Source organism: Aquincola tertiaricarbonis, assembly GCF_000969605.1.
Classification (GTDB): Bacteria; Pseudomonadota; Gammaproteobacteria; order Burkholderiales; family Burkholderiaceae_C; genus Aquincola; species Aquincola tertiaricarbonis.
In genome coordinates this window covers 1-56,456 of record NZ_JZUE01000028.1, presented here as the reverse complement: position 1 = coordinate 56,456, position 56,456 = coordinate 1, and the positions used below count along the sequence as shown (strand labels likewise).

At 66.6% G+C, this 56,456-nt stretch carries 54 protein-coding genes and 1 pseudogene; 19 read left to right on the top strand and 36 right to left on the bottom strand.

What is annotated here, in order from left to right:
• Nucleotides 1–458: 458 nt before the first annotated feature.
• From virB11 to VO99_RS32020, 7 genes are all read left to right on the top strand, one after another.
• Nucleotides 459–1,340, top strand: coding sequence for a P-type DNA transfer ATPase VirB11 (gene virB11, locus VO99_RS23745; RefSeq protein ID WP_232315499.1), 882 nt, complete (start codon nt 459–461; stop codon nt 1,338–1,340).
• Nucleotides 1,337–3,382: a type IV secretory system conjugative DNA transfer family protein gene (locus tag VO99_RS23740; protein ID WP_046115422.1), complete on the top strand. Its 2,046-nt coding sequence runs from the start codon at nt 1,337–1,339 to the stop codon at nt 3,380–3,382. The genes virB11 and VO99_RS23740 overlap by 4 nt, the downstream gene beginning before the upstream one ends.
• A complete protein-coding gene (locus tag VO99_RS23735; protein WP_046115421.1) occupies nt 3,370–4,002 on the top strand; it encodes an OmpA family protein in 633 nt (210 codons plus the stop codon). Before VO99_RS23740 ends, VO99_RS23735 begins: the two co-directional genes overlap by 13 nt.
• Nucleotides 4,003–4,043: 41 nt before the next feature.
• Nucleotides 4,044–5,210, top strand: a complete 1,167-nt coding sequence (locus tag VO99_RS23730; protein WP_046115420.1) for an LPD7 domain-containing protein — start codon at nt 4,044–4,046, stop codon at nt 5,208–5,210.
• Nucleotides 5,211–5,214: 4 nt separating this feature from the next.
• A complete protein-coding gene (locus tag VO99_RS23725; RefSeq protein ID WP_052736582.1) occupies nt 5,215–6,519 on the top strand; it encodes a DUF1173 family protein in 1,305 nt (434 codons plus the stop codon).
• Nucleotides 6,516–6,851 (top strand): acylphosphatase, encoded by a 336-nt coding sequence (locus VO99_RS23720; protein WP_157039740.1) that lies wholly within the window; start codon nt 6,516–6,518, stop codon nt 6,849–6,851. The genes VO99_RS23725 and VO99_RS23720 overlap by 4 nt, the downstream gene beginning before the upstream one ends.
• A 341-nt stretch (nt 6,852–7,192) precedes the next feature.
• Nucleotides 7,193–7,399 carry an antibiotic biosynthesis monooxygenase family protein gene (locus VO99_RS32020; RefSeq protein WP_052736581.1) on the top strand — a complete coding sequence of 69 codons (207 nt, stop codon included), beginning with the start codon at nt 7,193–7,195 and terminating at the stop codon, nt 7,397–7,399.
• A gap of 15 nt (nt 7,400–7,414) precedes the next feature.
• On the opposite strand, the gene VO99_RS23710 is transcribed toward VO99_RS32020, so the two are convergent.
• Entirely contained in the window at nt 7,415–8,095 is a 681-nt protein-coding gene (locus VO99_RS23710) for a GntR family transcriptional regulator (RefSeq protein ID WP_046115419.1), read from the bottom strand.
• Nucleotides 8,096–8,210: 115 nt separating this feature from the next.
• On the opposite strand from VO99_RS23710, the gene VO99_RS23705 reads away from it, so the two are divergent.
• From VO99_RS23705 to VO99_RS23685, 6 genes are read left to right on the top strand one after another with little or no spacing between them, the layout of a single operon-like run.
• Nucleotides 8,211–9,401, top strand: a complete 1,191-nt coding sequence (locus VO99_RS23705) for a CaiB/BaiF CoA transferase family protein (RefSeq protein WP_046115435.1) — start codon at nt 8,211–8,213, stop codon at nt 9,399–9,401.
• On the top strand, nt 9,401–10,210 hold the full coding sequence (locus tag VO99_RS23700) for an enoyl-CoA hydratase (RefSeq protein WP_046115418.1): 810 nt from the start codon (nt 9,401–9,403) through the stop codon (nt 10,208–10,210). Before VO99_RS23705 ends, VO99_RS23700 begins: the two co-directional genes overlap by 1 nt.
• Nucleotides 10,211–10,228: 18 nt before the next feature.
• The gene (locus VO99_RS23695) at nt 10,229–11,212 is read left to right on the top strand and encodes a zinc-binding dehydrogenase (protein WP_046115417.1); all 984 of its coding nucleotides are present in this window, start codon (nt 10,229–10,231) and stop codon (nt 11,210–11,212) included.
• 25 nt (nt 11,213–11,237) lie between these two features.
• Entirely contained in the window at nt 11,238–12,206 is a 969-nt protein-coding gene (locus VO99_RS23690; protein ID WP_046115416.1) for a Bug family tripartite tricarboxylate transporter substrate binding protein, read from the top strand.
• A 27-nt stretch (nt 12,207–12,233) separates the two neighbouring features.
• Entirely contained in the window at nt 12,234–13,220 is a 987-nt protein-coding gene (locus tag VO99_RS29760) for a D-2-hydroxyacid dehydrogenase (protein WP_198157037.1), read from the top strand.
• A gap of 26 nt (nt 13,221–13,246) precedes the next feature.
• Nucleotides 13,247–14,053: an ABC transporter substrate-binding protein gene (locus tag VO99_RS23685; RefSeq protein ID WP_083440881.1), complete on the top strand. Its 807-nt coding sequence runs from the start codon at nt 13,247–13,249 to the stop codon at nt 14,051–14,053.
• 16 nt (nt 14,054–14,069) lie between these two features.
• Here the strand turns inward: VO99_RS23685 and VO99_RS23680 are convergent, their stop codons facing one another.
• Together VO99_RS23680 and VO99_RS23675 are read right to left on the bottom strand one after the other, a co-directional pair.
• A complete protein-coding gene (locus tag VO99_RS23680; RefSeq protein WP_046115415.1) occupies nt 14,070–15,440 on the bottom strand; it encodes an MmgE/PrpD family protein in 1,371 nt (456 codons plus the stop codon).
• Nucleotides 15,441–15,484: 44 nt separating this feature from the next.
• Entirely contained in the window at nt 15,485–16,453 is a 969-nt protein-coding gene (locus VO99_RS23675) for a Bug family tripartite tricarboxylate transporter substrate binding protein (protein ID WP_046115433.1), read from the bottom strand.
• 150 nt (nt 16,454–16,603) lie between these two features.
• Here VO99_RS23675 and VO99_RS23670 point away from each other — a divergent pair, with 150 nt between their 5' ends.
• Entirely contained in the window at nt 16,604–17,308 is a 705-nt protein-coding gene (locus VO99_RS23670; protein WP_046115414.1) for a GntR family transcriptional regulator, read from the top strand.
• Here the strand turns inward: VO99_RS23670 and VO99_RS23665 are convergent.
• From VO99_RS23665 to VO99_RS23615, 11 genes are all read right to left on the bottom strand, one after another.
• Complete coding sequence (locus VO99_RS23665) at nt 17,256–18,017, bottom strand: PEP-CTERM sorting domain-containing protein (RefSeq protein WP_083440880.1); 762 nt, start codon at nt 18,015–18,017, stop codon at nt 17,256–17,258. The two genes, VO99_RS23670 and VO99_RS23665, sit on opposite strands and share 53 nt — an antisense overlap.
• A 9-nt stretch (nt 18,018–18,026) precedes the next feature.
• Nucleotides 18,027–20,084 carry an alpha/beta hydrolase domain-containing protein gene (locus tag VO99_RS23660; protein ID WP_157039738.1) on the bottom strand — a complete coding sequence of 686 codons (2,058 nt, stop codon included), beginning with the start codon at nt 20,082–20,084 and terminating at the stop codon, nt 18,027–18,029.
• 123 nt (nt 20,085–20,207) lie between these two features.
• Entirely contained in the window at nt 20,208–20,699 is a 492-nt protein-coding gene (locus VO99_RS23655; protein ID WP_046115412.1) for a 2,4'-dihydroxyacetophenone dioxygenase family protein, read from the bottom strand.
• Nucleotides 20,700–20,734: 35 nt separating this feature from the next.
• On the bottom strand, nt 20,735–21,472 hold the full coding sequence (locus VO99_RS23650; protein ID WP_046115411.1) for an SDR family NAD(P)-dependent oxidoreductase: 738 nt from the start codon (nt 21,470–21,472) through the stop codon (nt 20,735–20,737).
• 16 nt (nt 21,473–21,488) lie between these two features.
• A complete protein-coding gene (locus tag VO99_RS23645; protein WP_046115410.1) occupies nt 21,489–22,727 on the bottom strand; it encodes an L-dopachrome tautomerase-related protein in 1,239 nt (412 codons plus the stop codon).
• Between the two features lie 101 nt (nt 22,728–22,828).
• Entirely contained in the window at nt 22,829–23,788 is a 960-nt protein-coding gene (locus tag VO99_RS23640; protein ID WP_046115409.1) for a sugar kinase, read from the bottom strand.
• Nucleotides 23,788–24,435 (bottom strand): RraA family protein, encoded by a 648-nt coding sequence (locus VO99_RS23635; protein WP_046115408.1) that lies wholly within the window; start codon nt 24,433–24,435, stop codon nt 23,788–23,790. The genes VO99_RS23640 and VO99_RS23635 overlap by 1 nt, the downstream gene beginning before the upstream one ends.
• Nucleotides 24,436–24,470: 35 nt before the next feature.
• Nucleotides 24,471–25,466 carry a C-terminal binding protein gene (locus tag VO99_RS23630; protein WP_232315498.1) on the bottom strand — a complete coding sequence of 332 codons (996 nt, stop codon included), beginning with the start codon at nt 25,464–25,466 and terminating at the stop codon, nt 24,471–24,473.
• On the bottom strand, nt 25,466–26,485 hold the full coding sequence (locus VO99_RS23625) for a TRAP transporter substrate-binding protein (RefSeq protein ID WP_046115407.1): 1,020 nt from the start codon (nt 26,483–26,485) through the stop codon (nt 25,466–25,468). Before VO99_RS23625 ends, VO99_RS23630 begins: the two co-directional genes overlap by 1 nt.
• 34 nt (nt 26,486–26,519) lie before the next feature.
• Nucleotides 26,520–27,812, bottom strand: a complete 1,293-nt coding sequence (locus VO99_RS23620; protein ID WP_046115406.1) for a TRAP transporter large permease — start codon at nt 27,810–27,812, stop codon at nt 26,520–26,522.
• Nucleotides 27,813–27,827: 15 nt separating this feature from the next.
• Nucleotides 27,828–28,388, bottom strand: coding sequence for a TRAP transporter small permease (locus VO99_RS23615; RefSeq protein WP_083440879.1), 561 nt, complete (start codon nt 28,386–28,388; stop codon nt 27,828–27,830).
• An 87-nt stretch (nt 28,389–28,475) separates the two neighbouring features.
• Here VO99_RS23615 and VO99_RS23610 point away from each other — a divergent pair, with 87 nt between their 5' ends.
• Entirely contained in the window at nt 28,476–29,126 is a 651-nt protein-coding gene (locus VO99_RS23610) for a GntR family transcriptional regulator (RefSeq protein ID WP_046115405.1), read from the top strand.
• Between the two features lie 115 nt (nt 29,127–29,241).
• On the opposite strand, the gene VO99_RS23605 is transcribed toward VO99_RS23610, so the two are convergent.
• The 9 genes from VO99_RS23605 to VO99_RS23565 form a co-directional block, all read right to left on the bottom strand.
• Nucleotides 29,242–30,210, bottom strand: a complete 969-nt coding sequence (locus VO99_RS23605) for a Bug family tripartite tricarboxylate transporter substrate binding protein (protein WP_052736579.1) — start codon at nt 30,208–30,210, stop codon at nt 29,242–29,244.
• A 14-nt stretch (nt 30,211–30,224) separates the two neighbouring features.
• Complete coding sequence (locus tag VO99_RS23600) at nt 30,225–31,295, bottom strand: porin (protein ID WP_046115404.1); 1,071 nt, start codon at nt 31,293–31,295, stop codon at nt 30,225–30,227.
• 106 nt (nt 31,296–31,401) lie between these two features.
• Entirely contained in the window at nt 31,402–32,382 is a 981-nt protein-coding gene (locus tag VO99_RS23595; RefSeq protein ID WP_046115403.1) for a Bug family tripartite tricarboxylate transporter substrate binding protein, read from the bottom strand.
• 39 nt (nt 32,383–32,421) lie between these two features.
• Nucleotides 32,422–33,294: a transporter substrate-binding domain-containing protein gene (locus tag VO99_RS23590; RefSeq protein WP_046115402.1), complete on the bottom strand. Its 873-nt coding sequence runs from the start codon at nt 33,292–33,294 to the stop codon at nt 32,422–32,424.
• Nucleotides 33,295–33,325: 31 nt separating this feature from the next.
• Nucleotides 33,326–34,324: a tripartite tricarboxylate transporter substrate binding protein gene (locus VO99_RS23585; protein WP_052736578.1), complete on the bottom strand. Its 999-nt coding sequence runs from the start codon at nt 34,322–34,324 to the stop codon at nt 33,326–33,328.
• Between the two features lie 11 nt (nt 34,325–34,335).
• Nucleotides 34,336–35,253, bottom strand: coding sequence for an amidohydrolase family protein (locus VO99_RS23580; protein WP_046115401.1), 918 nt, complete (start codon nt 35,251–35,253; stop codon nt 34,336–34,338).
• On the bottom strand, nt 35,250–36,185 hold the full coding sequence (locus VO99_RS23575; RefSeq protein ID WP_046115400.1) for an NAD(P)-dependent oxidoreductase: 936 nt from the start codon (nt 36,183–36,185) through the stop codon (nt 35,250–35,252). Before VO99_RS23575 ends, VO99_RS23580 begins: the two co-directional genes overlap by 4 nt.
• A 4-nt stretch (nt 36,186–36,189) precedes the next feature.
• Nucleotides 36,190–36,873 (bottom strand): 4-carboxy-4-hydroxy-2-oxoadipate aldolase/oxaloacetate decarboxylase, encoded by a 684-nt coding sequence (gene ligK / locus VO99_RS23570; RefSeq protein ID WP_046115399.1) that lies wholly within the window; start codon nt 36,871–36,873, stop codon nt 36,190–36,192.
• Nucleotides 36,874–36,908: 35 nt separating this feature from the next.
• Nucleotides 36,909–37,934, bottom strand: a complete 1,026-nt coding sequence (locus tag VO99_RS23565; protein ID WP_046115398.1) for an amidohydrolase family protein — start codon at nt 37,932–37,934, stop codon at nt 36,909–36,911.
• 144 nt (nt 37,935–38,078) lie between these two features.
• Between VO99_RS23565 and VO99_RS23560 the strand changes: the two genes are divergently transcribed.
• Nucleotides 38,079–38,969, top strand: a complete 891-nt coding sequence (locus VO99_RS23560; RefSeq protein WP_046115397.1) for a LysR family transcriptional regulator — start codon at nt 38,079–38,081, stop codon at nt 38,967–38,969.
• 83 nt (nt 38,970–39,052) lie between these two features.
• Here VO99_RS23560 and VO99_RS23555 read toward each other — a convergent pair whose 3' ends face one another.
• The 5 genes and pseudogenes from VO99_RS23555 to VO99_RS23535 form a co-directional block, all read right to left on the bottom strand.
• Nucleotides 39,053–39,754: a substrate-binding domain-containing protein gene (locus VO99_RS23555; RefSeq protein ID WP_046115396.1), complete on the bottom strand. Its 702-nt coding sequence runs from the start codon at nt 39,752–39,754 to the stop codon at nt 39,053–39,055.
• A gap of 58 nt (nt 39,755–39,812) precedes the next feature.
• Nucleotides 39,813–40,884: pseudogene (locus VO99_RS23550) on the bottom strand (porin); the annotation flags it as partial.
• Between the two features lie 441 nt (nt 40,885–41,325).
• On the bottom strand, nt 41,326–42,288 hold the full coding sequence (locus VO99_RS23545) for a Bug family tripartite tricarboxylate transporter substrate binding protein (RefSeq protein ID WP_046115395.1): 963 nt from the start codon (nt 42,286–42,288) through the stop codon (nt 41,326–41,328).
• 126 nt (nt 42,289–42,414) lie between these two features.
• Nucleotides 42,415–43,704, bottom strand: a complete 1,290-nt coding sequence (locus VO99_RS23540) for a gallate dioxygenase (RefSeq protein ID WP_046115394.1) — start codon at nt 43,702–43,704, stop codon at nt 42,415–42,417.
• 15 nt (nt 43,705–43,719) lie between these two features.
• Nucleotides 43,720–45,408: a subtype B tannase gene (locus VO99_RS23535; protein WP_232315497.1), complete on the bottom strand. Its 1,689-nt coding sequence runs from the start codon at nt 45,406–45,408 to the stop codon at nt 43,720–43,722.
• Nucleotides 45,409–45,649: 241 nt separating this feature from the next.
• Between VO99_RS23535 and VO99_RS23530 the strand changes: the two genes are divergently transcribed.
• Nucleotides 45,650–46,543 carry a LysR family transcriptional regulator gene (locus VO99_RS23530; RefSeq protein ID WP_232315495.1) on the top strand — a complete coding sequence of 298 codons (894 nt, stop codon included), beginning with the start codon at nt 45,650–45,652 and terminating at the stop codon, nt 46,541–46,543.
• A 991-nt stretch (nt 46,544–47,534) separates the two neighbouring features.
• Nucleotides 47,535–47,966, top strand: a complete 432-nt coding sequence (fur, locus tag VO99_RS23525; protein WP_046115393.1) for a ferric iron uptake transcriptional regulator — start codon at nt 47,535–47,537, stop codon at nt 47,964–47,966.
• A 208-nt stretch (nt 47,967–48,174) separates the two neighbouring features.
• On the opposite strand, the gene VO99_RS30515 is transcribed toward fur, so the two are convergent.
• From VO99_RS30515 to VO99_RS30510, 8 genes are all read right to left on the bottom strand, one after another.
• Nucleotides 48,175–48,576, bottom strand: a complete 402-nt coding sequence (locus VO99_RS30515; RefSeq protein ID WP_157039737.1) for a hypothetical protein — start codon at nt 48,574–48,576, stop codon at nt 48,175–48,177.
• A gap of 182 nt (nt 48,577–48,758) precedes the next feature.
• Nucleotides 48,759–49,073, bottom strand: coding sequence for a DUF3325 domain-containing protein (locus VO99_RS23520; RefSeq protein ID WP_046115392.1), 315 nt, complete (start codon nt 49,071–49,073; stop codon nt 48,759–48,761).
• Nucleotides 49,070–50,698: a PepSY-associated TM helix domain-containing protein gene (locus tag VO99_RS23515; RefSeq protein WP_046115391.1), complete on the bottom strand. Its 1,629-nt coding sequence runs from the start codon at nt 50,696–50,698 to the stop codon at nt 49,070–49,072. The genes VO99_RS23520 and VO99_RS23515 overlap by 4 nt, the downstream gene beginning before the upstream one ends.
• 1 nt (nt 50,699) lies before the next feature.
• The gene (locus VO99_RS23510; RefSeq protein ID WP_046115390.1) at nt 50,700–50,975 is read right to left on the bottom strand and encodes a DUF3649 domain-containing protein; all 276 of its coding nucleotides are present in this window, start codon (nt 50,973–50,975) and stop codon (nt 50,700–50,702) included.
• Nucleotides 50,972–51,718, bottom strand: coding sequence for a DUF4198 domain-containing protein (locus tag VO99_RS23505; protein WP_046115389.1), 747 nt, complete (start codon nt 51,716–51,718; stop codon nt 50,972–50,974). The genes VO99_RS23510 and VO99_RS23505 overlap by 4 nt, the downstream gene beginning before the upstream one ends.
• 19 nt (nt 51,719–51,737) lie before the next feature.
• Nucleotides 51,738–53,744, bottom strand: coding sequence for a TonB-dependent receptor (locus VO99_RS23500; protein WP_052736577.1), 2,007 nt, complete (start codon nt 53,742–53,744; stop codon nt 51,738–51,740).
• Between the two features lie 571 nt (nt 53,745–54,315).
• Nucleotides 54,316–55,263, bottom strand: coding sequence for a relaxase/mobilization nuclease domain-containing protein (locus VO99_RS29755; protein WP_083440876.1), 948 nt, complete (start codon nt 55,261–55,263; stop codon nt 54,316–54,318).
• The gene (locus VO99_RS30510) at nt 55,260–55,832 is read right to left on the bottom strand and encodes a hypothetical protein (protein WP_157039736.1); all 573 of its coding nucleotides are present in this window, start codon (nt 55,830–55,832) and stop codon (nt 55,260–55,262) included. The genes VO99_RS29755 and VO99_RS30510 overlap by 4 nt, the downstream gene beginning before the upstream one ends.
• A 314-nt stretch (nt 55,833–56,146) precedes the next feature.
• On the opposite strand from VO99_RS30510, the gene VO99_RS30505 reads away from it, so the two are divergent.
• Nucleotides 56,147–56,456, top strand: a 310-nt coding sequence (locus VO99_RS30505; protein WP_157039735.1) for a hypothetical protein, incomplete at its 3' end; no start/stop codon positions are given.

Sequence of the window (56,456 nt, the reverse complement as noted above, 5' to 3'; positions counted from 1 at the left end):
CGATGGGGCGGCCGATCGGCGGGTTGGCGGTGCAACAGATCCTGCCGCCTGCACCGTGATGGAACGGGGTGACGCGGCGCGCCGGAGTGCCGCGGACCCCTGAATTGCAAGCGCGTCAGGAAGGCCCGGCTGTGGCCGGTTGAGCCGAAGTGCACCAGACCCGTCCCCTGAAACCTGCCTCGCTTGGCCGATCCCAGCCCTCGTCCACCGCGCCAGCCTTACGCTCGCGGGTGCTCCCTCGATGCACACGATGCCCATGGACATGCTGACAGAGGTCCTGGGTCGCCAGTACCGGGGTACTTCAGCAGGCCGGCGCATTGGCGGAAAAGCGCAGTAACTGATGCAGTAACTCCATATGGCCAGCAGCGCTGCATCTAGCGTTCGCGCGGACTGCCGCGACGTTTTCGATCCTCCTCGTCGAGACGATGCACGGCTGGCAGACGGTCGAAGCACCGGCCATGACCTTCGACCGGTGCCTGGCCCTGGCCACCGCGGTGGCCACCTTCTGCGACCAGCAGATCCACGCCGAGCGGCCGCTGCTGGCCGCCACCTTGCCCACCGGCGAGCGGGTGCAGGTCGTCATCCCGCCGGCGGTGCCCCGCGGCACGGTGTCCATCACCGTGCGCAAGCCGTCGGCCGTCGTCAAGCGGTTGAACCAGCTGCACCACGAGGGCCTGTTCGACCGCGTGGCCACCGCCACCGCCAACACCCTGTCGCCGCTGGAGCAGGAACTGCAATTACTGCAGGCCGCGGGCCGTTACGCCGCCTTCCTGCGCCTGGCCGTGCAAACGCGGCAGACCATCGTCGTCAGTGGCCGCACCGGTTGCGGCAAGACCACCTTCATGAAGGCGCTCATCGAAGAGGTGCCACTGGAGGAGCGCCTGATCACCATCGAGGACACGGCGGAACTGGCCCTGGCGCACCACCCCAACGTCGTGCACCTGTTCTACAGCCGCAACGTGCCGGGCAACCAAGTCACCGCCCGCACGTTGCTCGAGGCCAGCCTGCGCATGAAACCCGACCGGCTGTTCCTGGCCGAGGTGCGCGGCGAGGAGTGTTTTTCATTCGTGCGGTTGGCGGCCTCGGGGCACCCGGGCAGCATCACCAGCGTGCACGCCGGCAGCTGTGCGCTGGCTCTGTCGCAGATGGCGCTGATGATCCGCGAGAGCGGCGCCGGTGGCAGCTTGAGCCTGCCGGAGATCCACGGCCTGCTGCACACGGTGATCGACATCGTGGTGCAGATCGACCGGGATGCACAGGGCCGGCATGTCAGCGAGCTGTTCTACCGGCCGCGGGCTCAACGGGTGCTGAGCGATGGACCCGCCGGAGCACGGCCATGAACGCCCTCGCCGGCTTGCCCCTGACCGCCTGGCCGCGCAGTCGGCAGGTCACCGCGGCGGTGTTTATCACGCTGGTGGTGGGTGTGCTGGTGGTGGGCGCCCTGTACACGGCCGGGCTGCTGTTCTTGGTCTGGCACCGGGTTGACCCGGGGAAGGCTGGTTGGTTCAGCATCCTCGACTACTGGCAGGCCTACGGGGCGGACCCGCAGTTCCAGCGGCCGCTGCTGCTGTGCACCGTGCTGCCAGGGGCACTGGTCCTGCTGCTGCCCATCGGCCTGGTGCTGGCGGCGCGGCCGCGGCGCGCGCTGCACGGGGCGGCGCGTTTTGCGACGCCGGCGGAGGTGCGCCGCGCCGGCCTCACCGGCGAACGCTCGACCGCGGGCCCCAGCATCCTGCTCGGCCGCCACCACGGGCGGTTCCTCAGCCTGCCCGGCCCGCTGTCGGTGATGCTGTCGGCGCCCACGCGCAGCGGCAAGGGCGTGGGCGTGGTAGTCCCCAACCTGCTGAACTGGCCGGACTCGGTGGTGGTGCTGGACATCAAGGGCGAGAACTACGACCTGACGGCGGGCTACCGGGCGCAGCACGGGCAGGCGGTGTGGGCGTTTTCGCCGTTCGACGAGGCCGGCCGCAGCCATCGCTGGAACCCGCTGTCGGCGGTGCGCACCTCGCCGCTGCACCGCGTGATCGACCTGCTGACGATCGGGCAGGTGTTTTTTCCGAATGACGGCAGCGGGACCTCGTCGGAGGCGTTTTTCAACGACCAGGCGCGCAACCTGTTCCTCGGGCTCGGTTCGCTGTTGCTGAAAACGCCCAGCTGGCCGCGCACCCTCGGCGAGATGTTGCGGCAGTCGTCCGGCCAGGGGCAGCCGCTGAAGGACCACCTGCAAGGGCTGATCAGCAGGCGGCGTGAGCACCCGACCAAAGAGCTGCCCGCCCTGTCCGACGACTGTGTCGACGCCTTGCAGCGGCTGCTGTCCAACTCCGACAACACCCTGTCCAGCGTGGTGGCGACCTTCCATGCGCCGCTGACCATCTTTGCGGACGTGGTCGTGGACGCCGCCACCAGCGGCGACGACTTCCGGCTGCAGGACCTGCGCCGCCGGCGGCTATCGGTGTACGTGCGCATCCCGCCGAACCGGCTGCTCAACGCGCGGCCGCTGCTGAACCTCTTCTTCTCCCAGTTGGTGAGCTTGAACACCCAGCAGTTGCCTCGGCAGGACCCCACGCTCACCGTGCAGTGCCTGCTGGTCAACGACGAGTTCACGGCGACGGGGCGGGTGCCGGTGATCAGCACGGCGGCCGCCTTCCTGGCCGGCTATGGGCTGCGGTTGCTGACGGTGGTGCAGGCGATGTCGCAGCTCGATGCGGTCTACGGCGACAAGGAAGCGCGCACGTTTGCGACCAACCACGGGCTGCAGATCTTGTTTGCACCCCGCGAACAGCGCGACGCCGACGAGTACAGCGCCATGCTGGGCACCTTCACCGAACGCGCGACCTCGCACGGGCGCAGCCGGTCCTTCAGCGGCCGCAGCGCCAGCAGTGTCAGCCGCAACGAAAGTGACCAGCGGCGGGCCTTGCTGTTGCCGCAGGAGTTCAAGGAGCTCGGCAGTGAACGGCTGGTGATCGTGGCCGAACACTGCAAACCCATCCTCGGCGACAAGATCCGCTACCACCACGACCCGGTCTTCCGGGCCCGATTGCGGCCACCGCCGGCGGTGCCGGCGATGGACTTGGACCTGCACCTGGCCAAGGTGCAGCGGCGGGTGCGGCTGCTGCCCGAGGAGCTGCCCGTCGGCAAGACCTTGTCGGCCGATCACCTGGCAATGGACTTCAGCGCACTGCCCGACCGCTTGGACGGCACGCCCGACGACGCAGCGCGTCAGTACCTCGACTGCTTCTTCGAGGCTGCGCAAGCCGCCGAGGGCGGTGCCATTGAAGCGGAAGCCGACGACGACGGTGTGTTGCTTGATGAGCCCAGTCTCGACCCACTGGGTCGTACCCGCCCCGTTAGGTCCACCGGAGAGCTGCCATGCGCATCCTGACCTTGAGCCTTGTCACCGCCCTCGTGGCGGCTTGCAGCAGCCCGCCTCCGCTGCCAACGGCCGAAGACGCACCGCGCCGGCCCATCAACACGCCCGAGGCGGTCGAGTTTCAGAGCTGCCGCCATGCGCTGCACAACGGCCGCATCGAGCTGCGGGAGTCAAGAGAGCAGGTGGCCCGGCAAGCCAGTCGGCTGGTGCAGTGGGCCCAGCAGGTGCCGGCCGATCCACCGGCGCCGCCGGGCAACACTGTCATCACGGTGCGCTTTGCGTACGGCAGCCACGACGCCGACCTACCGGCTGCGGCGCTGCAGGCCCTGCTGCCGGCCGCACGGCAAGCGCCGCTGATCCTGCTGCGCGGCCGCACCGACGGCACGACCGACAGCGTGGCCGAGGCGCGCATCGCACGCGACCGTGCGCATGCCGTGCGCGACCTGCTGGTGGCGGCGGGCATTGAGCCCTCCCGCATCCGGGCCACGTACCAGCCGTCCGGGGATGCCGTGGCCGACAACAGCAGCCCCACAGGGCGTGATCTGAACCGCCGAGTGGAGATCGAGCTGTACCGCGTGGCGCCGGTGCCGCTCAGTACCCAAGCGCTGGTGGCCGGTGAGAACGTGCCCTGAGGACCCCGATTCGTTTGTCCTTCAACCGTCAGGAGCTTGTAATGGATGAACTGCCCCTTCCCGCCCGGCCACCGGCCGGAGGCACCGTGGAGCCCGCGAACCGGGCCACGGTTGCCAAGACACGTTTTCAGATGCCGCCCGAGCCGGCGGGCGAACGCTTTGAGCTGCGTGATCCCTTCGCCGAGGTGCTGTACACAACGACCCGATGGCCGGATATGGTCGCCAAGGCCGAGCAACTCGGCAGCCGACGGTTTGTGGCGATCGATGCGGACGGCCAGCGCAGCCTGGTCGACAAGGTGGACGGCCAATGGCAACGTGGGCCGCAGCGGCCTGCGGCAGCCCCTCGGTCGCCGGCGGTCGCCACCACGCGGGACGAGGTCCCGGATCTGGCAACGGCCGAACAAGCAAACGCGCAACACGACGCGATCAAGCCCCCGGCGGTCGAGCCGCGCCACGCAGGCACCGGTCCGCACCCGCCGACGCCCACCGGCCGCAGCAGCGGCCCGCTGTCCGAGATCGACCACGCGGCCGACCGCAGCACGCGCTTGGCTCAACTGGAAGCCGCGCTGAAGGACCGGTATGTCATCAAGCGGGCCGCCGTGACGCTGGGGGACGTGCAGGTTGGCCGCACCGAGTACCGCTTTCGCGGCGACACCACCCGCGTGGCCTTCACCGAGTCCACCTTCAAGCTGTCCACCGACACCAACAGCCCGTCGGTCGCCCGTTCGATGATCGACGTGGCGGAAGCGCGCAATTGGCGCGCGCTGCGGGTGTCGGGCAACGAGGAGTTCAAGCGCTTGGTGTGGCTGGAGGCGTCGGTGCGCGGCGTCAGGGCGCTGGGCTATGAACCCAACCCGGCCGACCTCGAGGTGCTGGCCAAGGAACGCGAGGTGCGCCAGCGCAACCGCATTGAAGCGGTGCCGGAGGCGAACACGTCGCCCGATGCGCAGAAGGGCGCCAGCGGCCGCGGCGGCGGCGGGCGCAAGGCGGTGATCGCCGCCATCGAAGCGATCCTGGTCGACAAGAAGGTACCACCGGCACAGCGCGAGGCGGTGCTGGCCGCAGCGACCGAACAGCTGGCGCAGCGCCTGCGGGCCGGCCAGACGCCCAAGGTGGCGGTGTACGACCGTGCAGCACCGTCGCAGCGGCCGGTGGTGGCACCCCCCGAGCGCAGCCGCACGCGTGATCGCACGGCGCCCACACGGTGAGGCCATGGACAGCACCGGCAACGTCGACAGCCGTCCGGCCTGCTATGCCTTCGATCACGTCGTGCTGGCGCCTCAGAGCCCCGCCTTCCCGGACGCCGTGGCCGAGGCTTATGCGCAGCGACTGCGCCCGCGCTGCCTCTGCCAGCCCAGGGGCGTGCCGATGTACATCGCACACTGGGGGCCAACTTACCTCATCAAGCGCATGCCCGACACCGGCCCCGCGCATGCGCCGGACTGTGGTTCCTATGAACCGCCGCTCGAGTGGTCGGGCCGTGGCGAGGTGGCGCCCGCGATCCGGGAAGATGTCACCACCGGCCTGGTCAGCTTGCGAGTGAACTTCCCGCTCAGCCAGCAGCCCGGGCGTCCTGGCGCGCCAGTAGCCGGCGAGCCACGCGGCAGCGTGCGCAGCCCGGGCAGCCGGCTGACGCTGCGCGGGCTGTTGCACTACCTGTGGGAGCAGGCGGAGCTGAACCGTTGGCATCCGGGCTTTGCGGGCCGGCGCACTTGGGGCACGGTGCGCCGCCACCTGCTGCGAGCGGCGCAGCGCACCACCCTCGGTGGACAGCCATTGGCGGATCGTTTGTACCTGCCGGAGGTGTTCAGCGTGGCGCAGCGTGAGGTGCTGGCGCAGCGGCGGCGCCAGCAGTGGGCGAGCGCCCTGCCCCGGGATGGCCAGCCGCAGCCACTGCTGTTGATGCTGGCCGAGCTCAAAGAGCTGGTGCCGGCGCGTTACGGTCACTCCGCGGTGCTCAAGCACCTGCCGGACGTGACCTGCTGGCTGGATGCGACCCTGATGCGGCGCCTGGCGCGGCACTTCGACGCGGAGTTGGCGACCTGGGGCGCCGAGCCGGATCTTCACTTGGTGCTGCTGGCCACGGCCGTGTTGTCCGACGTCGGCCGGCCTACATTGGTGGAGGTCAGCCTGATGTTGACCACCGCCACCTGGCTGCCGGCGGACGGCGGCTTCGAGGCGCAGCTGCTGCAGGCGCTGGTGCAGGCAGGACGCTGTTTCAGCAAGCCGCTGCGTTACCAACTCACCGGCGCCGCATTGCCGGCCGCGGTGCTCATCGACACGGACGAGGCACCCTCGCCGCTGTTTTTGGTGTCGGACGGCGGGAACGAGACGGTGGCACGGCCCGCCGCCGCTTGGTGCTGGTCGCCGCGTGATTCGGTGATGCCGGCCTGGCCGGCGCGCCGCAACGCCACCTTCACGTCGCACACCACGCCGTCACGGCCGCCCCCACCGGACGGGGGGATGCAGCCGCCCACCGGACGGGCAGACTGCGCGGTAGACGTTCCGTCGGCATGATGATGAACTTGGCTGCGCCTGTGCGTCCCACCCCGGTGCTGGACGACCCCCCGGAGCACTGGTGTGCCCGGGTGCGCGGGCATCTGCACGGGACCGGTTACTGCGACGCGTGTGTGCAAACGGCCCGCCGGATCGGGCTGGCGGGCTGGGCGCGCAACCGCAAGGACGGCTCGGTGGAGGTGGCCTTGCACGGCTCGGTGGCGCAACTGCTTGAGATGCGCCGCTGGCTGGCCGACGGACCAGCACTGGCAGAGGTGCGCAGCATCGAATGGCGGCAGGTCAGCTGTACCGCATCGACCAGCAGCCGGTTCGAGCGGCGGTTGATGGTGTGACCCCCACCGCAGGCATGGGCTGCCCGACCCTCACCCGGGCGGTGGTGAAGGCCACCGGCATCGCCCATGCTCAGTCCAACCCGCCCCGATGTCCCATTCCACCAAAAAGCCGCCTTCGGTAGGAGGGCGGGCGCTACGCATCGGGCTCGCCCTGCAGAGCCAGCTGGTCGTCGACGGGCAGTTGATCACGGGCCGGAATTCGGCGTCCGGCACGCTGGTCGGCGCAGCGACCGTCCGGGCACTGCGGGAGGCCGCATAAACCGGTCGTCGGCAGGTGCGGCGGTGATAGCGCACTGGCAGGTACGTAAAAGCGGTCTCGGCCGAGTGCTGGAGCTGGTGGCGTGGATAGGCGCCGCCGCTGGCGGGGCTACGAGGCCTACCGAGGCGTCGACGCCCCGACCTCCGTGCTGCTGGTCCACCATTATCAGGACGATGCGGCGCTAGAGGCGCACAAGCAGTCCCCGCACTATCGCCAGCATGTGGTCACGGTGTGCTGCTTTTGCTGTCAGCGCGTCGAGATCTTGCGGCCGGGCGGTGTGCAACCGTAGCAGGGCTTGCCGGCGTTACGGCTTGCCCACATCGGCATTCCACGTTGATAGCAGCCGCTCCCTGCCCTCCAGAACATGTCGCTCGGCGACTGCTTTCGCACGGGCCTTGGCGCCGCGAGCAATGGCCTCAAACAACGCGCGGTGTTGATCGTTGGAGCGCTGCATGTTGCCCGGGCCATTGAAATAACGTCGGCGGAACAGGTGCAATTCCTTGACGTACTCGTCATAGGTCTGAATGGCGCGCTCGTTGCCCGAGAGCTCAAGGATTCGCCGGTGGAAGGCGAGGTTCAGCTCGTAGTACCGGGTGCTGTCATTCTCGTCGTTGGCTGCGTCCATCCCCAGCAGCATCGATTCCAATTCCCGCTTGTCGGCATCCGACGCACGTTCTGCCGCCCGCTCGGCCGCAAAGCCGAACACCAGCGCCCGCAACTCATAGACCTCCAACATCTGGCGGACCGACAGCGTGCGAACGAACACCCCGCGGTTGGGCACGGGCGTGACCAGGCCCCACCCCACCAGCAGGCGCACAGCCTCGCGAATGGGCCCCCGGCTGGTGCCCATTCGCAGCGCAAGCGCCGCTTCGTTCAGACGTTCCCCAGGAGCGAACTCGCCGTTGTAGATCAAGCGCCGCAGGTCGTCGGCGATTCGGGGCGCCAAGTGTTGCTCGGCGCTGCGGAGTGACTTGGCCTCTGTCATGTCGCAAGCATAGGGCACCGCCGCAGCACACCCCGTAATGTCAACACTTGTGGCCAAAGTGTTGACACTTGCAGGCATGGACCGGATACTGGACTCATTGACAGAGGATCATTCCATGCCGCACCTCCCCGCGTCTCCTGCGCTCGCACGTTTTCGCGTCGTTGACCTCACCCAAGTGCGGGCCGGCCCTACGTGCTGCCGGCAACTGGCTGACTGGGGGGCCGACGTGATTCAGGTGCAGATGCCCGAGCACATGCGCGGCGACGACACCCTTGGCGGCCAGGACGGTTCCGACTATCAGTACACCCACCGCAACAAGCGCTCGATTACGCTGGATCTCAAGCAGTCAGAGGGCATCGGCCTCCTAAGGCAGTTGATCGGCACCGCCGACGTGGTCGTCGAGAACTTTCGGCCCGATGTCAAGTTTCGGCTCGGCATTGACTACGAGTCCCTTTCAAAGGATCACCCCAGGCTCGTGTACGCCAGCATCTCGGGCTTCGGACAGACCGGCCCGCTGGCGCAGCGACCGGGCTTCGATCAGATTGCCCAAGGCATGGGGGGGTTGATGTCTGTCACCGGCCTGCCCGGTCAGGGTCCGGTGCGCGTGGGCATCCCCATCGCCGACCTGTGTGCCGGCGTCTTTGCGGCGCAAGGCATCCTGGTGGCGCTGCTGGAACGCGAAAGTTCGGGCCGAGGGCAATGGCTCCACACCTCGCTGCTGGAGTCCATGGTCTACATGATGGACTTCCAGACGTCTCGCTGGCTGATCGACGGAGAGGTCGCCAAGCAGGCCGGCAACTTCCATCCCACCAGCATCCCAACCGGCGTCTACAAGGCCCGGGACGGCTACATGAACATCGCGGTCTTCGGCTCGAAGATCTGGGAACGGTTCTGCGACATCCTCGGCGCGCCTGAATGGGTGACAGACGCTCGATATCTCGACAAGGCTGCCCGCTCGGTCAACCGCGACACCCTGAACGAAGAAATCAACCGTCGACTGGTCGCGCACGACCGGGCGCACTGGATCGCGCGGTTCAACGCCGGCGGTGTGGCGTGTGGACACATCAACGACTTGAGCGAGGTGTTTGAAGAGCCGCAGGTCCGACACCTGGGCATGGTCAAGGAGGTGGTATCGGACCACCACGGCCACCAGCGGCTCGTTGGCCAACCGGTGCAGCTCGAACGCACGCCCAGCACGGTCGCCCGTGCTGCCCCGCGCCGTGGCGAGCACACGCACGAAGTGCTTGCCGAGATCGGCGTGAGCACCGACGACATCACGCGCCTGCGCGCACAAGGAGTGTTCTGATGAATGGCAACGATTACCGATCACCCACCGGTCGGGTCGAGACTTGGCGGGATGGTGGCACCTTGCACATCCGCTTCAACAATCCGGCCCGACACAACGCACTGTCGGTCGACATGTGGGAAGCGGTGCCGGTGCTACTGGCCCAGGCGCAGCAGGACGACCGCCTGCGCCTGGTGGTTTTCTCGGGCGCGGGCGACAAGGCCTTCGTATCCGGCGCGGACATCTCACAGTTTGAAGACCAGCGCGCCGCCCGCGAGGCGGTGGTCCGATATGAAGCCATGGCCGAGGCCGCTCTCACCGGCATCGAGCGCTGCCCCCTGCCCACGCTGGCCTGCATACGCGGCTGGTGCATAGGCGGCGGCGTGAACGTTGCACTGGCCTGCGACATCCGCATTGCGGCCGACGATGCGGTGTTCTCCATCCCAGCGGCGCGCCTAGGCCTCGGCTACCGTTATTCGGCCATGAAAAACCTGGTGGACCTGGTCGGCCCCGGGGTGGCGAAAGACCTGTTCTTTACGGGCCGGCGCATCGGTGCTGACGAAGCGCTAGCCCGAGGTCTTGTCTCCCGCACCTGTGCTGCCGATGCACTCAATGACTTGCTGACCGAGTACACCCTCGCGCTCGACGAGAACGCACCGCTGACGGTACGCGCCGCCAAGGCCATTACGGCGGAGGTCTTGAAGACCTCGCCCGAGGTCGACCATGAACGCTGTGCTGCGCTCATCCGCGCATGCTTCGATAGCGAGGACTACGCCGAGGGCCGACGCGCCTTCATGGAAAAACGGCGTCCGGTGTTCAAGGGCCGCTAAGGCCATTCGGAGATCAAGATGCGTGCTTACACCATGCAGGAGCGGGACGGTGAATTGCAGCTGCAACTGCAGGAAATGCCGATGCCCTCGCCCGGGGCTGGTCAATTGCTCCTGCGAATGCGCGCAGCTGGCCTCAATCGGGGCGAGTTCATTGCCGGCCACGGCCTGCACGCAGCTGGCGGCGGCGCGAAACCTGTCGGAACGGAGGCGGCAGGAGCAGTGGTGAGCCTGGGGCCGGATGTAAAGGACTGGCAGGAGGGCGACCGTGTGATGGGCCGCTGCCGTGGCGCTTTTGCCGAGTATGTGCTGATGGATACGCGCGAGGCGCTGCCGGTGCCTGCGGCGCTCGACTGGACAAGGGCCGGTGCCGTGCCGCTGACGTTCCTCGTCGTCTACGACATGTTGGTGCTGCAAGGCCGCCTGCAGCCCGGCCAAAACCTGCTGATTGCCGGCGTGACGTCAGGCGTGGGCACCACGGCGTTGCAGGCCGCCAAGGCCATGGGCGCACGGGTGATCGGCACGTCCGGCAGTGCCGACAAGCTGCAACGACTGCAAACGCTTGGCCTGGACCTAGGGCTGCACACCCGCCAGCCGGATTTTGCCGACAAGGTGATGGCAGCGACGGACGGCCAAGGCGTTCACCTGGCCATAGACACCGTGGGTGGCACCGTGTTCGCCGAATGCATCAAGTCGCTTGCATTCGAGGGCCGACTGGCCATGGTCGGCTACGTCGATGGCGTTCTCACTGCGCAGCTCGACCTGGAGGCCTTGCACAGCAAGCGCCTGTGCCTGTTTGGCGTGTCCAACAAGCTGCGAACGCCGCAACAGCGGGCCGAACCGGTGGCCGGTTTCAAGCGCGACTGGTTGCCCTGGATGGCCGAAGGCCGCTTAAGCCCGGTCGTCGACCAGGTCTTTACGTTCGACCACCTGCAGCAAGCCAAGGCCTGCATGGAAGGCGGCAGCCAGGTCGGCAAGCTGGTGCTGCAAGGCCCGGCGGACTGACCGCAGCAACAACCAAGGAGACAACATGACCTCCCTCCCCCGCATCGCCGCGATGCTGCTGATGTCAATCGCCTGCGCTGCGGCCAGTGCCCAAAATTATCCGAACCACCCGATCAAGCTGGTCGTCGGCTTCTCACCCGGTGGGGCGGCCGACACGGTGGCACGCGCCATGAGCGACGCCATGGGCAAGTCGCTCGGGCAGACGGTGGTGGTGGACAACCGGCCAGGCGCCGGGTCCAGCCTGGCGGCCGAGTTCGTGGCCAAGGCACCGCCTGATGGCTACACGGTCCTGATCGCCAGCCCGAGCAGCATCTCGGTCAATCCAGCGCTGTCCCCGAAGCTGGGCTACAAGTTCAGCGATCTGCAGCCGGTGCTGAAGATCACCTCCTCTCCGCTCGTGATTGCCGCGTCGCCCAGCAGCGGGTTCGTCACGGTCAAGGACCTCATCGCTGCGGCCAAGAAGGCGCCCGGGTCCGTCAACTATGCGACGTCCGGTGTCGGTTCTGCACCCCACCTCGGCGCGGAACTGTTCGCACAGGTCGCCGGGGTGAAAATGTTCCACGTGCCCTTCAAGGGAGGCTCACAAGCGGTGCAATCGGTGGTGGCCGGCGACACGCAGGTTACCTTCGGCACGCCGCCATCGGTGCTCGGGCTCGTGCAAGGCGGTCGGTTGCGCGGGCTGGGCGTTAGCACGCGCGAGCGCTCTCCGCTGGTTCCGGGATTGCCCGGCATGGTGGAGGCGGGCCTACCCGACTATGTGCTCGACTTCTGGTATGGCATCTTCGTGCCGGCGGGGACACCGGAAGCGGTTAGCCGCAAGATCTTCGACGCAGCCACCGTGGCACTGCAACAAAGGTCGGTGGCTCAAGCGCTGGCATTGGAAGGCACCGAGGTCTCGCTGTCCGCGTCGGTGCAGGATTTCAAGAACTTCCTCGAGAAGGACAACCTGTTCTGGGCGCGCCTGGTCAAGTCGGCCAACGTCAGCAAGGATTGACGCTCCAGTCCCATGAGCACATGCCTGATGATCTCCGCGGCCACGCGCCAGTTGCTCGGTGAACCGCTGGAGCGATTGGCTGACGAGCATGACCTGCACATCGAATGCGCTGGCACGCCAAAAGGTTCGCCAAGCTGTCCCGTCGACGTCGCTTATATCTCCCGCGACATCACCGGACTGTCCACCAAGCACCATGTGCAGGAGCCGCTCGCGAGCTTCTACCGCCGGCTGCTGGCTTCTCCACAGCTAGCCTGGGTGCACACCCACAGCGCCGGCATTGACCGCGCCATTTACGGCGAGTTGATGGCACGAGGCGTGGTCGTCACGACGTCAGCAGGCTCAAACGCAGAAGTCGTTGCGCAGACGGCGCTCGCCGCGGTGGTGTCGCTGTCGCGTCGATTGCCGCAGCTCATGAGGGCGCAAGCACGGCATGCATGGGAGCCGCTCGCTTCAGGGACTGCGCCGGCGGACTTGGCGGGACAGACAGTGGTGCTGGTCGGCTGGGGCCACATTGGTCGCCGCCTCCATGCCTGGCTGAAGATGTTGGACCTCGAAGTCGTCGTAGTCCGGCATAGTGCTCAGCCGGCTGGGCACGGCATAGAGACTGTGCAATACGCTCAACTTGGGTTTGTCCTGCCACGCGCGCAATGGCTGGTTCTCGCTTGTCCGTTGACCCCGGCCACTACCAGGCTTATCGATGAAGCGGCAATCAATCGTCTGCCGGAAGGGGCTCAGCTCATCAACGTCGCACGCGGGGAACTGATCGATGAGACGGCACTGATTTCGGCGCTGCGCTCACGCCGGCTTGGTGGGGCATTTCTCGACGTGTTTTGCGAAGAGCCGCTGCCGCCGAATTCGCCGCTATGGGACTTGCCCAACACCGTCGTCACGCCACACTCTGCTGGACTTGCCGCGGGCAATCCGACGCGCGCCGGGCGTCTGTTTATGGACAATCTTGCCAGGTGGTTACGCAAGGAGCCGCTTGTCAATCAAGCAAGCATGACGGTTCTTTGAGCCGGCTGTCAATGTGAGGAAAGCTGATGGATGCGAAGAGACGCCTTGTTTGTCATGCCGCTGCGCTGGCCGTCGCAGGCTGCAGTGCCCCAAGCTGGTCGGGCAACGCTTCCGCCCCCGCTGAGCTTGCGCCCAACGGGCGCCTGCGCGCAGCCATCAACGTGGGCAACCCGATCCTGGCCAGCCGTAGGAGCACGGAAGATCCGCCGACTGGCGTCTCGGTGGACCTGGCGCGCGAGGTGGCACGCCAGCTCGGCGTGGAGCTTGACCTCGTGGTCTTCAGTTCGGCCGGCAATGTCGTGCAAGCGGTCAAGGCTCAACAAGTTGACGTCGCATTTGTTGCCCTGGATCCCGTGCGCGCGGCCGACATGGAGTACACCCCGCCCTACGTGGTGATCGAAGGAGCATACCTGGTGCGCCAGGACTCACCAGTGCGCAGCAACGAAGAAGTCGACCGGCCCGGCACCCGGGTGGCAGTCGGCCGCGGGAGCGCCTACGACCTGTACCTGACGCGCGCTCTGCAGGCTGCGACGCTGGTACGCGCACCGACCTCGCCGGCCGTCGTCGACCTCTTCCTTGCACAGCAGCTCGAGGTGGCCGCCGGCGTGCGGCAGCAACTCGAGGCCGATGCGCGCCGTGTGGGTGGCGTCCGTCTGCTGCCGGGCCGGTTCATGGTCATCGAGCAGGCCATCGGCGTGCCGAAGGGCCGGCGCAACGCCCAAGCCTGGCTGGCCACCTTCGTCGAGGACATGAAGGCCCGTGGCTCGGTGGCGGCCGCACTGGCGCGCCACCGGATCGAAGGCGCCGCGGTGGCGCCCGCGGCGCCACGTTGAGGCCGCGCGGCGCTGGTCAGCCGGCAGCCAGCCGACTCAACTCCCGCACATCGGCCAGCATGGCCAGACGTCGGCAACCGTCGATCAAGGCACGGCTGGCGGCATCCCCGATCACCGGCGCGGACTGCTGAAAGAACTTGGCATCCAGAGCCTCGTCGCTCATCGGGCGCTGCAGCGAGCCGATGGCATGTTCCACGAACACGTGCACCCGGCGGCCGTCACTGAGCACGGCGGTGACGTCGGCCGAGGCTTCGTCGATGCGGTCGTCCACCATGGCGGTCACCTTGTCGCGCAGCGCCACCACGTCCGGCCGGCGCACGATCTCATCGGCGAACTCGGCCTCGGCTGCGCGGCCGAAAATCAGGCCGGCCGCACACCCGTGGTAGACGCTGAACTTCCCTTGCAGGCCGTCCGTGGGCGTCTTCTTGCCGGTCAGCTCGAGCACCAGCGAATGCACCCGCAACTCGATGCGTTCGACCTGCTCCGGCAGCACGCCCTGCTCTCGCAGCTGGATGCTGGCATCGATGCTGGGATGGATGACGATACCGCAGGCGAACGGCTTGTAGGTGTTGAACGAGATCTCGAAGCGCTGGCCTAATTCGTCGGTCGCCTCGTTCCAGGCGCATTTGGTCGACAGCACCTGTGCATAGCCGCGGGGGGCCTCCAGTGCGCGCGGGCTGGCCGTGAAGCCGTGCTGTGCCATCAGCGCCGCCAGCAAGCCGGCACGCGCTGCACCACCGGGGTGGAACGGCTTGGTCATGGTGCCGAACTGCTCGCGCAGGCCCACCGGCTGCGACGCCGCAATGCCCAGGGCCATCGCCGTTTGCCCTGCGTCCAGGCGCAGCAGCCGCGCACAGGCTGCCGCGGCGCCCAGCGTGCCGGTCGATCCCGTGATGTGCCAGCCACGGTCGTAGTGCTCCGGATACATCAGGTTGCCCATGCGGCACGCCACATCGATGCCCAGCACCAGTGCGTCCAGCAGTTCCCGCCCGCTGCGGCCCAGGTGTTCGGCCAGCGCAAAGGCGGCAGAAGCCACCGGCCCTGCCGGATGGATGATCGTCTTCAGGTGGGTGTCGTCGAAGTCGAAGGTGTGCGAGCTGATGCCGTTTAACAGTGCCGCACCGGCCATGTCGACACGCTCGGGGCGTCCGAACAGCGTGGCCTGCGGCGCGGGCTCCAACATCTGCACCGCCGCCAGTGCGGCGTCGACCGCTTCGTGGCGGGCCGCACCCACGGCGCAACCCGCCCAGTTCAGGAATGTGCGCACCGCCTCCCGGTCCACTTCGTCGCTCCAGCCCTGTGACGGGTGTGAGGCGACAAACTCGGCCAACTGGCGGGTGATCGGCGGTGCGTTGTGGTCGGCGGGGACAGCGGTATTGCGGGCCATGGGATCTGCAGTGGTTGGGAAAGGAATGGGAAAGATCGACAGGTCTACTCGTCAACCTGGATGTTGCGCTCTTTGGCCAAGGTGGTCCATCGCTGCACTTCACGGCCGATGTACTGGCCGAAATCGGAAGCGCTCATGGGCATGGGATCGACCGCTTCAGCGGCCAGCTTGTCCTTCATGTCGGCGCCTTGCAGCACGCCGTTGAGTGTTTCATTGAGCCGGCTGACGATGGCCGGCGGAATGCCGGCAGGACCCACCACGCCGTACCACTGCAGTGCGTCGAAGCCCTTGAAGCCGGATTCGTCGAGCGTCGGCACGTCTTTCAACACCGCCTGGCGGCTGTTGCCGGTGATGGCCAGCGCGCGTACGCGGCCGGAGCGGATGTGCGGTAGTGCCGCAGCCAGGCCGGGGAACATCGCCTGGGTCTGGCCGCCCATCAGGTCCGTGAAGGCCGGAGCGATGCCGCGGTACGGCACGTGCAGCAGGAAGGTGCCGGACTGCTGCTTGAACAGCTCCATCACCAGCTGGGTCAGTGAGCCCACGCCCGCCGAGCCGTAGCTCAGCTTGCCCGGCTGCGTCTTGACGTAAGCCACGAACTCCTTGAGCGTGCGGGCCGGCACCGAGGCATTGACCACCAGCACGTTTGGCGTGCCGCCGATCATGCCGATGGGCGTGAAGTCTTTCACCGCGTCGTATGGGAGCTTGCGCGTGGCGGGGCTGGTGCCATGCGTGGCCACGTAACCCTGCATCAGGCTATAGCCGTCGGCCGGTGCCTTCGCGGTGGTCTGAGCGGCGATGACACCGCCCCCGCCGCCGATGTTCTCCACCACGATCGTCTGGCCCAGCACCTTCGCCCAGCGCTCGCAAATGGTGCGGCCCACCAGGTCGCTGCCGCCGCCCGCGGCCACGGGCACCACATAACGAATGGGCTTTGTCGGGAACGTCTGCGCAGTGGCGGCGTTGGCTCCCAGCCACAAGCCTGGAACGGCACACAGAAGACGGCGGCGCTGGATCATCAATCACTCCGGTCTTGAACGAATATCGTATACGACTATCGGCGATGCGCCTGCATGACGCACTGCGTGCAAACCCTGTCTGCTAGCCGCGGGGTGTAGGCCACATGTCGTATGTAAGAATTTCGTATACGCAACCTGGAACATGTGATGCTGCCCTGGCTGACACCCACGACTTCCAAACTGATCGACGAGGTCCGCGAGACACCGCTGGGGCGCATCGTGCGCGACGAAGTGCTCTCGCTGATCCTGGGCGGTGAACTGGCGCCAGGCGACCGCATCAACGAGCCGGACGTGGCAGCGCGGCTCGGGGTCTCGCGGGTGCCGGTGCGCGAGGCGCTGCGCGAATTGGAAAGCTCCGGTCTGGTGGCATCGCGGAAGCATTTTGGTGTTTACGTCCGGGTGCTGACGCCCAAGGAGATCGCCGACCTGTACGAACTGCGCAGCACGCTCGACGGCCATGCTGGCTTCAAGGCCGCACAGCTGCCCAGCACCGCGCGAAAGACCTTGGGTCGCAAGCTGGAAGGCCTGATGGGCACCATGGAAAAGGCCGCCGCGCGCCACGACGTGCAGCGCTACTACACGGCGAACCTTGGATTCCATTGGGCCTTCGTGGAGGCTTCGGACAACGCGGCGCTGGCCAATGCCTACCGTGGCGTGGTGCAGCAACTGCACCTGTCCCGACTCAAGAACCTCTCGCAGGACACGGGGATGCAGGCCTCGATCAAGGAACACCGGGCAGTGCTGCAGAGCCTTTCCAAAGGCCATGCAGCGGACTGCCAGGCGCTGCTGCAATCACACGTCAGCGCGTCGTTTCTACGGCTCGCCGCTCAAGACGGCTCGCCCGCTTCCTGAGGCCGGCCAGGAGGCCGGCGCCGGCCAGCCACAGTGTGCCGGTCGCCGGCTCCGGCACGGGCGACAGCACCAGCATGGACACGCTGTTCAGACGCGCCAGGCCACCGGCCGCCGCCGACACGTCGATGCCCGCAACCACCGCCAAGCGACCTACCGGCGCGTCCAGCACCTGCTGGGCGGACAACAGGCTGTTGACGCAAGCTGGCCCGTCGCAGACCGCGTCCACGTGGCCGTAGTAGTCGTTGAACGCTGGATCGAACAGGTCTGCGTAGGCCTGCGTGTAGCTGCCTTCGACGTTCACGTCACCGACGTCGGCATCGAGGCGCAGGCCCGCCACGCCTGGTAGTCCAGGCGAGGCGGCGATGTCGAACCGCAGGTCGTTGATGGATTGCGCTTGGTCAATGGCCCGCAGCGTATTGCCGGTATCCACCAGCCGCAGCCCGGCCACGCCTGCAGCAGACACCACGTCAACGCGGATGGCGCCGGCGTCCAACAACTGCCCTGCCGACGCTGCCAGCGAAAAACCGCTGAACAGGACGCCGTCAACTTTCAGGCTTCCACCGGCCACCAGTTCATCGAGCCCGCAGGCATCGCCGAACGAGCCGCCCGTGCAGCCCACCGCGCTCGATGCCGCGTGGGCGGCGGGAATCCAGGTCGTGGCGGCGACCAGGCACAGGCCGGCAAGGCCGTTCTTCATGAGACTGTTCATGTGCGCTCCTCAACGTCCAATGGTGCTGGCGGCGGCCTTGCTGATGATGCCGGCGGCATCCTCCTGCAGCAGGTAACGCTGCCGCACCATGTCCTGGGTGGCGCGCGCCACCTTGGCAACGTACACGCCATGCTGCGGATACCGCTCCTCCAGTGACAGCCGCGGATCGCCGGCCGCCAGACGCTCCGCCCGCGTCTTGCGGAAGGGGATGTACTGGCCCGTCAGTGCGCAGTCCTCGTTCTCGGCATATGGCGCGCGGCGCAAAGCCCAGCCGGTGTAGGTGGCCACCGGCACTTGCACGTCGATGGTCCGGATGCCTGCGAGGTCATTGCCATCCGCATCCACCTTGGGCACCAGCACCGTGTACGAGCGACCCGGAATCGGCATGTTGGGAAGTGTGGAAGGGTCGAGCTCGTCCACCGGATTGAACCACCCTGTATAGCGGACGCCCGGAATGGCGGGGAAGCCCTGGGCAGCCTGCGGCAGCGATCGCACCAGGGTGCCATCGTCCACTCGCGCATAGCGGCTCGGCGGCGGTGGTGTGCCGCGGGTCACCCAGTCGTCGAGCGCGATGCCCAAGGCGCGCACGTACGGCGCCCATGGGTTGGGATTGCCCGGTTGCTGACAGACGCCACTGGGTGTGGTGGAGACCGAGTTGGCAGGACTGTGCTGCGTGCTGCCGATGGTGTAAACCCGCACGTTTGGCGGCAAGACCAAGTCCTTGGGCAGGACGCCGTTGCCGGGACCATCGGTCGTGACCAGCGACACCGGCTTCAGGTAGGACTCATTGGCGCTGTCGGTGTGGGCGATCTTGGGGCAGGTGCCGGTGGCCAAGCAACGCTTGAGGATGCCGTCCATCTGGCCGGTGAAGGGATTCGCCCGTACCTCGTAGGTGAACGGGAACTCCAGCTTGGCCGTCAGGTGGCGCTGGTAACTGCGGCCGGTCGCATTGGCGTCGCCGAAACGGTCGTTGCTGGCAATGGCATGCGAGCCGGAGATGTGCGGGCTCATGCCGTCGAACACCATGCGGCCCTCCTCGTCCGCATTGAAGCCCCAGTACAGCAAGCCCTTGAGGTAGCGGCCGCTCTGGGAATCGCCTCGCCCGAGGGCATGGCGGATCGCACCTCTCACCGGATTGGCGACCGTCGTATCGTGCTTGAAGAACGAGATGAGGTCGCGGGTGGCGGCGAAGCCGAGGCCCAGCACGATGGGGTCACGCGCCGGATAGACAAACTCGAAAGCCGCGCCAGCATCGTAAGGCGCAAGGAATGGGTGCTGGCGGTTGATGCGCACGGTGTCACCGTCCACGTACGACCACACCTCAGCCGGGACCAGGACGCGGTCGACCAGGGGGCCACCGACAAAGCTGGTGTGGTTGTGCACCAGCAGGTACGCCTGGGCCTTGTCCTGGTTTGCCGCCCGGTAAGGCAGCGAAAAGGTGTCGCTGGATGACGTGTCGAAGATCTGCTCAATGACCGTCTTGCCTACGATGGGCGAGCCGTCTGCCTGCGTCGCGATGGGCAGTGAGGCCGTCATGGTGTTCGGGCCCGTGCCGAGGACCCGGGCATCCTCCCAGCCGGACCACACCACCGTGTAGCCGCGCCGCATCAGCAGGCCGGTACCGGCGGCAGCGGCAGGCGAATCCGCGACGGCCGAGGGTGCCGGCGCTTGGTTGAAGCTGCTGAACGACCCACGGTTGCCGCGGTTCACCACATCGTAGAACAGTTTGCCGGAGCCCTTGCCTGCATCGATCGGCTTGAGCACAAAGACATCGGTGGCGTACTCCACCATGCCACGGCTATTGCGCGGCGCATGCTCGATGTCGGTGATGACGGCGTTGGCCGGCTTGGCCGGATCGACCTCGCCGTAGGCACGATAGGTGATCTTCTCGTAGGCGCCCACGGCGCCGAAAGTCGTGCCGCCAAACGTCGGCGACTCCACGCGCACCACCTCGAGCCGCGTGATCCTGGCCTCCGCGGTCTCGGTCACGATCATGCTGCCTGCGGCGATGACGATCGGCAAGACGGCCGCCCGCCAAGTGCTCCAGTCTCCTGAATGGTTCGACATCTGTTCTCCTGCTCCGTTGCTTTGGGTTGGTCGCCGTCGTGATTCCGACTTGGCCCATCCACTCTAGGCAGGACGATTGAATATCGTATACGGATTATCCCGCCCCGGTCGGGCAGTGAGCTCTCAACGAATCAAATGATCGACGTAGTCAGCACCCAGTCCCACCGCTTCATAGTGTTGCCTGCACATGGCAATCTTCGCGTGCACGTCTTCATAACCGGTTTGTCGTCCATCTTCGTCAAGGTAAACCATGGCACCCTGGATGTTGAAGAAGGTGATCATTTCCGTGGCGCCGTCCGCGGCCTGGTCGACGACCAGGGTGTGGATCTCGCCCGGCGGTTCGTACACGAAAGACCCCTCGCGGGCCACCCAGTCGTGCTCGAGGTAACGCCAAGCGCCCTTGATCACGTAACCGGTCACCGCACTCGGGTGAATATGGCGTGACAGCACCCCGGCACGGCGAACTCGCAGCAAATTGCACCAGCCACCGGTGACAGTGTTGAACATCAAGGGTCGAAACCAGACCAGTGGCGCTTGGGGCACCCAAACCCGCTCGTCCTCGGGCACGGCAGGCATGGCGATCTCGGGTTGGATGTGCGGTTGCTGCTTGATCATGGGTGGGCTCGGCAGAAGTGGAAACGCGGGCGGGTTCAGGCCACCAAATAGCCGCCGTCGACGGGCAGCACGACGCCGGTGACGAAGGCCGCGGCAGGCGAGGCGAGAAACAGGGCAGCCTGGGCCACGTCGTCCGGCGCCCCCCACCGGCCCATGGGCGTACGAGCCACGATTGCATCACTGCGCGATGCATCGTCCTTCAGGGCGCCCGTCAACCGTGTCGCGATGTAGCCTGGGGCCAGCGCATTGACCCGAATGCCATCGGCGGCATACGCGATGGCCAACGACTTGGTGAGCTGGGCCACGCCGCCTTTGCTGGCGGAGTAAGCTGGCACCAGGCCGCCGCCAAAGAAGCTGAGCATGGAGGCGGTAGTAACGATGGCGCCCTTGGAGGCCGCCAGCGCCCGTCGAGCGGCAGCGGCGCAGCGCATGGTGCCGTTCAAATTGATGTCGATGACCTCCGCAAACACGTCGGGGTCATGTTCAGCACCCGCCCGACGGATCACACCGGCGCAGCACACCAGCACGCTCCACGGCCGGCCGCCGAGCAGGGTCTGCACCGCCGCGCCATCGCGAACATCCAGTACTTCCGCTTGGAGGTGGTCAGTTCCCTGCGTGTCACGGACAGCCGCCACCTCGTCGAGCGTTGCGCCAGTCGCCAACACGCTGGCGCCGTGCGCGGCGAACGCTTGTGAAATGGCCAGCCCGATGCCGCTGGTACCACCGACGACCGCGACGTGCCTGCCCTGGTACAGGTTTCCCTCAAATGTCATGATTGCCCTGCCCTGCTCATTGCGAGGTATACGGCTTGGCGCCGACGTCCATCTTGTAGATGCGGAAGTTCGGCACCGCAGGGCGGTCAAAGTCCATGTCGCCATCCACCCACAGGTGCAGGTGATTGCTCACCGCATACAGCGAGCCGCCCGGCCCCCAAGACAGCGTGTCGACCCATGACATCTCGTCGTGTGTGACCCATGGCGTGATCGCACCCGTCTTGCTATCGCGCTTCATGATGCCGTTGAGCATCAACGCGCTCAGGTAGAGGTTGCCGGCCCGGTCTGCGGTCATTCCGTCGGTGTTGGAAGGCAGTATGGCATCCACTTTTACTGCCTGGCGGAGTTCGTCTTCCGTCTTGTAAAAGTCGCGCAGCATTGCGGTCGGCAGCTTGAGCAGCCGGTTGCCCGTCAAGTTCGTCCAGTAGAGGGTCTGCTTGTCGCCCGACAGCGCGATGCCGTCGGCCCCTGTGCGCATGCGGTTGGGCCGGCCGTCTTTGGGCTTGAGCACATCGCGACCATGGATCTGGAAGCTGAAGTTCTCGTCGCCGACCCATTCAGGCGCTGAGAGTACTCGCTTGGCCTGGTTCTTGTGGATGTCATAGACGATCAGCCCGCCCTTCAAAGGATCGCAGAAGATGCCGGAATCGGTGATGTAGGCAAATCCGTTGTCGTTGTCGATCACGACGTCGTTCAGGAACGAACACTTCTTGTCGCTGTCGGCGTCGGTGAACTCGTAGCGGGCAACTTCCTGGTCATTCTTCAGGTCCCATGCAATGAGCTTCTCGTCGCCGGGCCGGCTCGGAGCGCCAGCCACGTGGCCTTGATCAAGGATCCACATCACACCGTGACGATCGATCTCGAAACCCAGGACCGCCTTCAGTCCCCTAGGATTGTTGATGTCGTTCATCGCCTTGCTCGGAAAAGGCTGCAGCTTCCACGCACCATTCCTGCGGACCAGCTTGGACAAGGTGGCCGGCACCTCCGGCCCGCCCCAGCGCGCGGTGCTCACGTAAATCGTGCCATCGGCGCCCACCTTCGCGCCCTGCAGCAGCACTTTTTTGTAGATCTGCTGGTCGTCGTAGGCTTTCTCCGCCGCGGCGTCGCCGAGGTCGAAGGACAACCGGGTCCATTCCGCGACAACGACGGGCTGCGGGCCGGACTTCTTCGTCAACGGTCCCGCTGCCATGGTCGTGCCGGCGATCGCCAGCAAGCCGAGGGCGGCCAGGTTGCGAAAGGTTCTCGTGCACCTCATGGTGGCAGTCTCCTGTTGCGAGGGCCATGGCTTAGGCCCGCGCAATGATCGGTTCATCCAGAGTGCAGCTGCAGACATCCAGCGCAGGACATCGGCCTCGCTCAGGCAGCTCTCGCCACGAGCGCCTTGCGCACTTGGTCATGTGTTGGAATCGGTTCCACCGCGCCATAGCCTTCCGTGGCCAGCGCAGCGGCCACCGCTGCATAGTGCCCCGCGGTCTCCAGGTCGTCGCCTGCCAGCAGCCGCGCCACAAACGCTCCGCCAAAGGTGTCGCCTGCACCCGTTGCGTCGACAGGCCGGCACGCGTGCGGCGCTATCCGATAGCGCCGGCTTCCGTCCGCCACCACCGCACCTTGCGCGCCGAGCTTGAGTGCAACGACGCCAGCGCCGAGACGTAGGCATTGATCGACCAGCGCATCCGGATCCGATAGCCCCATGATGGCCACCACGTCGTCGTAACTCGGCAGACAGATGTCGCAGCGGCCAATGACGTCGGTCATCACCGCGCGCGCCCGGTCGATGGACCACAACTTCATGCGCAGGTTGGTGTCGAATGCCACCTGCACTCCGCTGGCTTTGGCTTCTTCCATCGCCGCGTAGGCCGCGTCGCAGGCACTGACCGAGATTGCCATGGAAATACCGGACAGGTGCAAGACGCGCGCTGCACGGATGCGATCGAGCGCAAGCGTTTGCGGCGACATCCGGCTGGCCGCCGACCCGCTGCGAAAGAAGCTGAAGTGGTGCCCATGGGCGTCATGGGTCACGAAGTAAACCGCCGTGAACGCTGCGGGATCGGTGCGCACCCCCGCGTCGTCGACGCCCTCCCGTGCCCATAGCGCCCGCAGCAGCCGACCGTATGCGTCGTCACCCACGGCACTCAGATAGCCCACGCGGGCGCCCTGGCGGGCAGCCGCGATGGCGAAGTTGGAGGTGTCGCCGCCGAACCCCTGCAGGTACTGACGACCGCCGCCCTCACCGGTCTGGTTGAATTCCACCATGGGCTCCCCCATGGCCAGGATGTCGAGTGGCATCGAGCCGCTTGGCTGGGACGCGCTGTCCATCAGATGCGACCGTACTTGGCCAACCCCTTGCGCAAGGAGCGCTCGGCGATGATCAGGCGTGCTTGCTCAAGTTCGCGCGCATCGATCTCCACCGCCATCGCCAGCACCTCGGGTGCACGCTCCTTCGGCACCACCACCACCCCGTCCACATCACCGACGACGATGTCGCCGGGGTGCACTACGATGCCGCCGACCTCCACCGGCACTTGGGCGGCGACCGTCTTGTAGCGGCCCAGCGTCGTGCCAGGACTCACATCACGGGCATACACCGGAAATCCGTAGTCACGGCGGATCTCCGTCAGATCGCGCACCCCGCCATCAAGAACCGCACCGGCATGCCCGTTGGCGACAGCGCCGGCGGTCATCAAGCCACCCCAAACCGCCACATTCGGCTCGCCGCCAGCAATCGAAATGACGATCACGCTGCCTGCTTCCACCTCGTCGATCAGGTCGAGCGCATGCTGCGGCGGCACGAACTCGTCGGTGGCCGCTTCCAGGACGGTGGCGGCAGGGCCACAGATGCGCTGGTCATTGATGCGCGGTTTGATGGATGCGTCCATGTAGCCCTGCTTGCCACACACCTTGTCGACGGCATCCGCCACGGAAGCGACCGCGACGTTCTTGAAACCTTCAATCAGATCATTCATGTTTGCCTGCCTCTTGAAAATTGATCGGAATATCACTACCGGTTGAGCCAGTGGTGCAAAGGCTCGCCGCGCAGCGCCCGCACGGCTTCTTCTGCCGCCTTGCGCTGCAACTCACGCATGGCTTCTTCGCTGTACCAGCCAATGTGGTTGGTGACGACGACGTTGTCCAACGCAAACAACGGGTGGTTGGCGTTCGGCGGCTCGGGCTCGAAGACATCGAGCCCGGCGCCGAGGATTTGCTTGCGGGACAGCGCAGCGTGCAAGGCATCGAGGTCCACCAACCCGCCACGAGCCGTGTTGACCAGTACGGCCGTGGGGCGCATCAAGGACAGCCGCCGAGCATCAATCAAATGCCGAGTCTGCGGAGTCAAGGGTGCGTGCAACGAAATCAAGTCCGCCTGGCTGCACAATTCGTCAAGTCCTGCCCGCTCCACGCCAGCGGGCAAGTCAGCCGCCGGGTCACAAACCAGCACACGGCCAAAGCCGAAGCCCTGCAGCTTTTCGTGGGTCATGCGGGCAATGCGCCCGTATCCAATGAGACCCAACGTGCGATGCCGCAACCGGTACATCGGCGCCAGGACACCCGTGGACCACCGACCCGAGCGCACCTCGGCATCATGCCGACGCAGGCGGCGCACCACCGAGAGCGCCAAGGCCACTGCCTGGGTGCTGACCTCGTCAATGCCATAGTCGGGCACGTTTGCCACCGCAATGCCTCGCTCACGGGCATAGGCCAGGTCGATGTTGTCCACACCGATCCCATAGCGGATGATCGCGCGGCACCGCCGCATCGCATCGATGACGGATCGATCAACCGGCGACTCGCGCACCAGGACCACATCCGCGTCCTGCACGCAGCCCGCGGCGAGGTGTGGGTCGCCCTTACAAGCGATGACCTCGAAGGTCGCGCCCACCGCCGCGAGCAGCGCTACCTCTTGGTCGTACGCGGCATAACCGTCGTCCAGCGCCACGACGCGCAGCATGCGGTGTCCGACAGCCGGTGCGGCCGCCCCGGCGGCAACGGCGCTCATCACTTGGCGCGCGCGGCCGTGCTGGCCGTCATCAGCTTGTCAGTCCACTCTTTGCTGACTTCCGCTTCCAGGTACTTCCGGACCGCCGGCTGCGCCAGTTGGCGGAACCGGTCGACCTCCGCAGGCGTCAGCTCCGTGACCGTCATGCCCTTGTCTGTCAGCACCTTCTTAGCCGACACGTCTTGCTCGCGCGTCATGTCCCGATGGATCTTCTTGGCCTTCTCAACTCCTTCGCTGACCGCCTTCTTTTCAACGTCGCTCAGGCCGTTGAAAAAGCGGTCGCTCACGAGGTAGGCATGCAAGCTGTAGACATGGCCGTCCAGTGTGGCGAACTTCTGATGCTGATATAGGCTGGCGGCCAGCACATTGGTCACGCCATTCTCCTGCCCATCGGCTGTCCCCTGCGCCAGGGCTGCCGGCAGCTCGCCCCAATCGATCGCCGTCGCGCTGCCGCCAAGCGACTCGACTAACTTGACGAACACCGGGCTCGGTTGCACACGAATCTTCAGACCCTTCATGTCGTCGGGTGTCTTGATGGCGCGCTTCGAGTTGGTGAAATGACGGATGCCGTTGTCGGCATATCCCATCAATCGGATTCCCGTCTTCTTTCGCATGTCCTCGGCCAGCTCGCGACCGAATTGGCCGTCCAGCACCGCATAGGCATGCGCATGGTCATTGAAGAGGTAGGGCAGCCCAAAGATGTTGAACGTCTTGTAGACGCCTGTCATACCGCCGTCGTGCACCACCGCCATCTCCACGGAGCCCAGCCGCAGACCTTCCATGATCTGATTGGCCGGACCTAGTTGACCAGCTGGGTACAGCTCCACCTTGATCGAGCCATTGGTGGCCTTCTCGACATGCTCCTTAAACGCCAGCGCCGCCACATGCTTGGGCTGGTCGGGCTTGGCTGGCTGGAAGTGCGTGTATTTCAGGACCTTCTGGGCAGCGGCATGCCCGGCTGTCAGGCTAGCCAAGGCCAGCGCCATGGCGGCCAGGAACGTCTTGCGCTGAATGCTCATCGGTGTGTCTCCTTGGAGTTGAAAGTTGCTGAGATCAGTTGCGGTAGCCAAGCAAGCCCGGTAACCAGGTCGACAGCGCGGGGATGAACGTCAACAGCCCCAGCACCACCAAAAGCGCGACGAGCATCGGCCGAGCCTCCCGGACCATGCGGGCCATGGACACGCCAGACACGATGGAGGTGACGAACAGCAGCCCTCCCACCGGCGGCGTGATCATCCCGAGCGTCAGGTTCACGATCACGACGATGGCGAAGTGCAACGGATTGAGGCCTGCGGCGTCTGCCAACGGCGCGAGAATGGGCACCATGATCATCACGCCAGGCAGTGGCTCAATGAAGATGCCCACCACCAGCAACAGCAAGTTGATGGCCAGCAGCAGCACCACGGGCGTGAGCTGCATGCCGGCGATCCAGCTGGCCACCGCCTGGGGCACCTGGCCCACCGTCAACACCCAGGCAAAAACCGCCGAGGTGGCCACGATGAAAAGAATGGACGCGGTCATCAGCGCCGTGCGAAACAGGATGGCGGGCAGCATCGACAAGCGCAGCGTGCCGTAGACGAAGCGACCAACGATCAACGCATACAGCACAGCTGCGGCGGAGGCCTCGGTAGGTGTAAACACGCCAAAGTGAATGCCGCCAAGGATGATGACCGGCAGCATCAAGGCCGGAATGGCCTTGACGAACAAACGCAGCATCGGCGAGGGATCGAGTAACTCCGGAGCGGATCGGTAGTTCCGCTTGATGCTGACCCAGTGATTGACCAGCGCCAAAGACAGCGCGATCAGTACGCCGGGCACCACGCCGGCGAGGAACAGGCCCGTGATCGTCACGCTGTTGTCCGTCAGCGCATACACAATCATGATGATCGAAGGCGGGATGATGGGCCCAACGATCGCCGTGCTCGCGGTCAGCGCGGCTGCATACGCATCGCTGTAGCCTGCCTTGCGCATCATTTTGATGAGCATCGATCCCGGCCCTGCGGCATCGGCCAGTGCCGAGCCGCTGATGCCCGAGAAAAACGTGAGCGTGAGGATGTTGGCATGGCCGAGGCCGCCTCGGCGTTGCCCAACCAGTCTTGCAGCAAACTGCAGCAGCACATCCGTGAGTGCCCCACCCGACATCAACTCGGCCGCCAGGATGAAGAACGGGATGGCGAGCAAGGGAAAGCTGTCGAGGCCACTGAACAAGTTCTGTGCCACCACCACCAGCGAGGTCATGCCGGGCTTCAACCAGACAGCCACCAGGCCGGCGATGAGCATGGCAAAGGCAATGGGCAGGCCGATGGCCATCAGGCCGACGAAGCTGAGTCCGAGGATTGCGGTCATGGCGATGCGATTTGATTAAAGAGCCTGCGGATCGAACCCCTCGACGCGCTCCCACTCGCCGCTGCGGATCCATTGGCGCGCCACGAAAGCAAGGTGCACCAAAGCCAGCGCAGCGCCGATGGGAATGGCGAGATAGACCGTGCCCGCCGACCAACCCAACACCGGCGTTTCCTGCTCCCACCCGAACTGGGTGTACTCCGCCCCGATCCACACGGTCGTCAGCAGCGTCGCGGCCATCACGAGCACCAGCGCAGCACGCAGCACCCGAGCGGCCCGCTCGGGCAGCGCGTTGGGCAGTGTTTCGATGGCGATGTGGCCGCCGACGCGCAAGGCCGGCCCTGCGCCGAGGAAGGCGGCCCACACCATCATGTACCGGCTGACTTCTTCCACCCACGGGAAGGAGATCCCGACTAGATAACGGCACATCACGTTCGCGATAACGAGCGCTGCCATCACACCCAGCAGAACCACCAATACCGACCGATTGGCGCTGACGAGCCATCGCTCCACAGCAGAGATTGGGGCGCCGGCCCCGGGGGTAATCGTCCTGACCGGCGATGCAGGCTGTGATGTCATGCAGGCAGTGTTATCTGATATCTCAGATCTGGCATGCGTAGTTACCCTAGTGGGATACAATGCGTGCGCCTGTACAACCGTCTCCCTATGAGCCACCCGTTACGACTTGAGCGCCCCCAACTGCTGACCGACCTCGCTTTCGAGCGGATCCGCAAAGCCATCGTCGAGGGTGACCTGCGGCTGGGTGAGCAGGTGTCGGAGATCCAGCTGGCGCAAAGCATGGGCATCAGCAAGACGCCAGTGCGCGAAGCCTTGGTGCGGTTGAAGATTCAGGGCCTGGTGGAGATCCATCCCCAGCGCGGCACGTTCGTGTTCCAACTCGAGCCGGTTCAAGTGACCCAGCTGTGCCGGTTCCGCTCGATGATCGAGATTGCGGCCTTGCGGGAGGCCTACGCGACCAACCGCAACGTGTTGATTGACGAGCTCGCTGCGCTGGTAAAAGCCATGGAGTTGGCCGAAGCGGCGGGTGATGTCAACCAACTGTCATGGTTGGACATGGACTTCCACCATGTATTCCTTACCTGTTGTCCGAACACCTACCTGCGCGGCGCGTATGACCTCATTCGCTACCAGTTGATCGCGCTGCGGTTTCGGGCACCCATCGACAATGGTGTCGAGAGTCATCAGGTGCTGGTCGACGTGCTTCAGCGTGGCAAGGTGGATAAGGCATGTGCCATGCTTCACGACCACATCCACGAGAACGAGGCCCGCTACTGCGCAGCCTGCCTCGTGGCTTAAGAAGCCGCTCCTTACCGCCAGCGATCGTACAGAGGTGGACGGTGTTGCAGTTCGCCTGCGCAGCCTCAGTCGGCTGCCCTCGGAGATCTGCACGGTCAGGCGCTGGGTTTCAGCCTCACTCCGGCTGGATCCCGGCCGCCTTGATCACCGTACCCCAACGCTGGATGTCCTTGGCCAGCAGCTCGCGCGCCTGGGCCGGGCTGCTGGACTGCAGGCGCATGCCCAGCCCTTGCAGCCGGCTGCGCACGCCGGCATCGGCCACCGCGGCGGCGATGGCACGCTGCAGGGTGTCGATCACCGGCTGCGGCGTGCCGGCCGGCGCCGCGATGGCATTCCAGCTGCTGACGTCATAGTCCTTCAAGCCGGCCTGCTGCACCGTGGGCACTTCCGGCAGCGCGCTGTTGCGCTGGGCGGAGGTCACCGCCAGCGCGCGAATGTCGCCGGCCTTGAGCTGCGACAGCATTGGGCCCACGATCTCCATCGCCACGTCGATCTCCCCGCTGCGCAGTGCCATCAGCACCGCGGGCGATCCCTTGTACGGCACCGTCAGCAGCTGCACGCCAGCCACCGTCTCGAACAGCTTGGCCGACAGGTGCTGCGTGCTGCCCACTGCGATGGTGCCGGTCTTGATCTGCCCCGGGTTGGCCTTGGCCTGCTTGAGCAGGTCGGACAGCGTTTTGTAGGGTGAGGCCGCCGGCACCACGATGCCGAGGTCGAAGAAGCCGAGGGTGGAGATGGGCTCCAGGTCCTTCATCGTGTCGTAGGGCAGCTTCTTGAACAGGCCGACGCTCACCGCATTGCCGTTGCTCATCAGCAGCAGCGTGTGGCCGTCGGGTCGTGCACTGGCCACGGCCTGCGAAGCGACGATGCTGCCGGCGCTCGGCCGGTTGTCCACCACCACCGTCTGCCCCAGCTGCCGGCCCATGGCCTCTGCCACCGCACGGGCGGTCACATCGGCGATGCCGCCCGGTGCAAAGGGCACGATGAGCGTCACGGGCTTGCTGGGCCAGCGCTCCTGCGCACCGGTGCCCCAGGCCGTGGCGGCCAGCAACAGGCCGGCCAGGAAGCTCTTTCGGTTCAACATGGAAGCCTCCGTTTTCAGAACTTGTGGCGCAGTGCCAGCGTATAGGCCGTCTGGCTGCCGGTGGTCCCCATGAAGGCCGGCTTGGCATAGCCACCGTCAATGCGGTTGTGGTCCACCACTGCATACGCGTCGCTGCGCTTGGAGAAGGCATAGGCGGCGCTGACGTAGCTCACCCGGCGCTTGCCCTCCAGCGTGCTGCTGCCGCCCTGCTTGTCGTGCAGGTAGGCGGCCGTCAGCGTCACGGCCGGCAGCAGCTGCCAGTTGGCACCCAAGGTCCACACCTTGTTGGTCTGGGGGCTGGTCTCGTTGGTGCGCCGCATGGCGCCGGCAAACAGCGCCCACTGCTCAGCCAGCTTGTAGTTGCCGCCCAGGCCCACGATCTTGCGTTCCTCGGTGTCGGCCACATTCTTCAGCTGCTGCACATAAGCGCCCAGCTGCACCGGGCCGGCGCCATAACCGGCGGATACCGCCCAGGCATCGCTGCCGTTGCTGTCGGCCACCTCGCCCAGCGTGCGGGAAACCGCCAACTCCACGCCGCCCAGCTTGATGTCGAACTTCAGCACGTTGTCCTGCCGCGCAATGTGGTGGCTGCTGAAGACGGAAAGCGCCACATTGTTGGGGTTGCCTTGTGGCTGGAAGCGCGCGGCCATCTGATGCGCCAGCGTGTACTGCCGGCCCAGTGTGAGCCCCCAGCCGGCGCTGCTGCGCAGGCCGATGTGGATGTCGCGGCCCCAGAAGCGTGTGGCGGCAGCGACTTGGCCAAAGTCGGCCTGCGGGCTGGCCTGCGACGAGGTGCCGTTGCTGGGATCGAAGCCGGACTCCATCAGCACCTGTGCGCTGAGGCCGCCGCCGAGGTCCTCGCGGATGCGGAAGCCGAGGCGACTGCCGGTGAAGATGCCGTCCTCCAGCGTGGTGCGCGACGCGCCATCGCTACCCACGTTGCTGGCGCGGCGTGCAGCCGCGTCCACGATGCCGTAAATCGTCACGTTGCTGGCGGCGGCCTGTTGTGCCACGCACAGCGCGGGCAGCATGGCGCCGGCCAAGCAGGCGGCTTGCAGGCCGCGGGTGAAGGGGCTGTGGGTCATGTCGTCGTCTCCTTGGTTGTATAGGCAGGTGCGGGTCCGGTGCATGCGGCAGCCGGGCCCGCGATGCAGGGCCCGCCCGGCGGCGTGCCGCCGGATGTGAAAACAATCAGTCGGGCTTGACCTTGCCGGCCCGGACCACCTCGGCCCAACGCGGCAGTTCGCGCACGATCAGGTCGCCAAAAGCCTTCGCCGTGCCCGGCGTGGGGATCGCCCCTTCGGCGGCCAACTGCTGCGCCACCTCGGGCAGCTGCAGCGCCTTGTTGACCTCGGCATTCAGGCGGGCCAGTACCGGGGTCGGCGTGCCGGCCGGCGCCACGAAGCCGTACCACTGGTCGGCGTCGAAGCCGGCGTAGCCGCTTTCCGCCACCGTGGGCACGTCGGGCAGCGAGGCCAGCCGCTGTGGGCTGGACACGGCCAACGCACGCAGCCGGCCTGCCCGCACATGCGGCAGCACCACCGGCGCGCCGGTGAAGGTGGCATCCACCTGCCCGCCCATCAGGTCGTTGATGGACGGCGCCGTGCCACGGTAGGGGATGTGCAGCACGAAAAATCCGGCGCGCAGCTTCAGGTACTCGAAGGCGATGTGCGCCGCGCTGCCGTTGCCGCCGGACGAATAGGTCATGCGGCCGGGCTGGGCCTTGGCCTGCGCGACGAACTGCGCCAGCGTCTTGATCGGCGACGCGGCATTGACCACCAGGATGTTCGGCACCCGGGCCACCATGGCCACCGGGTCGAAGCTTTTGACTGGGTCGTAGGGCAGCTTGGGATACAGCGCTGGGTTGACCGCCAGCGTGCCGATGTGGCCCATCAGCAAGGTGTTGCCGTCAGGCTCGGCCCGTGCCACCTCGCCTGCCCCGAGCGAGCCGCCGGCGCCGGCCTTGTTCTCGATGAGCACGTTCTGGCCAAGAGCGACGCCAAGCCGCGTGCCGATGGCACGCGCCAGGATGTCGGTGGAGCCGCCGGGCGGAAACGGCACGATCACACGCAGCGTGCGGCCCGACTGGGCCTGTACCGCGGGCCAGGCTGCCACAGCGGTAGCGCCGATCAGCAGGCTGCGGCGGCGCAGCCGCGGGGTGGATGGGGTCATGTCGCTTGTCTCCTGGTTGTCATGCGGTGCGCGGTGCGATCACGGCCGCTCCGGCTCGGCGGTGCCGCGCAAGCCGGCGCGCTGCGCGGCCTGCTGCACCAGTGCCTGGGTGCGCGGATCGGCCACGAAGGCCTGTAAGAAGTCAGCGCCAGCACGGCGGGCGGGCGGCACGGCCAGGGCCAGCGATTCCAGGCCCCAGCGGCCGGGCAGCACCTGCGCGCCGGGCAGCTGGTCGGCCAGCTGGAACAGGATGCCCTTGTTGGTCGCAAAGGCGTCGATGCGCCGCTCCTTCAGCAGCGTGGTGGCTGCCGCCAGCGAATCGGCCGGCACCAGCACCGCGTGCTGCAGCCGCTGGCCCAGCGCCGCCTGCGAGCTGCTGCCCTGGCTGACTCCCACGCGCACACCCGGCTGGTCCATCGATGCCACCGTGGTGACCGGAGAACCGGCCAGTACCAGGACCCCCAGTTCCAGCCCCACCACGGGTGCGGTGAAATCCACCAGCGCCGCCCGGGCCGGCGTGGCGTTGGTGATGGTCATGTCGGCCTGGCCTGCATGCAGCGCGTCCACCACCTGCGCGACACGGTCGAACACCACCAGCTCGGACGGCACGCCCAGCCGGCGCGCCAGCTCGCGACCCAATTCCACCGTCAGGCCACGCGGCTGGCCGGTGGCCGCGGTGGCGCGGTCGGCGCCCACCATCGAGGTCGGGCTGCCCGGGTACACCGCGATGCGCAGCGTGCCGGTGGGCACCAGCGCCTGGCGCACCTCGGCACCGGCGACCACCGCCCGGGCGGCGGAGCGCTCCGGTGCGGCAGCGGGCGCGGCAGGCAGCTGCACACAGCCTGCCAGCATCAGCGGGGCCAGCAGCGCAGCCAGCAGCGCGACCGCGGCCGCACGCCGCCTGCGCGGCATGGGTCCAGACAACTTTGTCACCGGCGCCACCTCAGTCGGGCTGGATGCGGGCTTCGCGGATCAGCTTGGCGTAGCGCTGCTGCTCGCTGGCCAGCATCGCTGCGAACATCGCGGTGGTGCCGGGCGTCACCTCGCCGCCGGCGGTGGACAGGCGCTCACGCACCTCGGGCGTGGCCAGGGCCTTTTGCACCTCCTGGTGCAGGCGGGCGACCACCGGTGCGGGCACACCGGCCGGGCCCACCAGGCCATACCAGACGGAGGCCTCAAATCCCGGGAAGCCTGATTCGGCAATGGTCGGCGTGTCGGGGAAGATCGGGGATCGCTTCGCGCTCAGGGCGGCCAGCACCTTGAGCTTGCCGCTTTTCACATGCGCCTGCACTTCCAGCGCATTCACCGCCACCAGCTGGATGTGCCCGGCGATCACATCGTTCATCGCCTGTGAGCCTCCCTTGTACGGCACGTGCATCGGCTGGATGCCGGCCGCACGTGCAAACAGCTCGATGGCCAGGTGCGGCGTGGAGCCGTTGCCCGGCGTGCCGTAATTGATGGAGCCCGGCTGCAGCTTCAGCTTGGCGATCAGTTCCTTCAAGGAGCCGATGCCCGCTTGCGCATTGGCCGCCAGCACCACCGGCACGCGGCCCACCTGGGCGATCGGCGTGATGTCACGCACCAGGTTGTAGGGCGCCGGCTGGTACAGCGAGACGTTGGCCGCCAGCGCATTGGCGGCCAGCATCAGCGTGTAGCCATCCGGTGGACTGTCCACCAGCGTCTTGATGGCGATGTTGGTGCCGCCGCCGGGCTTGTTTTCGACGATCACCGTTTGGCCGAGGCCAGCGGCCATCGGCTGGGCGACCGCACGCGCAATGATGTCCACCGCACCGCCCGGGCTGTAGCCCACCAGCACGCGCACCAGTTTTGACGGATAGCTGCCGGCCTGCGCCTGTGCGGTGGCCGGGGCTGCCAGCCAGGCAGGCATGCACAGCAGCCCGCCCAGGCCGGCCAAGGCCTGGCGTCTCGTGGTCTTGCTCATCGGGTGTCTCCTCAGCCCTCGTCGGGCCAGTACAGCTTCATCGGGTTGCGCACCAGCAGTTGCTGGCGTTGCGCGGGTGTCGGCGCGATCTGCTCGATGAAGTCCACCAACAGGCCGTCGTCCGGCATGTGGTCCTTCAGGTTGGGGTGCGGCCAGTCGGTGCCCCACAGCACCCGGTCCGGGAACTGCTCCACCAGCCGGCGCGCAAAGGGCACCACATCTCGGTAGGGCCGGCGCTCGCCGTGCAGTGCCGGCGGGCCGGCCATGCTCAGCCGCTCTGGACAGCTGACCTTGCTCCACACGTTCGGGTGCTCCTGCATCAGCCGGATAAAACGGCCAAACTCGGGCCCGTCGACCGGCTGGCGCACGTCGGGCCGGCCCATGTGGTCCACCACCACCGGCGTGGGCAGCGCGGTGAAGAAGCTCCACAGTTCCGGCAGGTCGGCCGCCTCGAAATACACCACCACATGCCAGCCCAGCGGCTGGATGCGTTGCGCGATCTCTTCCAGTTCTGCTTTGGGCGTGAAGTCAACCAACCGTCGCACAAAGTTGAAGCGCACGCCGCGCACGCCCAGCGCATGCATGCGCTGCAGCTCGCCGTCGGTCACGCTGCGCCGCACGGTCACCACGCCGCGCGCCCGGCCCTGCGAATGTTCCAGCGCGTCCAGCAGCGCGCTGTTGTCGGCGCCATGGCAGGTGGCTTGCACGATGACGTTGCGTGCAAAGCCCAGGTGGTCGCGCAGCGCAAACAGTTGCTCGCGGCTGGCGTCGCAAGGCGTGTACTTGCGCTCCGGCGCATACGGGAAACGGTCCGCAGGCCCAAAGACGTGACAGTGCGCATCGACCGCGCCGGGCGGTAGTTGCAGCCTGGGCGTGCTGGGGCCGGCGTACCAGTCGAGCCAACCGGGCGTCTTTTGAGGAGCGGTCATGGCGTGCGCTCCTCTGCCACCCGCGCCAATATGCGGTCCGCTTCGGTGCGCCAGTCGGCGTTGCGGGCGAAGCCCGCCGTACCACGCTCCCCAAACAGGCCAGCGTCGGCCAGATCGGCGACCCACGCCTGGCGCGCGGCGGTACCGGTGGCACTCCAGGGCTGCAGGCCGGCTTCGCGCACCGTGTGCGCCACCTCCAGCACCTCCTCGGAGCGCCGGCGGCCGTGTTCGATCACGCGCTGGAAGAAGTAGGCAGCTTGCTTCTCCCAGTCGATGCCGGGGAAGGTCTCGTACAGCGAGGCCAGGACCGCATCCTCCACGCCGTAGTGGCGTGCCGTGGTCAGGCTCTCAATCGCCATCGCCTCCAGGCCCTTGATCATCACGCTGCGGCACATCTTGGTGGCCGAGGCCACACCCAACCGCTCGCTGGCCACGCGGGCTTTGAAGCCCAGGGCGTTCAGCGGCGCCACCACCGCCGCGGCATGCGGCCCGCCCAGCAACATCGGCACCTGGCTGCGGTAGGGCGGCACGCTCGTCATCACCGCCGCCTCCACATACCGGCCACTGGCGGCGTCGACCGCCCGTCCCGCCTGGATCTTCGCGCCGGGCGAGGCGGAATTCATGTCAACGACCACGGCGCCAACCGCCAGGTGGGGCGCAGACTGCTCGGCCACTACCACCGTCTGGCTGGCGGTGACGGCGCTGATCACCAGTTGCGCCTGCCGAAGTGCATCTGCAGCGTTTGCATGCAGGCAAACGCCGTGCGCCTCGGCATGCGCCAGCAGCGCACCACGCTGCTCAGGCCGCTGCAGTTTGAGGTCATATGCGTCGACGGACAGGCCCTGCGCACGCAGGTCCTCCGCCAGAATGCGGCCCACTTCGCCATAACCGATCAGCGCGATGCGCTGGAACATTGGGATCTCGGCCTGCATCGTGTCAGTCCACGTAGCGCAACCCGGCCTGGGCCAGCGGCTCGCGCATCTTGTACATGTCCAGGCCCAGCACGCCGGAGGCGAGCTTGTCGCGCTTGGCGCCTTCGTTGGCCTCTCGTGCGGCGGCGGCCTCCACGGTGGCGGCCGCGCGGGCCGCAGGCACGCACACCACGCCGTCGTCGTCGGCCACGATCACGTCACCGGGTGTGACCAGCATGCCGGCGCACACGACGGGGATGTTCACCGAACCCAGTGTGGCCTTGATGCAGCCTTTGGCCGAGATGGCCTTGCTCCACACCGGGAAGCCCATTTCGCCCAACGTCTTCACGTCGCGCACGCCGGCGTCGATAACCAGGCCACGGGCGCCGCGGGACAAGAAGCTGGTGGCCAACAGGTCACCGAAGTAGCCATCGCTGCACTCGGCCGTCACCGCGGCCACCACGATGTCGCCTGGCTGGATCTGCTCGGCCGCCACATGCAGCATCCAGTTGTCGCCCGGCTGCAGCAGCACCGTGACCGCGGTGCCGGAGACCTGCTGGCCGGGGTGGATTGGCCGCATGTAGGGCTTGAGCAGGCCCACGCGGCCCATGGCCTCGTGGACGGTGGCCGAGCCGAACGCGGCCAGCCGGTCGGCGGCTGCGCGATCGGCGCGGTGGATGGTGCGATGGACGACGCCCAGTTGGTACATGGTGGATGTCTCTTCGTGGTGAGCAAGTGCGGTGTTCAGCGGCCCTGCGCGCGCAGTGCTGCATCCAGCCGCGGGAACACGCGGCGCGCATTGCCTTCGTAGATCTGCTGTCGCTGCGCCGGCGTGAGGGCCGTGGCCTCGATGTAGCGCCGGGTGTCGTCGTAGGCATAGCCGGTCTCGGGGTCGATGCCGCGCACCGCGCCGATCATTTCGCTGGCGAACAGCACGTTGTCCACCGGGATCACCTGGGTCAGCAAGTCGATACCCGGCTGGTGGTACACGCAGGTGTCGAAGAAGATGTTGTTCAACAGGTGCTCCTGCAGCAGCGGCTTTTTCATCTCCTGCGCCAGTCCGCGGAAGCGGCCCCAGTGGTAAGGTACCGCGCCGCCGCCGTGCGGAATCAGGAACTTCAGCGTCGGGAAGTCCTTGAACAGGTCGCCCTGCAAGCACTGCATGAAGGCCGTCGTATCGGCATTCAGGTAATGGGCGCCGGTGGTGTGAAAGCAGGCATTGCAGCTGGTGCTCACATGCACCATTGCCGGCACGTCCAGCTCCACCATCTTCTCGTACAGCGGGTACCAGTGGCGATCGGTCAGCGGGGGGCTGGTCCAGTGGCCGCCCGACGGATCAGGGTTGAGGTTCAGGCCGACAAAGCCATACTCCTTGACGCACTTCTCCAGCTCGGGGATGCAGCTGCGCACGTCCACGCCGGGTGACTGCGGCAGCATCGCCGCGCCGATGAAGTGCTGCGGAAACAGCTGCGCGACACGGGCGCACAGCTCGTTGCAGATGGCGGCCCAGGCGGCCGACGTCTCAAAACCGCCGATGTGGTGCGCCATGAAACTGGCGCGCGGGCTGAAGATGGTGAGGTCACTGCCGCGCTCCTTCATCTTCTTCAGCTGGTTGGTCTCGATGGACTCGCGCAGCTCGTCGTCGCTGATCCGCAGGTCCGAAGGCTTCGGGGCCTTCGCGGGGTCGCTCAGGCCTGCGATTTGCAAGTCGCGCCAGGCACCCAGCGCCGCGGGCGCCGTGGTGTAGTGGCCATGCACGTCGATGATCATCGGGGCGTTGTCCTTCTTCCAATGCGGCCAGTCGAACCGCAGCGCAAATTGTCGAAGCCCGGCACTCGCCGACCTAGCGCAAGCAGCCGCTACCTGATATGCCCGTCCGGCATAGGACGTGCGGCGACCGGGCAAAATCGCCGGGTGGACATCAAGCAGGTTGAATACTTCATCCAGGTGGCGCAGCTGGGCAGCTTCAGCCGCGCAGCGGAGGCTCTGGGCATGACACAGCCCGCGCTCAGCCGGCAAGTGCGGTCACTCGAGGTGGAGCTGCGGGAAACCTTGCTTTTGCGCAACGGCCGCGGCGTGGCGTTGACGGAGCCGGGCCGCCGGCTGCTCGAGCGCGGCCGAGAGATCGTGCGGCTGGTGCAGACCACCGAACAGGAGCTTGGCGCCATGCGGGGCGAGCCGGAAGGACAGATCGTCGTCGGCCTGCCGCCCAGCTTGGCGCGGCACCTCACGGTGGCATTGATCGAACGTTTCCAGGCCGAGATGCCCAAGGCACGGGTGGCCATCGTTGAGGGCTTTTCGTCGCACATCACCGAGTGGCTGGGCAGCGGCCGGGTTGACCTCGGCCTGGTTTACAACCCCGAGCCGATGCCCAACTTGGAGCAGCAGCCGATACTGCGCGAGGAGCTTTGCCTGGTGGGGCCGCCCAGCACGAGTTTGCGGGCGGCGATCACGCTGGCGGACGTAAGCAGGCTGCCGCTGGTGCTGCCGCAGCGCGGCCACAGCTTTCGCCGGCTGATGGAGCGTGAGGCGCTGCTGGCCGGCGTGAAGCTGCAAGTGGCGTGGGAAGTGTCGAGCGTGCCAACGATCCTCGACATGGTGCGCCGCGGCCACGGCTATGCGGCGTTGACCGCCAGCGCGGTGAACGAGGGCAACGGCGCCGATGCGCTCACGCGCACGGTCATCGTCGAGCCGCGCATCCGCAGCACCCTGTGCATTGCTTGGAGTTCTGCCACCCGGCGGGATGCGCTGCAGGTGCGATCGGCGGAACTGCTCTCAGAGCTGGCGCGCGGGTTTGCCGCCTGACGGCTGGCCGCGTGTCCAATCACACCGCGGGGCCAACGCCCCAATGCCGCACCGGTTGAGCAAGGTGAGTCAAGTGCAGGTCGTCACACGCAGCCCCTCCCCCGCATCCCCACTCGCTCCGCCACCGCCGCCGCCTGCTCCGAAGCCAGCTGAACCAACACCTGCCGGGCCAGGTCTACATGTGTGCTGCGCGCCGCTACCGCGCCGCTGAATGTCGTGACGATCTCCAACCCAGAGGGCATGTCGCCGAGCACCTGCACGCCCGCCACCCCCAGCAGCTCACTGCGCTGCTGAAAGCCCAGCGACACTTCGCCACCGGCGATCAGGGAGGCAACCGGCACGCCGGGGCGCGCCTGCACCAAGCGGTCCCGCAATGCGGCCATCACACCCCAGCGCTCGAACAGTGCCATCAGCGCCACTCCGCTGGGGCCGGTGGAGTAGCCGATGCTGGGCGCCTGCAGCACCGCCTCGCGCAGGGCCGCCGCGCTGCCCACGTCGGGCCTCGCCGGCCCCTCGCGCGACGCGATCGCCATGGGCGAATCGACCAAAGGCCGCAATGTGCCCGGGAGCAGGTGGCCGGCGGCCAGCAGCTTGTCCATGGCATCAGCCGCCAGCACCACCAGGTCGAAGGCCTCGCCCGCGGCCACACGGCGTGCCGCGTCCACGCCGCCCACCGACTCAAACTGCAGCGAGCTGCCGGCCGGGGCGCAGCGCGTCGCCAGTTCTGACAACAGCTGCCGGGTGGCCATTGATGAGATGCCGAGAAGGGGAACCACTGTGCTCATGGGGGCGAACTCCGGACGGAATGACGTGGGTCGCGAGTGTGCAGCAGCTTGAGGAGCAATGCCGCACGCGCACGACGAGCCCGTTTTGCGACCCGCCGGCCACCGGCGCGTGGCCGGCCGCGGCATTGCTGACGCCCAACATCAGCCTGCCGTCGTTGGCGACGTGCCCGACGCGGGCGTGCACGGCGGTGTGCTTGCTCAGGCTGCAGGTGCCGCACAGCGCCACCAGCAGCGCACCGTTGGCGCTGTCCTTGTAGTCAAGCTTGAACACCTCGCCGTCAATGGTCACGGCCGGCGTCACGGCGTAGGGCGCGCCGGCATAAAGAAGGCGGCTGCGCGATGTGGTGGTGCTGGCGTCGTTGCGGCATTCGATGACCCCGGCGCCTAACTTCAGCACGTCGAAGCGCGCCGAGCCCGCCGCGGCGGCGCGGCGGTCCTTCAGCCTGCCGCCGGTGAGGCCGGCAAAGGCGCCGGAGCCGCCGCGGATCTCGTCCAGGGCCAGCGCCATGCCCCAGGTGGCGGCGATCGGACTTGGCCAGCGCCGACCACTGGCGGCAAGCCTTGCTGTCGTCGGAGTTCTCACCTGCGCAGCTGGTGCCGGCTGTCGAGGGACCTGTGTTCACCGCGTCACGCCCTACGCTGTAGGTGGCGCCCGACGGTGAAGCCGCTGAAGGTGCCGCGGCAGGCGATGGCGTTGTCCACGCGGGCGTTGGGAAGGTAGCTGTCCCTCGATCCCGAGCCGTAGGCGGCCGGGCTGAGGGTGTCGGCCTCGGTCTTTGACCAAAACAGCATCGAACTGCCGACCCGGTGTGACGCTACCCGTGAGCCCGACGCAAGCCTGGCGCCCAAAACTGCGGCCGCCCCGGTGGAACATGCCGCTGTCCACGCCAATGCCCTGCTCCAGCGTCAACACCGCGTTCAGGCCGCCCCCCAGGTCCTTGCTGCCGCGAGAGCCCAGCCGCGAGGGCATGCTGCCCGTGAGACCGGGCTGCGGTCAGGCTGCTGCCGGCGGCCCCGGGGTTTGTCAGGTGCTCGACCCCGGCGTCGGTCAGGCCGGAGACCTGCACGCCCTGCGCCTGCGCCGCACCGGTGGCGGCGAGCAGGGCCAGGGTGAACACACTCTTGTTCATCGGAGATCTCCCCATGTTGTCTAGGCAGGTCAGGTGAGGCTGGGCGGGTGGTCCGAGCCCAGGGTGTCGGCATGCCTGCCGGCCACCGAATTCACGTGCACGGGGGGCGTTGCGGGTCTGCTCGCAGGTCTCCAGTACAACGAGCCGAGCTTGGCTTTCCGCAACTCCACCATCGCCTTCACGGACGGGATACCCGCACCCCGGTCAGCCGCCAGCACTGCCAGCACTGCCAGCACGCGAGCGACCTGCGCGATCGGCGTCGCGTCCTTCCGCGCGTAGGGCCGCGGACTGGTGCAGGCTGACGTTGGCAGCGGCCGTGCGCCGTGACGGCCAGGTCGCGGGCGCGCAGGTCCTCGGCCTCAATGCGACCCAACTCGTTGTGGCCGACCAGCACAATGCAACGCACCAAAGAGTTCATCGTCGCCTTACGCTGTCGCCGGTTCAGTCGATGGAGATCTTGGCGCGCTTGATGACGTCCCCATACTTTGTCGTCTCCGCCGCGACGAAGGCTTTGAACTGCTCGCTCGTTGCCGGGAACGGCTCGTAGCCGAAGGTTGCGTAGCGCTCCTTCAGATCCGGCTGTGCGAGCGCCGCCTGCAGGTCGGCGCGAATCTTCTCAGCGACCGCGGGCGGCACGCCCTTCGGAGCGGCAAGGGTTGTCCAGCCGGTGACCTCGAAGTTGGACGGGCCACCGGATTCAGCGACCGTCGGCACGTCGGGGAAGGCCGGCAGCCGCTTCGGCGCGGTCACCGCGATGAACTTCAGCTTGCCGGTGCGCTGCATCGGGCCGGCGGTCGCCAACGAGCCAAGCGCGAAGTCCAATTCACCATTGGCCGCCGCGGTATACAGCATCGACGTCTCCTTGTAGATGACGTGCTGCATCTGCGTGCCGGTTGCCGACTCCAGCAGCGCCGAACCGAGGTGCACAGGGTTGCCGACCGACCACGAGCCGTAGTTCAACGCGTTTGCCCGAGCCTTCGCGTCAGCCAGGATGTCGCCGACGGTCTTGTACGCGCTGCTCGACGGCACGCCGACGAAGAAGTAGGTCCTGAACAGCGGGGCGATCTGCTCAAAGTCTTTCTGTGCGTCGTAGGGCAGTCTCTTGAACAGGTGTGGGTAGGCGACGAGGTGCACGTTGTCGAGCTGGATCAGGTCGTGGCCGTCCGGCACCGCGCGCTTGAACTCGCTGATCGCGATGAAGCCGTTGCCACCCGGCTTGTTTTCCACGATCACCGGCTTGCCCCACTTCTTCTGCAGCTTCTCGGCCAGCACGCGGACGACGGCTTCCGGCCCAGCCCCGGCCGGGAATGGCGTCAAGATGCGCACGGGCTTGGTGGGCCACTCTTGGGCGAGGGCGGCGGTGGCCAGAGCCAGCAGCGCGCCGGCGGCAATGGTCTTCTTCATGGTATGTCTCCTAATTTGTCTGTGCGGCTGTTCACCTGGTGCGTGGCCATCGAGGGCCGAACGTTCAGGACTGGGAGCGTCACGGGCTCATCGCGGCAATCAACCGGCGGCGTTTGTCGGCCAGGTTCATCTTTTGGGTGCATCCCAGCCAAGCGGGCCGGCGTCCTTGCCGGCGACCGAATACAGCGCCTGCGTGTTGCGTGTCTTCTCGAAAGTTGCGAGCGTTTCGCCCCGCATCGCCGCGTAGATGTGCAGGTTCGAGGTGCCGACCACGGCGCCGAGCTTCTCCAGCATGAAAAAGATGACGCCGTAGTGGATCAGCGCGCGCCAGTCGCGTTCGCGCACCATCCCCCGCTCCTCGTCGGTCAGATGCGCCTCGCGCATGCACATATCCTCATCGGCGAGGAAGCGCGCGCGCTGCACCGGCTCGACGAGCCGATGAAGGAAGCGGTTGAGCTGGTAAGCCTGCACGCAACGGCCGATGGTGAAAGGATAGGTGCCTTCGAGCTGCGCGATGCCGGCGAGTTGTGCACCGACGTGCGCCCGGTGCCGCTCGACCGCAGCCGCCGACATACCCTGCCCCACCGGCTCATAAATCGCGGTGGCGATGCCGGTCATCGACGGCAGGTAGTAGCTGCGGTGCTTGCACTCGACCTGCGCCGCGAGCGCGCCGCGCATCACGAGCCACATGATGACCTCGGCACCTTCGAGCCCGCCGAGCGCTGCATATTCGGCGTGGGTGATCTGTGTCAGTTGCTCGGGGTCTTGCTCGAGCAGGTCAAGAAAACGAGCGTCCCACTCGGGGTTGTTGAAGCCTGCTCGCTCACCGTGCACCTGGTGCGACAGCCCGCCGGTCGCAACGACGGCGACCTTGATGTTCTCGGGGTAGCTCTCGATCGCGCGGCGTAGCGCCTGGCCGAGCTTGAAGCAGCGGCGCGCGGTCGGGATCGGGAACTGCAGCACGCCCATCTGCAGCGGCACCACCTTCACCGGCCAGGTCGGCTCGTGAGGGCACATGACGGACAACGGCGAGAAGCAGCCGTGGTCGAGCGCCCGCTCCTGGAACACCGACAGGTCGAACTCATCTGCCGCCAGCGAGCGTGCGATGTGCTCGGCGAATGCCGGATCGCCTTCGACCGGCGGCAGGTCGCGCGCGCCGCCACCTTCGTCGGCCACCGGCCACTGGCGGCCCACACCGAGCGCGAAGGCCGAGTAGTGGTCGAAGAAAAACGAGGTGACGTGGTCGTTGTAGACAAACAGCAGGACGTCGGGCCGCTTGTCGGCGATCCACTGCCGAAGCGGCTCGAAGGCCTCGAAGATCGGTGCCCACACGGGGTCACCTTGTTTTTCGCGGTCGAACGCGAAGCCGATGGTCGGGGTGTGCGAGGCGGCGAGGCCGCCAATGATCTTGGCCATGCGTGTTGTCTTCTGTCACAGGTTAGCGTCGAGCTTGGCCTTGATCCAGGCGAAGGCTTCTTGCACGTCGTAATTGCCGCTGTGGCCCACGAGGTAGGGGAACTTGAAGCTCACATCTTTCATCTGGGGGGGTCGTTTTTGATCGCAAGATTCAGCAGCGTCTGCATCCCAAACGCAGTGTCGCGGTCGACCATGCCCGTGTCGCACGTACCAGTAAGGCGCGGTGTCGGCCCCGGTGTTCAGGTAGGCGATCGGATTGATCAGTTTCAGCTGTGTGGCCAAGCCGTTCGAGCTGCTGGCGAGGTAGTCGCTCCAGGACAGCCCCGTGTCGTCCTGGCCCGAGCCGTCGGCGGGCGCGGCGTTGTGGTTCCAACTCCATTCCGTAAAATTGGAGTACGCATAGGCGTCCGAGCCGAACAAGTTGGTCTCGCCGCTCGCGTTCCACACGCCGGTCGTGGCGCTTTTGTTGCTGGTGACGCCGACCGCATCGAAGGCAACCACCGTCTTCAGCGCCTGGTTGGCGGCGACGTAATGCACGAACTTCGCGTAGTCGAGATCGGCTACCGTCGCGCTGACGCCGTTGCCGTCGAGCGTCAACCAATCGTTGACAAGTGTCGCGCGGCTCGTCACAAAGTTGCCGCTGAGGCCGGGCACCGCGGTGCCCTTGGCAGTCTGACGCTCGATTTCCTCTTTGACCAAAGCTCGGGTCGTGGTCCTCAGGGTCGCGTCGGTCAGCGTGCTGCCGTCGGCGAGTTTCAGGTTCAGTCTGCCGACGTAGGCCGGGAAGCTGGCGGCGATCGCTGTGGCCGCCGCCGGCTGCGGGCCGGCTGAGTAGGCCACGCCGCAGAGTGCGCCGGTATTGGCGTCGGTGCGCACTGCGGCGTACTCCCATTCGTAGCCAGCGTCCGCGTTGCCAAGGTTGTTGATCGGGCAGTAGGCGACAGCGGCGAACACGTGGTCCTTGATGGTGCTTTTCGCGGTTGCATCGGTGCCGCGCACGCCTGCGGCCCCAATCTCAGCCAAAAAGGGCAGATAGTCGTCGCTGTTGCCGCTGGCCGAAACGGCCGCCGTCAGCCCGCCGCCCCCGCTCGTGCCCGTCATGATGATGCGCTCGGCCGAACCTGGCATCAGGCGGTCGTTCAGGCGGAGGTAGCGGATCGCCGCCTTTGCGTCGACCACCGGTGCGGGCGCCTTGCCGGCCCAGCGCCCATCCGCGGCGCGCGCGCCGCGGCTTCGCGTACCGACGTTGACAACGACATAGCCAGCCTTGAGCGCAGCGCCGATGTTGTCGGTGTCGCTGGTGCTGGTGAAAGCTTTGCCTTCGGTGATCGTCGTCGCGACGGCGCTGGTCCACCAGCCGCTGTTGTTGACGAGCAAGTAGAGCGCCGCCTTCTGATCCTCGGCCAGCGCCTCGGACACCGAAACGATCATCGTCTGGTAGGCGTAGGGGTCGGTCAGCGTGGTGGTGCCCCCGCCAAGGGTTGCCTGCGTCGCTGCCATCTTGACCGGGCTCGCGACGTACACGATCCGGTACTGGCGCACGGCGACGTTTGCACCGTCGACAGTGACGTTCACGGTCGTGTACTTGGTCGCGTCGAACGTCAGCGCCGAGTCGTCGGCGTCCGGCGCGCCGTCGCCGCCGACGCATCCCGCGATGAGTGCCAGGCAGCAAGGCCAGGCGAGGCTGCAGATCAGGCGGCGCATCGCGCTCGAGTCCATAGGAGTGGTTCCCTGCAAGATGACCGCAATCGCGGCGCGGCTGGTTGGTTGTAGGCACGATCTTCGACGGCCGCTGCCCCTGCCGTAAGATGCCGCCAAGCGGGGCGAGATAACTGCTTGTTATCATGGCTTCAATGAAGCTCACCGGCCTGCGCGCGCTCATCGCCGCCGTCGACGAAGGCAGCCGCGGGGTGCCTCGCGCCGCATAGGGGTGTCCCAGCCGGCCGTGACCAAGCTCATCCGCGAGCTGGAGCGAGAGCTGTCAACCACACTGCTGCTGCGCTCAACTACCGGCGTGATTGCAACGGCGCAGGGGAAAACGCTGTATGACAGCGCTGTCTCTGCCGACCGCGAGCTCGTGCAGGCCGTCGAGCAAATTCGACAGCTCGAAGGTCGGATGACGGGTACGCTGACCATCGGCGCGGTGCCGCTAGCGGTGATGCTGCTGGTGCCCGAGACGCTGCGGACCTTCAGCCGCGCATTCCCGGACATTCAGCTGCGCATCGTGGAAGAGTTGTACATCGTGCAGCTCACGCGGCTTCGCAAGGGGGAGGTCGACCTCGCGCTGGGTCCCCTGCCGGGCGACCTGCCGGCGGGCGAATTCGTCACTGACGTACTGATGCCGATCGAGATGGTCGTCGTGGTGCGCCGCGGGCATCCGATGGCGCGCGCGCGGCGCCTCGGCGAGTTGGGGCAGGCGCCTTGGGTGTACACCGGCGCGACGGCCGAGTCGGGCTATGCCAAGATGCTGTTCGAGCGGCACGGCCTGCCACCTCCGCCAGCCGGCGCGCTTGTCAACTCGACGCTTGGGCTGTTGTCTATCGTTGCGAGCGGCCACTGCATCGGGCTGCTGCCGCGGCAGATCGCTGCGCACGCCTTCGCTCAGCCCTACCTGGAGACGGTGGCCATCGAGGAAGGCCCGCTGGCGCTGGAACTCGGCGTGCTCGCGCGTGCCGAGTCGCACTTGAAGCCGAGCGTGCGGCAATTCATGGCCCACCTGCACCGGGCGGCGCACCAACTCGGCAGCAGTGGCATACACGTCGGCCACATGGTTGATGGCGGAAGATGGCGGCGCGGGCTTGCAGGCGGCGGCGCAGGCCCCCGATCCGGTCCTACTTGACATGCACCTACCGGACATAGCCGACATGGAAGTGCTGCGCCGCAACTAAGCGGACAGCCGTACCTCCTCAATGCCCATGGTGACACTGTCCGCCAGTGGCACGGCACAGGACATTCAGGCGGCACGAGAGGCAGGTGCCCCAGACGACAACACAAAGCCCATGGACTTCACCGAGCTGCGGTGCCGACTTGCGGCCCATCTGGACACGACCAGCAGCACGCAGAAAGCGGTTGCTTAAGCCGTGGAACACAGCGATTTTGGTCGTGTGGTGACCGACCTCACTGACGTGCGCCGACCGGCAGGCGGCGGATCTCGTGAACCCGGCACGCGTCACTTCGTCCGATGAGCGCTCGGGGACCAAGTCGACCCTTTTGGCGCCTGTTGGCAACCCCGAGGGCAATGGTCGCCACAGCTTTGCCGCCGACCGCATAACCCACGTTGGGACCCAACCTATGAGGCTGCCATAGGCGTGGCCCAAACAGCGCATTGACCCAAGCTGTTTGAGGGCCGAGCAGGCATGCGCATGGACGCGCACTGACTCCCAGAAATTGGACGGCAATAACATCCATACACCGACTGCCTTCTCGCAGGCGGAATCTGATCGGCTTGGTGTACAGCTACAACCTGTTGCGCTAGTGTTGTCGTAACGAATGTAGCGCCGGATGCCTTTCCAAAGAGCTTCGGCGGGCTGAAACTGGTTGATGTTGAAGAGCACAGCCTTGAGGTTCCGGACGAAACCTCTGGGGGGGTCAGCTTATACCCCGGCGCAGCAGGCTGCCTCCCCAGGCTTCCGAGAAGCGAATTGTCGGCGGGGCTATGCCACCGAAAGTGATTCTCGATTACAGTCAGTGCTCACCAGCAATTGGCTGCCACAACCGCTCAAGCGGGGTTCGCCTCAGCATTGCGGGACTACCGTGCACGCGCTATGCACCGCAACGGTCGTCGATGGGCTTAACTGCAACCCGCCACTTCCACTGAGGGGCAGAACACTGTGAACGACACCGATGGGTTGCGACGCATAGGACTGAAGGCCACAGTCCCTCGCCTGCGCATCCTTGAGCTGCTGCGAGCAGGCCCCGAGCGGCATCTTTCAGCAGAAGACATTCACCGGCGTTTGCTGTCGCTGGGCCTCGATGTGGGTTTGGCCACGGTGTACCGCGTGCTGTCGCAACTGGAGCAGGCCGGCATCGTGTCGCGCAGTGTCTTCGAGACAGGCAAGGCGGTGTTCGAGATCGATGAGGGAAGCCACCACGACCACTTAATCTGCGTGCAGTGTGGTGAGGTCGACGAGTTTTACGACCCTCTGATCGAGAAGCGTCAAGCCGCCATTGCGCAGGAGCGCGGCTTTGAACTCCAACAGCACAGGTTGTCGTTGTTTGGCCGTTGCGCCCGTTGCCGCGCAGCACACCCTGCCAAGGATTAACTACCAGCGGTGTCATTGAAGATGTCGCCAGTATGTCGCGATGACAGCTGTCTTGTGCTTCGCCCGTACAGTGAACGCCTGCAATTTGCATCACCGGTTGGTCGGCCTTGCATGCTCAGCAAGCGTCCGGCGCAACGCATGTTGTATTCAGACCTGGCAGGCGGCCAGCTTGACGCGCAGGCGGTATTGTGGGCGCGCAGTTCGAGCGTCAGGCCGCCGCCGTTGTCCTCAGCCTCAAACACCGGGCGAATTTCCAGTTGCGAGCCCACCGGAAACGGATTGGGGAAGCGGCGGCCCGTTCCAGCGCCTTGACGATCGAGGCCACCTGACGGCCCCAGAACCAATCACCAGCATATTGCGCTCCGCAAAGAGGCCGTTGATCCTTCGATGACCTCGCACTGACTGCCGAGAAAGCGCACCTGCTTGCCGCGAGCGCGTGGTGCACCACTCCGCCGAACACCTTACTTCGGCCCGCAGCTGCTCCTCGAGAGATATGCTCAATGGCAGCCAGCATCTCGGCAAAGGGTAGTTCGCCCGCGTCGAAAACAGCAGTGCCCTTCACCAGCACAATTTCACGCCTCGCCAGCTCGTCAACCGAAGTGGTTGACATCACGGTACCACCACGAAGTAGGCCGTCCCATTCTGACGACACGGCCGCAAGATGCTGTAGGTAGGAAGGCAACCGGTCACACCAAGCAGGACCTGGCGCTGGGGCAGCCACCCGGTGCTCAGAGGTGCCTGAGCGACATGGTGCGAATGCAAGGCCGGCTTGGATGCCGTGGCCTCCCGAAGTCACCTCCGCCTGCGCATGTCGGCACGGGCGCTCAACGAAAAACGCATACGGTGAACCAGTATCAAGACTAGGTACACCAGGCCTGCTGAAACACTGGTGTGGCCGCTGTAGCTCACCACTCCGAGGCTCCAGCCCTTGTGTGCAACCACCCAGCCCAGCGCTCCCAGCAGCAGCGTCCAGCCCGCGACGCGCAGCAGCCGCACACGTCCATGGCTGCAGGCGCGGCCCAGCAACTCCTCCTGCACGCGATCGGTAGCGGCGGCCAATGCGGCGAAGCCGCTTAGGCACAGCAGCAGGCTAACCGAATCGCTCATCTGGCCGCCTCGCCGGCACGGACGCCCGGCCGTGGCGCGGCGGCTGCGGGCCGTGTGGCGGCGCCGCGCGGGCGCGCGGTGCGCAGGGCCAGCGCAGCGAGCAGCGCGGCATGCACCCACAGCATCAGCTCCACGCCGGCGAAGGTCCAGTCGCCATCCGCCAGGCTGCGCCACAGCGGCCGGTCCGTCAGCAGCGCATTGACCAGGGGCAGCAGCGCCAAGCTGATCGCGCCCAGGCCGAACAGTTCGATCCAGGCCCGGCGGGCCGGCCGCAGCAGCGCATGCGCCAGCGCTAGGCCCCACACAATGAAGAACACGTGGATCTCCCAGGCCGCGCGCTGCGGCAGCTCCGGCGGCAGCAGCCGGTTGCCCCAGAGCAGGCCGCCCATGGCCAGCGGCAGTCCGGCCACAGTGGCGATGTTCAATCGCTCCACCAAGCGGAAGCCCAACGGGGGCCGTTCAGGCGCCACCAGGCGCTGGCGCCGCTTGACGGTCCACATCACCAGTCCACTGCCCACCATCGCCGTGCCGGCCAGGCTGACCAGGAAGTACAGCCAACGCGTCGTGCCGTCGCCGAAGCGGCCCAGGTGCAGGCCGTACAGGACGCCACGCATCTCGGCTGCGGCGCCCACGGCTGCCGGCGCCGGCAGCAGCGCGCCGGTGGGGCCGTCGAACAGCAGGTACTGCGGGCTCATCGACACCCGCCCTGCCTCGCCGCGGGTGACGGCCACGCGAGCGACGGCATCGCCGGGATTGGCGGCGGTCACGCGCGCCACAGTGCCTGGGCCCCACTGCCGTTCAGCCTCGCGCACCATCGCCTCCACCGAGGCCAGCGGCACCGCCTGGCCCGATGGCTTGCCCGGCTGGATGAAGGCATTGAGCTGGGCACCCAGCTCACGCTTGAGCGCGGGCGTGGTGATGGCCGCGCGTTCACCCCAGGGCATGTACAGCGCCATCAGGGTGACCAGCCCGGTATAGGTAATCATCAGGTGGAAGGGCAACCCGAAGACCGACAGCGCGTTGTGTGCATCCAGCCAGGCGCGGTGCCCCTTGCCCCAGCGGAAGGTGAAGAAGTCGATGAAGATCTTCTTGTGGGTGATCACACCGGTGACGATGGCCACCAGCATGAGCATGCCCCCCAGTCCCGCCAGCCAGCGGCCCCAGACCACCGGCAGATAGTGGAACTGGAAGTGGAAGCGGTAGAAAAACTCCCCACCCTGTGTGTCGCGAGCGGTCACCTTCTGGCCGGTGGCCGGATCGAAATGCGCATCGCTGAAGGCACGCCAACCGCCATCACCTCCCGGCACACGCCAGAAGGCACTCACGACCGCGTGGCGGTCGTCGTTCAGCCGCAGGCTCCACTGCGGCGTACCGGCAGCCACCGAGGCCAGCGCCTGCGCCACCCGGCCGGCCACCACCGCCGGCTCGGGCACCTCGGCCTGGTAAGCGATTTCCGGCCGCATCCAGGCCGACAGTTCCTCCTTGAAATAGCTGACAGTGCCAGTGAGGAACATGGCGAACAAAAACCAGCCGAGCAGCAGCCCGGTCCAGGTGTGCAGTTCCGACATCGTCTGCCGGATGCCGCGTGGCGCAGGTGCTGCGCCTCGTGTGTCGCCGGTGCTCATGTCAGGCAGCAGCCGGTGCGGCGTGCCACACGGTCCAGGCCAACGGCAGCAGCGGCAGCGCGGCCGCAGTCAGGCCGGCCCAGGCACGCGTGGCGCTGCGCACCGCGAACACCCACACCACTGCGCCGGCATACACCGCGAAGCTGACCAGCATGCCGGCGATGACGGCCTGCGGCACGCTCACCGGCAGCGCCAGCACCGCCACGCTGGCCAGCGCGGCCAGCGCATAACCGCCGGCCAGCGCCGCGACGATGCGCGAGGCCATCGCCGAGTTCATCGGTGCGGCGCTTGTGCAGGGCCAGCGGGCAGCGGGGTCAGCCCTTGGGCCTGCAGCACGGTGAGCGAGGTCACGTAGTTCACGCCGTCGTAGCGCTCGGGCGTGCCCTGGGCGCCGGGGCGCTCGCCGTCGCTGCGCTCCTGGTGCGACACCTCGGCCACGTAGGCGCCCTGCCAGGGCAGGTCGAAGCGCACCAGCCCCTGCTCGTCGCTCTCCTGTTCCTTGGCCCAGCCCGACGGCGTGGCCAGCGTCACCTTGGCCTGGGGCAGCGGCTGGCCGCGAAAAAAGGCCTGGAAGCGGCCCGGCTCGCCCGTAGGCACCAAATCCAGCCGCAGCGTGGGCGGCAGGGCAGCCGCGGTGGTCACCAGCCGCGCGGCCGGGTAATACCAGTGGGTGACCGGCTGACCGGCCTGCTTGGCGGCATACAGCGGATAGCGGGCGTCCTCGGCCACAAGGGACTGGCCGGCGGCCGCGCGCACGGGCAGCAGCCAGCCGTCCGCGGCCTTGACGGCGGCCACCGGCGCGGTCTCGCGGCCGTCGAGCAAGGTGGCGCGCACTTCGCCGAACTTGTCGAGCAACCCGGGCGAGGCCTCGCGCAGGTTGGCGGCAAATTCACCAAAGCGCACCGCGGCGCGTTCGTCGGTGGCGGCCGGCTGTTCGATCCACAGGTGGTGGGCCTGGGTGGCGCCAGCGGCGGTCAGGCACAGCGGCAGCAGGGCAAGGCGGAGCAGGTGCTTGTTCATCGTAAGAGTCCCAGGCGGCTCAGAAGTCGAAGGAGGCGGACATGACCACAGTTCGGCCGGTGGCCACGGTCGCGTAGGTGCCGCTGAGCAGCCAGTAGTGGCGGTCGAACAGGTTGTCGATGTTGAGTCGCAGCACGGTGGGCGTGCCCGCGAGCGTGGTGCGGTAGCGCGCGCCAATGTCGGCCCGTGTCCAAGCCGGCACGCGCAGCGTGTTGGCGCTGTCCAGCCAGCCCGAGGAGGTGTAAATCACCCGGCCGTTCAACCCCAGGCCGGGCACCGCCGGCACTTCCCAGTCGGTGCCGACACTGATCTGGCGCCGGGCCACGCCGGTGGCGTCTTTGCCGTCGTTGAGGCCGCCAGCGGTGCGCTTCTGCTTGGCCTGGGTGAAGGCGGCGGTGGCGAGCCAGCGCACGCTGCGCACCACTTCGCCCTGGGCGGTGAATTCCACGCCGCGGTTGCGCTGCCGGCCGTCGAAGCCGTAGCGCGGCAAGCCACCGCCGGCCACCGGCACGTTGATCGCGTTGGGCCGGTCGATCTGGTAGACGTTGGCCGCGGTGAGAAAGCTGCCCCAGTCCATCTTCACGCCAGCCTCGACTTGCTCCGACTGGTAGGGCGCAAACACCTCGCCCGGATTGCTCACCGTGCCGTTGCTGGGCGCGACGGCGCCGCGGGTCAGGCCCTCGGCATAGTTGGCGTATAACGACAGGCGGTCGCTGGCCTTGAAGACGATGCCACCCAGGCGCGACAGCGCGCTTTTGTCGTAGCCGTTGGTGGGGGTGACGGGAAAGGTGACCACCTTGGCCGTCTGGTCGCGCAGGCCCAGCGTCAACAACAGGCGGTCGTCGAGGAAGGACAGCGTGTCTGCCACGGCGATGCTGGTCAGCGTCGTTTCGGAGGTCTTCGTGGGCGCTAGGCGGTCGCCAATCACCGCAGGCATGTCCACCGGGTTGTAGATGTTGGACGGCACCGAGGTGGACGCTGGATTGGCGCGGTAGAAGCTGCCGGTTTCCTGCTCCAACCGGCTGGCGGCCAGCGACAGCGTGTGGCCCATGCCGGCGGTCTTGAAGCGGGCACGCAGGCCGGCGTCGTAGCTTCTCGTCTTGAAGTAGGCGTCGTACCAGGCACCGATCAGGCGGAAGTCGCCTTGTGTATTGGCGCGGGTGCTGGCGGTGGGAAAGTCCTGCATCGTCCAGCTGTCCCGGTCCCCAGCGGCCAGCCAGGCGGTGATGCGGTCGGTAAGGTCGTACTCCAGCCGCGTGGCCACCACCTCGTCGTCCAGCTCCAACAGTGCGTTCGGGCCATAGATGTTCTTGCGCGGGTCCGGCGGCTCGGGCAGCTCGGTGATGCCGCTGAGAAAGGCGGGCTGCGAGCGGAAGCCGCGGATGTTTTCGTGCTGCTTAAACAGGTCGAGCGACCAGCGCAGCCGGCTGCCCCGGTAGTCAAGCGCCACCGCCCCAAAGCGCTGGCGTGCGTTGCCGTCATCAATGCTGGCCTCGCCGTCGCGGTAGCTGCCGTTGAAGCGCAGGCCCCATTCCTGGTTCTCGCCGAAGCGGCGGCCCACGTCGACCGCCAGCCCCGCCTGCGCGCCGGTGGCCAGGCTGCCGGTCACACGTGTCAGCGGCTGGTTGCCCGCGCGCTTGGGAATGATGTTGATGCTGCCGCCGATGCTGCCACCCGGCGGCATGCCGTTGAGCATGGCGCCGGGCCCCTTGAGCACTTCTACCCGCTCCATGATCTCGGCCGGCATACGGTTGCCGGACGACAGGCCGTACAGGCCGTTGAAGCCGATGTCGCCGCTCGGCACCGCGAAGCCGCGGATCTGAAAGTCTTCGCCAAAGCCCTGCGCCGCGGTCATCACCCTCACCGAGGCATCGTTTTGCAAGACGTCCGCCAGCGTGCGCGATTGCTGGTCGCGCATCAGCTGCTCGGTGTAGTTGAGCGTGCTGAAGGGGATGTCCATCGCGTCCTGCGAGCCCAGGATGCCCAGGCCACCGACGGAGCCGAAGCCCGCCTTTTGCCTTTCCACCTTGCCCGTGATGGTGATCTTGCTAGCAGACGCATCCGCCTCAACGACAGTCGAGGATGGCGCCGAGGCTGCAGTCGAGGGCGCGACCGCCGCCTGCTGGGCTTTCGCAATCATCGCCAAACAACTGAGACCCACCGCCACCGGCATGAGCCGCAACACGGGAACAAGAGACATGGATGCAAACCTAGATACGAATGATTCGTATTATAGGCACATCACTCTAGGCGCCGTGATTAGTGTGGCGGCCCGGTCGCAAGTCGGGCTTCAGCCGGTCGCCTTCATTCACCTGACCTGTCCTTTGACACCACACTGCTATCGAGGTCCTCGAGCCGACGCTGCGACGCACCCAGCGCATCCGCTACGAGCGCGGCGGTACTGGACCTACAGTGGCTGAACGGCCTCGATGCGCTGCTGCAGTCGCTGCAGGCGCTGGGATTGCCTGCTAGCGCAGGCTTCTCCTGGGTCGACGGTGAGGCCAGCCTCATAACCCGCGTGCGCGACCTGCGGCTGCCCGACACGCGGCAGTGCGAAGGTCGCACTCGAAGCCGCCCCGCGAGCGATCTGCCCCCACCTAACGACGTGGCTCCGGGGTGCGATTCTGCAAAGCCTTCTGAGCAACACGCCCCGACGAGAATTCTGTGACCCGGAAACTCGGTGTCCGCTGCATGAACGCCGCCAGATGACGCGCCAGTTCGCGATCACGAGGGTCTCCCGAACGGACCAGGACTTGTCCAACCTGGGCCCAGGCCTGCCGAGCCAAGGCGTGGGACGCAGGGGCAGCAGTCTTCATGCGATGGGGATCGTCTCGCTGCAGCCGCTGCTGTGCCCTGGCCTGCCGTCGCCATAGCGGCTCATCAACCCCGCGCACGCCACGGGTCGTAGCCCGGGTGGCCTCCGCATCGATACCCCAACCTCGGAGCTTTTCAGCAAATGTTTCGCGCCAACGCTGCAGATCCGCCTTGCGGGGGTTCAGCCGGCGTCCGTGGTTCGACTCCGCTCGCACACTGAGGTGGACATGCGGATGGGCTTGGTGGTCGTGCAGCACCATGACGTACTTGTGTCCTGCGAGCTCGGCCCGTGCAAATTCGCGAGCGGCGCGCTGCACGATCGACGGGTCGGTGCCGCGCGGCATGGAGAGCATGATGTTGTACGCCTCGCGCCGCTCAGTCTCTTCGGCGATGAGGCTGCCACCCCAACGCCACTCGTCCACCAGCAGTTCGAGTTCTCCTCGGCCTTGCACTGCGTCGCCTCGTTCGTCTTCCATCGGCAATCGACCGTGCTTGCTGATGTAGTGGAAGTGCGCGGTGATGGCGCGCATGCCTCTGCCGCCTCCGGTGACCTTGACCATCACTTGCGGCGCTCGCCGCTGCACCATGGCGGCTATGCGCTGACGCAAGACATCGGCCCGCTGGCTCGACGTGCCGCGCAAGTGAGGTGCGGTGTTCGCGGTCCTGCGGTTGGCCGGATAAAAGAGCCGCTCACCCCAGTGCAACAGGGCGAGATCGGTGGCGGTGTTCATGTGGGCCTCCTCTTGCGGCGACCGTCGTTCACGCGCCGCAGGGGCACGCTAACGGAAGGCTTCTGCATCGGCGCTTGGCGGGCGATCGACACCAGCAACTCATTCAAGGCGATCACCACCTGGTTGACGGCCTCACATTCTGCAAGCGCAGGTCCGCCGCAGTTCATTCCCGCCATCCGGTGCAAGGTCCTGCGCAGTGCAGCCAGCTCGGCAGTCATCGACACCAGCGCCTGGCGCTGAGCCTCCACCTGCTGGGCATCGGCTGCACTGGGGGCTCCGCTTGCCAACGCTGCCAGCCATCGACCCGGGCTCTGGCCAGCACGCGCAGCGGACGACATCACCGCCCTGACCTCTTCAGGCCGCATGCGCAGGCACAGGCGCTTGGATCGCTGCCGCCTTGCTGAGCCTGAAGCCAGGGACGTAGACGCGGGATTGGTACCGAGACAAGCAGCAAGCGCCTGCCGAACGAGCTGCGACGGCATCAGGCCTTCGGCTTGGGACCGCGCCACCAGCGCGGCTTTCAAGCCTTGCAAATCGACCGTGATGCGGTCACGAGCTGAGGTGTCCATCCGAGCCTCCGAGGACAAGCGCCAGCTTGTCCGACAAACGGCGCCACCGCGCCTATCCTGCACTAACCCACGACTTGAGTCTCTCGCCATTCGATGGCATTAGCACGATGATTTTCCTGTCTAAATTCAGCAAGTAGTCGGAGTCGAGCCGAAGATTTGCATCAGCAGTCACGATATGTGCATTCAATCCGCATTTCGCCGCATCAAGTGAATGGCATCCGAGATTCGCCGATGTCAAGGATGAAATTTGGCTGAATTTCATCGCCGCGTTGTCTCAGGGGGCGCTTAAGCTGGCTTTGGTACAGGAGACGCCCATGCAACTGGTCCCCAAACTTGTTCCCAGAGAACCGCCGGGCCGCACCGGCCGCAAGGTGTCCGCCTACCGCGACGAGATCCTTCGTCTGCACGCCGAGGGCTATACCTTTCGGGCCATCCGCGATGCCTTGCTGGATGAGGGCATTGATGTGCACGTGACAACGGTTCAACGGGAAGCCGCCCGCGGCGCTGCCAGCCGTCGTCGCCCTGCAAGCGCGACGATGGCGCCTGCGGCACGTGCCGTCCGGCCCGCCGAATCTGCGATGGCTTGGAGCCCAGGGCAGCGCACCGGCAAGGAGATCGCGGCGG

Excerpts from the sequence above, each read along its gene's own strand:
- VO99_RS23690 (WP_046115416.1), top strand. The coding sequence starts at position 11,238 with ATGACCTCCCTCCCCCGCATCGCCGCGATGCTGCTGATGTCAATCGCC.
- VO99_RS23510 (WP_046115390.1), bottom strand. The coding sequence starts at position 50,975 with ATGAACTCGGCGATGGCCTCGCGCATCGTCGCGGCGCTGGCCGGCGGT.
- VO99_RS23625 (WP_046115407.1), bottom strand. The coding sequence starts at position 26,485 with ATGAGCATTCAGCGCAAGACGTTCCTGGCCGCCATGGCGCTGGCCTTG.
- VO99_RS23580 (WP_046115401.1), bottom strand. The coding sequence starts at position 35,253 with ATGACCGCTCCTCAAAAGACGCCCGGTTGGCTCGACTGGTACGCCGGC.
- VO99_RS23695 (WP_046115417.1), top strand. The coding sequence starts at position 10,229 with ATGCGTGCTTACACCATGCAGGAGCGGGACGGTGAATTGCAGCTGCAA.
- VO99_RS23555 (WP_046115396.1), bottom strand. The coding sequence starts at position 39,754 with ATGAGCACAGTGGTTCCCCTTCTCGGCATCTCATCAATGGCCACCCGG.
- VO99_RS23610 (WP_046115405.1), top strand. The coding sequence starts at position 28,476 with ATGAGCCACCCGTTACGACTTGAGCGCCCCCAACTGCTGACCGACCTC.
- VO99_RS23565 (WP_046115398.1), bottom strand. The coding sequence starts at position 37,934 with ATGATCATCGACGTGCATGGCCACTACACCACGGCGCCCGCGGCGCTG.
- VO99_RS23740 (WP_046115422.1), top strand. The coding sequence starts at position 1,337 with ATGAACGCCCTCGCCGGCTTGCCCCTGACCGCCTGGCCGCGCAGTCGG.
- VO99_RS30515 (WP_157039737.1), bottom strand. The coding sequence starts at position 48,576 with ATGTCAACCACTTCGGTTGACGAGCTGGCGAGGCGTGAAATTGTGCTG.
- VO99_RS30510 (WP_157039736.1), bottom strand. The coding sequence starts at position 55,832 with ATGGACACCTCAGCTCGTGACCGCATCACGGTCGATTTGCAAGGCTTG.
- VO99_RS29760 (WP_198157037.1), top strand. The coding sequence starts at position 12,234 with ATGATCTCCGCGGCCACGCGCCAGTTGCTCGGTGAACCGCTGGAGCGA.
- VO99_RS23660 (WP_157039738.1), bottom strand. The coding sequence starts at position 20,084 with ATGTCGAACCATTCAGGAGACTGGAGCACTTGGCGGGCGGCCGTCTTG.
- VO99_RS23700 (WP_046115418.1), top strand. The coding sequence starts at position 9,401 with ATGAATGGCAACGATTACCGATCACCCACCGGTCGGGTCGAGACTTGG.
- VO99_RS23615 (WP_083440879.1), bottom strand. The coding sequence starts at position 28,388 with ATGACATCACAGCCTGCATCGCCGGTCAGGACGATTACCCCCGGGGCC.
- VO99_RS23520 (WP_046115392.1), bottom strand. The coding sequence starts at position 49,073 with ATGAGCGATTCGGTTAGCCTGCTGCTGTGCCTAAGCGGCTTCGCCGCA.
- VO99_RS29755 (WP_083440876.1), bottom strand. The coding sequence starts at position 55,263 with ATGAACACCGCCACCGATCTCGCCCTGTTGCACTGGGGTGAGCGGCTC.
- VO99_RS23640 (WP_046115409.1), bottom strand. The coding sequence starts at position 23,788 with ATGGACAGCGCGTCCCAGCCAAGCGGCTCGATGCCACTCGACATCCTG.
- virB11 (WP_232315499.1), top strand. The coding sequence starts at position 459 with ATGACCTTCGACCGGTGCCTGGCCCTGGCCACCGCGGTGGCCACCTTC.
- VO99_RS23595 (WP_046115403.1), bottom strand. The coding sequence starts at position 32,382 with ATGACCCCATCCACCCCGCGGCTGCGCCGCCGCAGCCTGCTGATCGGC.
- VO99_RS23725 (WP_052736582.1), top strand. The coding sequence starts at position 5,215 with ATGGACAGCACCGGCAACGTCGACAGCCGTCCGGCCTGCTATGCCTTC.
- VO99_RS23645 (WP_046115410.1), bottom strand. The coding sequence starts at position 22,727 with ATGAGGTGCACGAGAACCTTTCGCAACCTGGCCGCCCTCGGCTTGCTG.
- VO99_RS23680 (WP_046115415.1), bottom strand. The coding sequence starts at position 15,440 with ATGGCCCGCAATACCGCTGTCCCCGCCGACCACAACGCACCGCCGATC.
- VO99_RS23710 (WP_046115419.1), bottom strand. The coding sequence starts at position 8,095 with ATGACAGAGGCCAAGTCACTCCGCAGCGCCGAGCAACACTTGGCGCCC.
- VO99_RS23655 (WP_046115412.1), bottom strand. The coding sequence starts at position 20,699 with ATGATCAAGCAGCAACCGCACATCCAACCCGAGATCGCCATGCCTGCC.
- VO99_RS23585 (WP_052736578.1), bottom strand. The coding sequence starts at position 34,324 with ATGAGCAAGACCACGAGACGCCAGGCCTTGGCCGGCCTGGGCGGGCTG.
- VO99_RS23505 (WP_046115389.1), bottom strand. The coding sequence starts at position 51,718 with ATGAACAAGCACCTGCTCCGCCTTGCCCTGCTGCCGCTGTGCCTGACC.
- VO99_RS23665 (WP_083440880.1), bottom strand. The coding sequence starts at position 18,017 with ATGAACAGTCTCATGAAGAACGGCCTTGCCGGCCTGTGCCTGGTCGCC.
- VO99_RS23515 (WP_046115391.1), bottom strand. The coding sequence starts at position 50,698 with ATGAGCACCGGCGACACACGAGGCGCAGCACCTGCGCCACGCGGCATC.
- VO99_RS23575 (WP_046115400.1), bottom strand. The coding sequence starts at position 36,185 with ATGCAGGCCGAGATCCCAATGTTCCAGCGCATCGCGCTGATCGGTTAT.
- VO99_RS23545 (WP_046115395.1), bottom strand. The coding sequence starts at position 42,288 with ATGAAGAAGACCATTGCCGCCGGCGCGCTGCTGGCTCTGGCCACCGCC.
- VO99_RS23535 (WP_232315497.1), bottom strand. The coding sequence starts at position 45,408 with ATGCGCCGCCTGATCTGCAGCCTCGCCTGGCCTTGCTGCCTGGCACTC.
- VO99_RS23540 (WP_046115394.1), bottom strand. The coding sequence starts at position 43,704 with ATGGCCAAGATCATTGGCGGCCTCGCCGCCTCGCACACCCCGACCATC.
- VO99_RS23650 (WP_046115411.1), bottom strand. The coding sequence starts at position 21,472 with ATGACATTTGAGGGAAACCTGTACCAGGGCAGGCACGTCGCGGTCGTC.
- VO99_RS23685 (WP_083440881.1), top strand. The coding sequence starts at position 13,247 with ATGGATGCGAAGAGACGCCTTGTTTGTCATGCCGCTGCGCTGGCCGTC.
- VO99_RS23705 (WP_046115435.1), top strand. The coding sequence starts at position 8,211 with ATGCCGCACCTCCCCGCGTCTCCTGCGCTCGCACGTTTTCGCGTCGTT.
- VO99_RS23635 (WP_046115408.1), bottom strand. The coding sequence starts at position 24,435 with ATGAATGATCTGATTGAAGGTTTCAAGAACGTCGCGGTCGCTTCCGTG.
- VO99_RS23620 (WP_046115406.1), bottom strand. The coding sequence starts at position 27,812 with ATGACCGCAATCCTCGGACTCAGCTTCGTCGGCCTGATGGCCATCGGC.
- VO99_RS23590 (WP_046115402.1), bottom strand. The coding sequence starts at position 33,294 with ATGCCGCGCAGGCGGCGTGCGGCCGCGGTCGCGCTGCTGGCTGCGCTG.
- VO99_RS23600 (WP_046115404.1), bottom strand. The coding sequence starts at position 31,295 with ATGACCCACAGCCCCTTCACCCGCGGCCTGCAAGCCGCCTGCTTGGCC.
- VO99_RS23735 (WP_046115421.1), top strand. The coding sequence starts at position 3,370 with ATGCGCATCCTGACCTTGAGCCTTGTCACCGCCCTCGTGGCGGCTTGC.
- VO99_RS23605 (WP_052736579.1), bottom strand. The coding sequence starts at position 30,210 with ATGTTGAACCGAAAGAGCTTCCTGGCCGGCCTGTTGCTGGCCGCCACG.
- VO99_RS23670 (WP_046115414.1), top strand. The coding sequence starts at position 16,604 with ATGCTGCCCTGGCTGACACCCACGACTTCCAAACTGATCGACGAGGTC.
- VO99_RS23630 (WP_232315498.1), bottom strand. The coding sequence starts at position 25,466 with ATGAGCGCCGTTGCCGCCGGGGCGGCCGCACCGGCTGTCGGACACCGC.
- VO99_RS23730 (WP_046115420.1), top strand. The coding sequence starts at position 4,044 with ATGGATGAACTGCCCCTTCCCGCCCGGCCACCGGCCGGAGGCACCGTG.
- ligK (WP_046115399.1), bottom strand. The coding sequence starts at position 36,873 with ATGTACCAACTGGGCGTCGTCCATCGCACCATCCACCGCGCCGATCGC.
- VO99_RS23720 (WP_157039740.1), top strand. The coding sequence starts at position 6,516 with ATGATGATGAACTTGGCTGCGCCTGTGCGTCCCACCCCGGTGCTGGAC.